At 64.5% G+C, this 56805-nt stretch carries 55 protein-coding genes (2 of these 55 cut by a window edge); 29 read left to right on the forward strand and 26 right to left on the reverse strand.

Annotated elements, in window-relative coordinates:
- The 4 genes from ADIAG_RS04300 to ADIAG_RS04315 all read left to right on the forward strand — a co-directional run.
- Positions 1–874, forward strand: the 3' portion of a protein-coding gene (locus ADIAG_RS04300) for a sugar ABC transporter ATP-binding protein (protein WP_007270087.1). It extends 665 nt beyond the left edge of the window; only the last 874 of its 1539 coding nucleotides appear in the window; its start codon lies off the left edge, out of view; the stop codon is at positions 872–874.
- On the forward strand, positions 871–1899 hold the full coding sequence (locus ADIAG_RS04305) for an ABC transporter permease (protein ID WP_007270088.1): 1029 nt from the start codon (positions 871–873) through the stop codon (positions 1897–1899). Before ADIAG_RS04300 ends, ADIAG_RS04305 begins: the two co-directional genes overlap by 4 nt.
- Positions 1900–1964: 65 nt before the next feature.
- Positions 1965–3026, forward strand: a complete 1062-nt coding sequence (locus ADIAG_RS04310) for a substrate-binding domain-containing protein (RefSeq protein WP_007270089.1) — start codon at positions 1965–1967, stop codon at positions 3024–3026.
- Between the two features lie 55 nt (positions 3027–3081).
- Entirely contained in the window at positions 3082–4251 is a 1170-nt protein-coding gene (locus tag ADIAG_RS04315) for a Gfo/Idh/MocA family protein (protein WP_007270090.1), read from the forward strand.
- 19 nt (positions 4252–4270) lie between these two features.
- Here ADIAG_RS04315 and ADIAG_RS04320 read toward each other — a convergent pair whose 3' ends face one another.
- The gene (locus ADIAG_RS04320) at positions 4271–4750 is read right to left on the reverse strand and encodes a hypothetical protein (protein WP_007270091.1); all 480 of its coding nucleotides are present in this window, start codon (positions 4748–4750) and stop codon (positions 4271–4273) included.
- Between the two features lie 162 nt (positions 4751–4912).
- On the opposite strand from ADIAG_RS04320, the gene ADIAG_RS04325 reads away from it, so the two are divergent.
- The 5 genes from ADIAG_RS04325 (at position 4913) to ADIAG_RS04345 (ending at position 9043) form a co-directional block, all read left to right on the forward strand.
- Complete coding sequence (locus ADIAG_RS04325) at positions 4913–5611, forward strand: DedA family protein (protein WP_007270092.1); 699 nt, start codon at positions 4913–4915, stop codon at positions 5609–5611.
- A gap of 267 nt (positions 5612–5878) precedes the next feature.
- Entirely contained in the window at positions 5879–6268 is a 390-nt protein-coding gene (locus tag ADIAG_RS04330) for a GntR family transcriptional regulator (RefSeq protein ID WP_007270093.1), read from the forward strand.
- A complete protein-coding gene (locus ADIAG_RS04335; RefSeq protein WP_007270094.1) occupies positions 6268–7188 on the forward strand; it encodes an ABC transporter ATP-binding protein in 921 nt (306 codons plus the stop codon). The genes ADIAG_RS04330 and ADIAG_RS04335 overlap by 1 nt, the downstream gene beginning before the upstream one ends.
- Complete coding sequence (locus ADIAG_RS04340; RefSeq protein WP_007270095.1) at positions 7185–7880, forward strand: hypothetical protein; 696 nt, start codon at positions 7185–7187, stop codon at positions 7878–7880. The genes ADIAG_RS04335 and ADIAG_RS04340 overlap by 4 nt, the downstream gene beginning before the upstream one ends.
- Positions 7881–8044: 164 nt before the next feature.
- Positions 8045–9043 (forward strand): exonuclease domain-containing protein, encoded by a 999-nt coding sequence (locus tag ADIAG_RS04345; protein ID WP_007270096.1) that lies wholly within the window; start codon positions 8045–8047, stop codon positions 9041–9043.
- Between the two features lie 368 nt (positions 9044–9411).
- Here the strand turns inward: ADIAG_RS04345 and ADIAG_RS19930 are convergent, their stop codons facing one another.
- Positions 9412–10380 carry an ADP-ribosylglycohydrolase family protein gene (locus ADIAG_RS19930; protein WP_007270097.1) on the reverse strand — a complete coding sequence of 323 codons (969 nt, stop codon included), beginning with the start codon at positions 10378–10380 and terminating at the stop codon, positions 9412–9414.
- An 81-nt stretch (positions 10381–10461) separates the two neighbouring features.
- Here ADIAG_RS19930 and ADIAG_RS04355 point away from each other — a divergent pair, with 81 nt between their 5' ends.
- The 3 genes from ADIAG_RS04355 (at position 10462) to ADIAG_RS04365 (ending at position 16197) form a co-directional block, all read left to right on the forward strand.
- Positions 10462–11628, forward strand: a complete 1167-nt coding sequence (locus ADIAG_RS04355) for an exonuclease SbcCD subunit D (protein ID WP_007270098.1) — start codon at positions 10462–10464, stop codon at positions 11626–11628.
- Complete coding sequence (locus ADIAG_RS04360) at positions 11625–14822, forward strand: AAA family ATPase (protein WP_007270099.1); 3198 nt, start codon at positions 11625–11627, stop codon at positions 14820–14822. Before ADIAG_RS04355 ends, ADIAG_RS04360 begins: the two co-directional genes overlap by 4 nt.
- 106 nt (positions 14823–14928) lie before the next feature.
- Positions 14929–16197 carry an MFS transporter gene (locus ADIAG_RS04365; protein WP_007270100.1) on the forward strand — a complete coding sequence of 423 codons (1269 nt, stop codon included), beginning with the start codon at positions 14929–14931 and terminating at the stop codon, positions 16195–16197.
- Between the two features lie 98 nt (positions 16198–16295).
- On the opposite strand, the gene ADIAG_RS04370 is transcribed toward ADIAG_RS04365, so the two are convergent.
- The gene (locus ADIAG_RS04370; protein WP_007270101.1) at positions 16296–17012 is read right to left on the reverse strand and encodes an IclR family transcriptional regulator; all 717 of its coding nucleotides are present in this window, start codon (positions 17010–17012) and stop codon (positions 16296–16298) included.
- A gap of 750 nt (positions 17013–17762) precedes the next feature.
- On the opposite strand from ADIAG_RS04370, the gene ADIAG_RS04375 reads away from it, so the two are divergent.
- Complete coding sequence (locus ADIAG_RS04375) at positions 17763–19136, forward strand: MFS transporter (protein ID WP_007270102.1); 1374 nt, start codon at positions 17763–17765, stop codon at positions 19134–19136.
- A gap of 112 nt (positions 19137–19248) precedes the next feature.
- Here ADIAG_RS04375 and ADIAG_RS04380 read toward each other — a convergent pair whose 3' ends face one another.
- From ADIAG_RS04380 to ADIAG_RS04395, 3 genes are all read right to left on the reverse strand, one after another.
- Positions 19249–19776 (reverse strand): nuclear transport factor 2 family protein, encoded by a 528-nt coding sequence (locus ADIAG_RS04380; RefSeq protein ID WP_007270103.1) that lies wholly within the window; start codon positions 19774–19776, stop codon positions 19249–19251.
- Between the two features lie 943 nt (positions 19777–20719).
- Positions 20720–21577 (reverse strand): SDR family NAD(P)-dependent oxidoreductase, encoded by an 858-nt coding sequence (locus ADIAG_RS04390; protein ID WP_007270105.1) that lies wholly within the window; start codon positions 21575–21577, stop codon positions 20720–20722.
- A gap of 301 nt (positions 21578–21878) precedes the next feature.
- A complete protein-coding gene (locus tag ADIAG_RS04395) occupies positions 21879–22547 on the reverse strand; it encodes a phosphoribosyltransferase (protein ID WP_007270106.1) in 669 nt (222 codons plus the stop codon).
- Positions 22548–22649: 102 nt separating this feature from the next.
- Here ADIAG_RS04395 and ADIAG_RS19940 point away from each other — a divergent pair, with 102 nt between their 5' ends.
- Entirely contained in the window at positions 22650–23168 is a 519-nt protein-coding gene (locus ADIAG_RS19940) for an META domain-containing protein (RefSeq protein ID WP_161623934.1), read from the forward strand.
- Between the two features lie 105 nt (positions 23169–23273).
- On the opposite strand, the gene ADIAG_RS21575 is transcribed toward ADIAG_RS19940, so the two are convergent.
- On the reverse strand, positions 23274–23789 hold the full coding sequence (locus tag ADIAG_RS21575; protein ID WP_007270108.1) for an ATP-binding cassette domain-containing protein: 516 nt from the start codon (positions 23787–23789) through the stop codon (positions 23274–23276).
- Positions 23786–24112, reverse strand: coding sequence for an ATP-binding cassette domain-containing protein (locus tag ADIAG_RS21580; protein ID WP_007270109.1), 327 nt, complete (start codon positions 24110–24112; stop codon positions 23786–23788). The genes ADIAG_RS21575 and ADIAG_RS21580 overlap by 4 nt, the downstream gene beginning before the upstream one ends.
- 417 nt (positions 24113–24529) lie before the next feature.
- Between ADIAG_RS21580 and ADIAG_RS04415 the strand changes: the two genes are divergently transcribed.
- On the forward strand, positions 24530–26038 hold the full coding sequence (locus ADIAG_RS04415) for an MFS transporter (protein WP_007270110.1): 1509 nt from the start codon (positions 24530–24532) through the stop codon (positions 26036–26038).
- Here ADIAG_RS04415 and ADIAG_RS04420 read toward each other — a convergent pair whose 3' ends face one another.
- A complete protein-coding gene (locus ADIAG_RS04420; RefSeq protein WP_007270111.1) occupies positions 26039–26710 on the reverse strand; it encodes a phosphoribosyltransferase in 672 nt (223 codons plus the stop codon).
- A gap of 317 nt (positions 26711–27027) precedes the next feature.
- Between ADIAG_RS04420 and ADIAG_RS19945 the strand changes: the two genes are divergently transcribed.
- The 4 genes from ADIAG_RS19945 (at position 27028) to ADIAG_RS04440 (ending at position 29110) form a co-directional block, all read left to right on the forward strand.
- On the forward strand, positions 27028–27546 hold the full coding sequence (locus ADIAG_RS19945; protein ID WP_007270113.1) for a GNAT family N-acetyltransferase: 519 nt from the start codon (positions 27028–27030) through the stop codon (positions 27544–27546).
- A gap of 208 nt (positions 27547–27754) precedes the next feature.
- Positions 27755–27976: a type II toxin-antitoxin system RelB family antitoxin gene (gene relB, locus ADIAG_RS04430; protein WP_007270114.1), complete on the forward strand. Its 222-nt coding sequence runs from the start codon at positions 27755–27757 to the stop codon at positions 27974–27976.
- Positions 27973–28239: a type II toxin-antitoxin system RelE family toxin gene (locus tag ADIAG_RS04435; RefSeq protein WP_268744233.1), complete on the forward strand. Its 267-nt coding sequence runs from the start codon at positions 27973–27975 to the stop codon at positions 28237–28239. The genes relB and ADIAG_RS04435 overlap by 4 nt, the downstream gene beginning before the upstream one ends.
- 310 nt (positions 28240–28549) lie before the next feature.
- A complete protein-coding gene (locus tag ADIAG_RS04440) occupies positions 28550–29110 on the forward strand; it encodes a dihydrofolate reductase family protein (protein WP_007270116.1) in 561 nt (186 codons plus the stop codon).
- Between the two features lie 112 nt (positions 29111–29222).
- Here ADIAG_RS04440 and hpaD read toward each other — a convergent pair whose 3' ends face one another.
- The 4 genes from hpaD to ADIAG_RS04460 are packed head-to-tail and all read right to left on the reverse strand — an operon-like array spanning position 29223 to position 34096.
- Positions 29223–30320, reverse strand: a complete 1098-nt coding sequence (gene hpaD, locus ADIAG_RS04445; protein WP_007270117.1) for a 3,4-dihydroxyphenylacetate 2,3-dioxygenase — start codon at positions 30318–30320, stop codon at positions 29223–29225.
- A 47-nt stretch (positions 30321–30367) separates the two neighbouring features.
- Positions 30368–31873 carry a 5-carboxymethyl-2-hydroxymuconate semialdehyde dehydrogenase gene (gene hpaE / locus ADIAG_RS04450; RefSeq protein ID WP_007270118.1) on the reverse strand — a complete coding sequence of 502 codons (1506 nt, stop codon included), beginning with the start codon at positions 31871–31873 and terminating at the stop codon, positions 30368–30370.
- A gap of 51 nt (positions 31874–31924) precedes the next feature.
- Positions 31925–32584 carry a GntR family transcriptional regulator gene (locus ADIAG_RS04455; RefSeq protein ID WP_007270119.1) on the reverse strand — a complete coding sequence of 220 codons (660 nt, stop codon included), beginning with the start codon at positions 32582–32584 and terminating at the stop codon, positions 31925–31927.
- Positions 32585–32590: 6 nt separating this feature from the next.
- Entirely contained in the window at positions 32591–34096 is a 1506-nt protein-coding gene (locus tag ADIAG_RS04460) for a fumarylacetoacetate hydrolase family protein (RefSeq protein WP_007270120.1), read from the reverse strand.
- 475 nt (positions 34097–34571) lie between these two features.
- Between ADIAG_RS04460 and ADIAG_RS21330 the strand changes: the two genes are divergently transcribed.
- From ADIAG_RS21330 to ADIAG_RS04470, 3 genes are all read left to right on the forward strand, one after another.
- A complete protein-coding gene (locus ADIAG_RS21330) occupies positions 34572–34817 on the forward strand; it encodes a hypothetical protein (protein WP_007270121.1) in 246 nt (81 codons plus the stop codon).
- A 4-nt stretch (positions 34818–34821) separates the two neighbouring features.
- The gene (locus ADIAG_RS04465) at positions 34822–35928 is read left to right on the forward strand and encodes a hypothetical protein (RefSeq protein WP_043473294.1); all 1107 of its coding nucleotides are present in this window, start codon (positions 34822–34824) and stop codon (positions 35926–35928) included.
- Positions 35929–36151: 223 nt separating this feature from the next.
- Positions 36152–36919 (forward strand): hypothetical protein, encoded by a 768-nt coding sequence (locus ADIAG_RS04470; RefSeq protein WP_007270123.1) that lies wholly within the window; start codon positions 36152–36154, stop codon positions 36917–36919.
- A gap of 109 nt (positions 36920–37028) precedes the next feature.
- Here ADIAG_RS04470 and ADIAG_RS04475 read toward each other — a convergent pair whose 3' ends face one another.
- Together ADIAG_RS04475 and ADIAG_RS04480 are read right to left on the reverse strand one after the other, a co-directional pair.
- Complete coding sequence (locus tag ADIAG_RS04475) at positions 37029–37841, reverse strand: alpha/beta fold hydrolase (RefSeq protein WP_007270124.1); 813 nt, start codon at positions 37839–37841, stop codon at positions 37029–37031.
- An 88-nt stretch (positions 37842–37929) separates the two neighbouring features.
- Positions 37930–38184 (reverse strand): antibiotic biosynthesis monooxygenase family protein, encoded by a 255-nt coding sequence (locus tag ADIAG_RS04480; protein WP_007270125.1) that lies wholly within the window; start codon positions 38182–38184, stop codon positions 37930–37932.
- A 242-nt stretch (positions 38185–38426) separates the two neighbouring features.
- Between ADIAG_RS04480 and ADIAG_RS04485 the strand changes: the two genes are divergently transcribed.
- The 5 genes from ADIAG_RS04485 to ADIAG_RS04505 are packed head-to-tail and all read left to right on the forward strand — an operon-like array spanning position 38427 to position 44165.
- Complete coding sequence (locus ADIAG_RS04485) at positions 38427–39179, forward strand: NUDIX hydrolase (RefSeq protein ID WP_043473297.1); 753 nt, start codon at positions 38427–38429, stop codon at positions 39177–39179.
- Positions 39176–40444 (forward strand): quinolinate synthase NadA, encoded by a 1269-nt coding sequence (nadA, locus tag ADIAG_RS04490; protein WP_007270127.1) that lies wholly within the window; start codon positions 39176–39178, stop codon positions 40442–40444. The genes ADIAG_RS04485 and nadA overlap by 4 nt, the downstream gene beginning before the upstream one ends.
- The gene (gene nadB, locus ADIAG_RS04495; protein ID WP_007270128.1) at positions 40441–42117 is read left to right on the forward strand and encodes an L-aspartate oxidase; all 1677 of its coding nucleotides are present in this window, start codon (positions 40441–40443) and stop codon (positions 42115–42117) included. Before nadA ends, nadB begins: the two co-directional genes overlap by 4 nt.
- A gap of 43 nt (positions 42118–42160) precedes the next feature.
- Positions 42161–43018, forward strand: a complete 858-nt coding sequence (gene nadC / locus ADIAG_RS04500; protein ID WP_043473538.1) for a carboxylating nicotinate-nucleotide diphosphorylase — start codon at positions 42161–42163, stop codon at positions 43016–43018.
- 1 nt (position 43019) lies between these two features.
- Positions 43020–44165 carry a cysteine desulfurase family protein gene (locus ADIAG_RS04505; protein WP_007270130.1) on the forward strand — a complete coding sequence of 382 codons (1146 nt, stop codon included), beginning with the start codon at positions 43020–43022 and terminating at the stop codon, positions 44163–44165.
- Here ADIAG_RS04505 and ADIAG_RS04510 read toward each other — a convergent pair.
- Both ADIAG_RS04510 and ADIAG_RS21335 read right to left on the reverse strand, forming a co-directional pair.
- Positions 44162–44446 (reverse strand): hypothetical protein, encoded by a 285-nt coding sequence (locus ADIAG_RS04510; protein WP_007270131.1) that lies wholly within the window; start codon positions 44444–44446, stop codon positions 44162–44164. The two genes, ADIAG_RS04505 and ADIAG_RS04510, sit on opposite strands and share 4 nt — an antisense overlap.
- Positions 44439–44873 carry a hypothetical protein gene (locus ADIAG_RS21335; protein ID WP_152426046.1) on the reverse strand — a complete coding sequence of 145 codons (435 nt, stop codon included), beginning with the start codon at positions 44871–44873 and terminating at the stop codon, positions 44439–44441. Before ADIAG_RS21335 ends, ADIAG_RS04510 begins: the two co-directional genes overlap by 8 nt.
- 289 nt (positions 44874–45162) lie before the next feature.
- Between ADIAG_RS21335 and ADIAG_RS04515 the strand changes: the two genes are divergently transcribed.
- Positions 45163–46521, forward strand: coding sequence for a M20/M25/M40 family metallo-hydrolase (locus ADIAG_RS04515; protein ID WP_007270133.1), 1359 nt, complete (start codon positions 45163–45165; stop codon positions 46519–46521).
- Positions 46522–46763: 242 nt separating this feature from the next.
- The gene (locus tag ADIAG_RS04520; protein ID WP_007270134.1) at positions 46764–48284 is read left to right on the forward strand and encodes a sensor histidine kinase; all 1521 of its coding nucleotides are present in this window, start codon (positions 46764–46766) and stop codon (positions 48282–48284) included.
- Here ADIAG_RS04520 and ADIAG_RS04525 read toward each other — a convergent pair.
- The 9 genes from ADIAG_RS04525 to ADIAG_RS04565 form a co-directional block, all read right to left on the reverse strand.
- Entirely contained in the window at positions 48281–48991 is a 711-nt protein-coding gene (locus tag ADIAG_RS04525) for a response regulator (RefSeq protein ID WP_007270135.1), read from the reverse strand. The genes ADIAG_RS04520 and ADIAG_RS04525 overlap by 4 nt on opposite strands.
- A 159-nt stretch (positions 48992–49150) precedes the next feature.
- The gene (locus tag ADIAG_RS04530; RefSeq protein WP_007270136.1) at positions 49151–49606 is read right to left on the reverse strand and encodes an HD domain-containing protein; all 456 of its coding nucleotides are present in this window, start codon (positions 49604–49606) and stop codon (positions 49151–49153) included.
- Positions 49607–49702: 96 nt separating this feature from the next.
- Complete coding sequence (locus ADIAG_RS04535) at positions 49703–50230, reverse strand: DUF488 domain-containing protein (protein WP_007270137.1); 528 nt, start codon at positions 50228–50230, stop codon at positions 49703–49705.
- 211 nt (positions 50231–50441) lie between these two features.
- Positions 50442–52040 carry a fatty acyl-CoA synthetase gene (locus ADIAG_RS04540; RefSeq protein WP_007270138.1) on the reverse strand — a complete coding sequence of 533 codons (1599 nt, stop codon included), beginning with the start codon at positions 52038–52040 and terminating at the stop codon, positions 50442–50444.
- A 447-nt stretch (positions 52041–52487) separates the two neighbouring features.
- Positions 52488–53075: a GNAT family N-acetyltransferase gene (locus tag ADIAG_RS04545; protein ID WP_007270139.1), complete on the reverse strand. Its 588-nt coding sequence runs from the start codon at positions 53073–53075 to the stop codon at positions 52488–52490.
- Positions 53076–53085: 10 nt separating this feature from the next.
- Positions 53086–53901, reverse strand: a complete 816-nt coding sequence (locus ADIAG_RS04550) for a carbohydrate ABC transporter permease (RefSeq protein WP_007270140.1) — start codon at positions 53899–53901, stop codon at positions 53086–53088.
- Positions 53898–54818 (reverse strand): carbohydrate ABC transporter permease, encoded by a 921-nt coding sequence (locus ADIAG_RS04555; RefSeq protein ID WP_007270141.1) that lies wholly within the window; start codon positions 54816–54818, stop codon positions 53898–53900. Before ADIAG_RS04555 ends, ADIAG_RS04550 begins: the two co-directional genes overlap by 4 nt.
- Positions 54793–56157 (reverse strand): ABC transporter substrate-binding protein, encoded by a 1365-nt coding sequence (locus ADIAG_RS04560; RefSeq protein ID WP_007270142.1) that lies wholly within the window; start codon positions 56155–56157, stop codon positions 54793–54795. Before ADIAG_RS04560 ends, ADIAG_RS04555 begins: the two co-directional genes overlap by 26 nt.
- A gap of 75 nt (positions 56158–56232) precedes the next feature.
- On the reverse strand, positions 56233–56805 hold the 3' portion of the coding sequence (locus ADIAG_RS04565; protein WP_007270143.1) for a PfkB family carbohydrate kinase. Its footprint extends 543 nt past the window's final position; the window shows 573 of its 1116 coding nt (coding positions 544–1116); its start codon lies beyond the right edge, outside the window; the stop codon is at positions 56233–56235.

Here is a 56805-nt window from a genome sequence, read left to right on the forward strand (position 1 = left end):
CATCACCGTGCTCAAGGACGGCACCGCCGTGGCCTCGAACCTTTTGGTGGCCGACACCCCCAACGCCGAGCTGATCAAGCTGATGACCGGGCGCTCGATCACCAACGTTTTCCCCGCACTCACACCCGTCGCCGACGATGCCGCCGCGGTCCTCGAGGTCAAAGATCTTGTGGTGGCGCCCGGGAACGAACCGATCTCCTTCTCGGTCGCAGCCGGTGAGGTCTTGGGCCTGGCCGGGCTGGTGGGATCGGGCCGCTCCGAAATTCTCGGGGCGATCTACGGCAGCACCAAGCCGGTCTCCGGCAGCGTGCACCTCGACGGCAAGAAACTACGTCCCGGCTCCACGGTCTCTGCGGTGAACGCCGGAATGGGGCTGTGCCCCGAAGAACGCAAAAGCCAGGCGCTGCTGCTTGATGACACCCTGGCGGCAAACTTCACCCTGGCCAGCATCCCGCGCTACTCGCTGGCAGGATTCACCAGTGGCAAACGTGAATACCAGGCCAGCATGGAACAAATCACCAAGCTGGAGCTGCGGCCCGCGGACCCGATGCGCGAAGCCCGGACCCTCTCGGGAGGCAACCAACAGAAGATCGTGTTGGGCCGCTGGCTCTCGCACGGCTGCCGGGTGTTGCTGCTCGATGAACCAACCCGCGGGGTTGATGTGGGAGCACGCAGCGAGATCTACACGCTAGTCTCCGAACTTTCGCGGGCCGGCATCGCGATCATCGTGGTCTCCAGTGAACTCGAGGAAGTCCTTGGGCTCAGCCACGAGGTCCTGGTGGTCTCCGAAAACCGGATCGTACACCGGGCGCCCGCCGCGCAAATGAGCGAACACCGGATTCTTGACCTCGTGATGGAAGGGACAACACTATGAGCACGACTACCGAAACCCAGCCGAGCCGGACGGTTTACACCCGGCCGCGGCGCAGCGCCATGAAATGGCTGTTGGATGCGGGTCTGCGCCGGAACATGGGACTGATCTTCGCACTGCTGCTGCTCTGCGCCCTGGGTGCCTTCACCGCCGGGGACAGATTCGCCGACTCCAACAACATGATGACCATCGTGCGGCTGGCCGCGGTCACCGGGGTGGTCAGCATCGGGGCAACCTTCGTGATCACCATCGCCGGGATCGACCTGTCGGTTGGCGCGATCCTGGCACTCTCTGCGGTCTGGGCCACCACCGTCTCCGGCCAGGCGTTCGCCGAATCCTCCTCGTGGATCTTCATGGCGCTCACCGCCATGGCAGTGGGAGCAGCCGCAGGACTGATCAACGGGATCCTGATCGCCTACGGCAAGGTCGTCTCCTTCATCACCACGCTGGCCATGATGGCAGCGGCCCGAGGGCTGGCCGAAATCATCTCCGATAAGAAAACCCAGATCATCACCGTCGAGCCCTTCCTCAAGGCCGTGGGCGGAGACGTGTTCGGCGTCCCGGTGATCGTGCTGATCTTCATCCTGGTGGCCATCGGCGGCTGGGTGCTGCTGAACCGCACCACCTTTGGCCGGCGCACCTTCGCCATCGGCGGCAACCCCGAGGCAGCCAGACTGGCGGGCATCAAGGTCGAACGCCACACCATGGCGATCTACGCGCTCGCCGGGCTCTGCGCCGGCATCGGGGCGTTGATGCTCATGGCCCGCACCACCACCGGCAGCGCCACCCACGGCACCGGGCTGGAACTGGATGTGATCGCCGCGGTGGTCATCGGCGGCACCCTGCTCACCGGCGGGCGCGGTTCGATCTTCGGCACCGTGCTGGGCGTGCTGATCTTCTCCACGCTGACCAACCTCTTCACCCTGAACAATCTCTCGCTCTCGGTCCAGCTCGTGGCCAAGGGCGCCATCATCGTCAGCGCCGTGCTGATCCAGCGCCAGTTGGCCCGCAGGGCCCAACGAACGTGAGACGCACGAACGCTTACACCCCAGAACCCACACACCCGCAGCACCACCGTTTCCAAGGAGAATCCATGTTCACCCGCACCCAACGCCCGTCCAAGATGCTCGGGGCAGCAGCCCTGCTGGCCACCTCCGCATTCATGCTCACCGCCTGCGTTTCCAACGCCCCGGCCGAGACAGCGTCCACCGGTGCCGCCGCTGCGGCACCTGCCGCGGCCGGATCCAACGCCGAAGCAGGCGAGAAGGTCACCATCGGCTTCTCCGTGCCGGCGGCCGACCACGGCTTCATGGCCGCCATGACCGACCTCGCGGTGGAAACCGCCAAGGAGTACCCGGATGTTGAGCTGAAGGTGGCCGAGGGTACCAACGACGTCAGCGTCCAGATCAGCCAGGTCGAGACCATGATCAACGACAAGGTCGACGCCATCGTGCTGCTGCCCTTCGATGGTGCAGCGCTGACCCAGGTGGCCCAGAAGGCCATGGATGCCGGCATCCCGGTCATCAACGTCGATAGGGAATTCAGCACCGCGCAGTCCTCCCGTGTGACGGTGCTGGGCGATAACTACGGGGTGGGCGTCTCCGCCGGGGACTTCATCTGCAACGAGCTCGACGGCAAGAAGGACGCCAAGATCGGCGAAATTCCGGGCATCGACTCGCTGCCGCTGACCCAGGACCGCAGCCGCGGATTCGAGGACGCGCTGGAAAAGTGCGGGCTCGAGGTTTCCAACCGGGTGCCTGCCGAATTCACCGTGGAGTCCGGGGAGAAGGCTGCCTCCAACCTCTTGCAGGCGGCCCCGCACCTGGACGCCATTTGGAACCACGACGATGACCAGGGTGTCGGGGTGCTGGCAGCCATCAAGGCCGCTGACCGCGACGAGTTCTTCATGGTCGGCAACGGCGGTTCGGCCAATATGATGCGCGAGATCCAGTCCGGTGACTCGGTGGTCAAGGCCACCACCGTCTACCCCGCCTACCAGGCGGCCGACGGTGTGCGCGTGGCCCGACTGGTGGCCCAGGACAAGGCGTTGGGCGACCTGCTCGACATCGAAATCCCGCGCCAGATCGTGCTCTACGCGGCAGTGGTCACCGCGGAGAACGTTGAGAAGTACCTGCCGACGGCCTTCGAGTCCTAAGCACCGTACAGCACCGCCCGTAACCACCGTCCAGCACCACCTCAGGAGAAACCACATGTCCTCACCGGCCCTCGGCGTCGCAGTGATCGGCTACTCGTTCATGGGCCAGGCCCATTCACACGGCTGGCGCAACGTGAACGCCGTTTTCGACACCCCGGCGGTGGACATGCGCGTGCTGGTGGGGCGCAACGCGGAGGCCGTGCAGGCCTCCGCGCGGCGCTACGGCTGGGCCGAATCCAGTACCGACTGGCGCGCCACAGTGGCCCGCGAGGACATCGACATCGTGGATATCTGCACCCCGGGTGCGCTGCATGCCGAGATCGCGCTCTTCGCCCTGGCCCACGGCAAGCATGTGCTGGTGGAAAAGCCGCTGGCCAACACCATGGAAGAGGCGGCAGATATGGCGGCCGCCGCGCAGCGGGCCGAAGCGGCGAAGGTGGTGTCGATGGTGGGTTTCAACTACCGTCGGCTGCCGGCCCTGGCGCTGGCCCGCGAGCTGGTGGCGGGCGGCCGGCTGGGTGAGCTGCGCCAGCTGAACATCAGGTATTACCAGGATTGGCTGGTCGATGAGCAGGCGCCGATGAGTTGGCGGCTGCGCAAGGATGAAGCGGGATCCGGTGCCCTGGGCGATCTGGGGTCCCATGCCGTGGATCAGGTCCGTTTCCTGACCGGGGCCGAGGTGGCTAGTGTCTCGGGCACCAGCCGCACGTTTGTGCAGCGGCGCCCCGGCGCCGCGGGGGAGGAGGAGGTGAGCGTGGATGATGCCATCTGGGCGACGCTGCAGCTGGACAACGGGGCGGTGGCCTCGGTGGAGGCCACGCGCATGGCCACGGGCCGGAAGAACGCCCTGCGGATCGAGCTCTACGGGTCGCGTGGCTCGCTGGCCTTCGACTTAGAATCGATGAATCAGCTGCAGGTGTGTGATCTGGAGGCCCCCACTGGTGCCCAGGGATTCACCTCAATCCTGGTGACCGAGCCTCAGCACCCGTATCTGGAAGGCTGGTGGCCCACCGGGCACGTGCTGGGCTGGGCGGATACTTTCATCCACGAGCTGCGAGATTTCTTACTGGCCATCGATGGGGGCAGCGCCGCCTCGCCGTCATTTGCCGACGGACTCGAGGTCCAACGGGTGCTCGCCGCGATCGAGGATAGTGCGGCCGTGGGTGGTGCGCCGGTGGTAGTTCACCACACCGATGCGCACGAAGCCCCTGTGGCATCCCGCTGAGGGTGCCGGTGCGGCAGGTTTAGGCCCCTTCGGGGGTGCGGCGGTGTGCGGCCCAATCGGCGGTGCGCCGGGCCGCCTCTTCTTGAGCCGGAGCCGCGAGCTCTGCTGCAGCGGCATCGTCGGCTTCCAGCAACGCGGCAAAACAGGTTGCTGCTGCGGGGTTGGTGGCAGGCATCGGGCTATTGAAGTAGCGCCGGCGTGAGAACCTCTCATAGCTGCTGAATTCGACGGCAAAACCGCTGCCTACCTCGGCGGCAACGATCCCGGCCAATCGGTTTCCTTCGGCCGTAAAGCTGCGGGCCAGCTCCTTGGTGCGGAAGGTGTTCTCCTCGGTGAGAGACTCGTAATAATTACGCTCCCACCCCTGCAATGCGGCCACCAGGGTGGTGCTCAGGGCGGTCTGGGCGTAGTCAACGGGATCACGAAGCCACAGGACTGTGCCGGCGTGATCCGGGAAAAGCCGGATGACCGGTGGACGTGAGGTTCGTTGATTTGCCATCGAGCCATCTTAGCAACTGAAGGGCCCTGCTCCCGCCTCGGATGATGGGCGTCACCCGCAGGCCAGCGGGGAATGCCGCCGAAGCCGCGGGTGTGAGTCCTTGGACACATTCTTGTGTGCTGCCCTCCGGAACTCCAGATGTTTAGGCGATACTGGAAGGCAATGACTACTTTGATTGCGCTACAGGCCGCTGCCGCCGACTCCTCGGGCGATAGCCTGATCTCCCGATTTGCCGACTGGTCCGTGCACCTGATGGAGGTCATCGGGGCGCCCGGCGCTGCACTGGCCATTGCCCTGGAGAACCTGTTTCCGCCGCTGCCTTCCGAGGTGATCCTGCCGCTGGCCGGATTCGCAGCCAGCCGTGGCTCCTTCTCGCTGTTCGAGGCGCTGCTGTGGACCACGATCGGGTCTATCGTCGGCGCCTACGCGCTGTACTGGGTAGGTCGGGCCTTGGGCCGCGAACGCACCCGGGCAATCTTCGGCTGGCTGCCTCTGGTGGACCTGAACGATGTGGACAAGGTTGAGGCTTGGTTTGACCGCAACGGTTCCAAGGCGGTGTTCTTCGGGCGAATGATCCCGATCTTCCGCTCACTGATTTCCATTCCGGCCGGCATTACCAAGATGAACCAGGCCAAGTTCCTGGGGCTGACCGCAGCAGGCTCGCTGATCTGGAACTCCATCTTCGTGCTCTCGGGGTACTACCTGGGGGAGAACTGGAAGGTGGTGGAGGACTATGCCGACGTGTTCCAGAAAATCGTCATCGTGGTAGTCCTGGCACTGCTGGTGCTCTGGCTGGTGCTCAAGATCCGCAAGGCGCGGGCCAAGAAGGCGGGCATGCAGGGGACCGACTCCGCGCAGTAGCTCTGAGATCAAGGATCCTGACCCGCAGTAGGGTTTTGGCCCGGTCGCACGTCGGAACGTGTTTTCGCAGGTAAGCGAAACCACCGACGAGCGGCCGGGTTTTTTGCTGCCTAAAACACGGTGGCCAGGCTCCGGCACAGGGAGGATAAAAGTTGCGGATACGGGTTGACAGCCGGACGTCATGACTCTAGCTTAGTTACATGAGTAATGAACCACTGAACCAACCAAGTTGGTGTGATCGGTGCGTTTCGAGAGAGGTTGGCCGACGTGGCAGCAATTGATGATTCACGGCCGATCTTTATCCAGATCGCCGAACTGGTCGAGTCGGAGATCGTTGCCGGAACCCTGGCCGAAGAGAGCCAGGTTCCTTCGACCAACGAGTTCGCGGCCTATTACCGCATCAATCCGGCCACCGCTGCCAAGGGCGTAAACCTCTTGGTGGAACGCGGGATCCTATACAAGAAACGGGGAATTGGCATGTTTGTCGCCACCGGCGCCCGCGAGAAGTTGATGGCTAATCGGCGCAGCGCTTTCCAGAAACAATACGTCCAGCCGCTGGCCCGCGAGGCCCGCAAGCTGGGAATCAACGCAGAACAACTCGCCGGGATGATCCACGAATCGCTCACGACCGAGGCAAGCGAAGGAAGTGTGCTTTGATGAACAACGCACCAGCACCAGCCATCGAAGTTCGGAACCTGAGAAAGTCCTATCGCGAACTCGACGCACTCGACGGCGTCTCGCTGACACTTGAGGCCGGGCGCATCTACGGACTGCTGGGCCGCAATGGAGCGGGAAAGACCACCCTGATGTCGATCCTCACCGGACAGGGGTTCCCCAGCAGCGGCGAGGCGCTCATCTTCGGCCACAGTCCGTACGAAAACGATGAGATCCTTGCGAAGATCTGCTTTATCCGCGAGTCGCAGAAATACCCCGACGACTTTAATGCCCGACAGGCGTTCAAGGCAGCGGCATTGTTCTTCGCCAACTGGGACCAGGACCTGGCCGACCGCCTGGTCACGGACTTCGCCCTGCCGATGAAACGGAGCATCAAGAAGCTTTCGCGCGGGCAGCTCTCGGCAGTGGGAGTGATCATCGGCATGGCCGCAAGGGCCGAGGTCACCTTCTTCGACGAGCCTTACCTGGGGCTCGACGCTGTGGCGCGGCAGATTTTCTACGACCGGTTGCTTGAGGACTTTGCCCTGTACCCGCGCACCATCGTGCTCTCCTCCCATCTGATCGACGAGATCGCGAACCTGCTCGAACACGTGGTGGTCATCGACAAGGGACGCATCATGCTCGACGAGGACGCCGAATCGCTGCGCGGATCCGCGGTGGCGGTGACCGGAAGCAGGGAGAAAGTCGATTCCTTCATCAACGGACATCAGGTGTTGCACCGCGATTCCATGGGATCGCTGGCATCGGTGACCATCAAGGCCCGGCTTGGCGAAACCGAGCGGGCCATGGCCGCCGAACTCGGGCTTGAGCTCTCGGCCGTTCCGCTCCAGCAGCTGGTGGTACGCACCACCATGGCCGGTCTGCAAAACGACAACAATGAATCAGTGGAGGTCCTCAAATGAGCCGCGTCATCAAGGTTGCGCAGATGCAATTGATCAACAAGTGGACCTTCATGGGTATCCCGATGGTGATCCTGGTGGGATCCACCGCCATCACGTTTGCCATCTGGGCCCTGCTGCCGGCCAGCGCCAGGGAAGGGACCCTGTATTCAGGATCGGGGCAGGCGGTCATGTGGTATTTCCTGGCCCTGGGCATCCAGTCGCTGACCTACACCTTCCCCTTTTCCCAGGCCATGAGTGTCTCCCGGCGGACCTTCTACCTGGGCACCCTGGGCCTCTTTGCCGTCTTCGCACTGGGCTACGCGGTCCTGTACTACCTGCTGGGCCTGCTGGAGCAGGCCACCGGCGGTTGGGGTTTCAACGGACAGATCTTCGCCCTGGACTGGATCGCCGAGAACAACGGGGCCATTCAGATCCTGTTCTACTTCGTGGCCATGGTGCTGCTGTTCATGATCGGTTTCTGGGCTGCCACGGTGTACATGCGCTGGAAAGCCACCGGCCTGCTGATCGCCGGCATCGGCTTCGCCGTGCTGGTGCTGGGCCTGGTTGGCCTTGCAACACTCAACAATGCTTGGCCCCAGGTCGGCGCATGGTTCGCCGGAATGCAAGTGCTGGGCTTGAGTATCGTCCTTGGTTGCCTCTGCGTGGTGCTGGCCGGCGGGTCCTACCTGACCCTGCGCCGGGCCACCGCCTAGCGCATCGAACCGACGTACCTCCAGCCCCCGGCAGGCGGGATGCTGTGCTTGAGTCGCAGCGACCGGCTCGCCGGGGGTTCGGCATGGGGGCGGAAGATGTCATTTGTGCCACATCGGTTGGCGGCGGTGAACACTGCGCGGGGGATCGGCGGTAACCTAGGACGGTGGCTCTGGACTTTACATCGATCGACTTTGAAACCGCCAACGGATTCCGTGGCTCCGCCTGTAGCGTCGGGCTCAGCAGGGTCCGCGACGGCAAAATCGTCGAAGAGGCCTCCTGGCTGATGCGCCCGCCGGAGGGGTTCGACCACTTCGATCCACGCAATGTGATGATCCACCGCATCACCGCTGACATGGTGGCCGACGCCCCGCGATTCGGTGAACTGTTCACCCCGATGGCCAACTTCATTGGCACCGACACCCTCGTGGCACACAACGCAGCCTTCGACCTCGGTGTGATCCGCTCCGCTCTGGAAGTCTCCGAACTGGCCGGCCCGGCCTTCGACTACGCCTGCACCGTGAAGATGGCCCGGCGCACCTACGAACTTTCCTCCTACTCGCTGCCGTTTGTGGCCCAAGAGGCAGGCTCTCCGATGGAGAACCACCACGATGCGTTGGCCGATGCCCGGGCCTGCGCGCAGATCATGATCGACATCGCCCGCCGGCAGGAAGCCGATGCGGTGGACGCTGCCGCGCACGCACTGAGCGTGAAGATGGGATTCGCCCCGGCGTGGACCCCGGGGGACGAGCTATCCAAGGCTACCCGTGACGCCCAGGGCTGGGCGGCCAGCGGCAACAACGTCCCGGTGCAGCCCGAATGGGCAGCCTGGCCACAGGAGGGTGCCGACCGCTTGGGGAACCCCGAGTCCGACCCGGCGCACCCGTTGTACGGGGAAATGGTGGTATTCACCGGAAACCTGCGCATCTCCCGTCAGGTCGCCAAGGACCGGGCCGCGGAGCGCGGAGCCAACACCGCCAGCCGCGTCACCCGAGCCACCACGGTGCTGGTGGTCGGCGACGGGTTTGTGCCCGAGGACCTCTCCAGCGGACGGCTCACCGGCAAGGCCAAACGTGTGCTTCGCCTGCAGGAAGCCGGCCAACGTGTGGCGATTATGGCCGAGGGCGAATTCCTGCAGTTGATCGACGGCTTCGACGCCGCTTAAGAGCCCCGTTCGAACCGGTACGCCCGTTGAGCCTCGGGGCCAGAACCTAGAAAGCAGACTCCGTGGAGCATCAATGCTGCACGGAGTCTGCTGATGTCCCCTGAATCAGGGCCTCGCGCGCGTGCGCGCGTAGGCGCGTGCGGTTGCCCGGGCACGTGTGCACCCAGGATCGGGTTGTAGAACGGGCCGAGAAATAGCAATAGAGGCCATGCTCCGGGCAGGATTCTGCGTGGTCTGCGGCGCTCAGCGCCGTGGAAGCCATTCGCGCAGTGCACCGAGACCCGCGTGGACCAGCTGGCCCACGCGGGTCTCGGATAGAAAGAGCGAGGCATCGCACCGGAGAAGCGCCACCTGGGAGGCGCGCGGTGCTACTCGCCGCCGGTGAGGGCCAGCCAGCGATCGTGCATGGCGTCCAAGACGGAGTCGATTTCCGAGGCCGGGCGATGTGCCACCGCGTCAGTGCCCAGCACCGCCGCCAGCAATGTGGTGGCAAATGCGGCGGTCTCCGTATCGGGGTCCTCGCCCAGGTACTCGAAGAGCGCCTGGTAGGCAGCCTTTGCCTCGGTGTGAGCCAGTGCTCGGGTCACGCAATCCACGGCGCGCACCAATCCTGTACCTGCAGTGCCGTCGTTTGGTGCTTCCGCCGAGGAATCCTCTGCTGTGATGTCCGAGGGCTCCGTGCTGCCCGCTGCCTCGTGTTCGGCATCCGTCACCTCAAATTCCTGGACTAGCTCGGCCCAACGGCCCATCGAGTCGGTTCCGGATTCCAGCGCAGCACGCACCACCAGGGCAGCGGCCCCAGCTGCGCGGTGCGCGGACGGAGCGCCGTGGGTCAGTGCCGCGGCATCGGTGGCGATCTTGGCCGTGGTGGCCTCATCGACTCTCGGCAGCAATGCCACGAACGCGGCACGGGTCAGCACCCCGGTGGTGTCGGCGTCCGGGTACAACGGTCGGCCCGTCGAGGCCATATCGGTCTGGCCCAGGGCCAGCAGGTTCTGGGTGTCGCCCGCGGCAAAAGCAGGAGCGCCGGCGAAGGCCTCATCGATCCAGCGTGGCTGCGGTTCGGGGGCGCCGTCGGGGTAGGACTTGTTCACCAGCTTGTACCAGCGCAGCGCGGCCAGCCACATGCAGGCAGCCTCGTCGGAGGCCACGCCCTCATGGGCCCATTCCAGGGCCTCGAGCAGGCCATCGAGCAGATAGAGGGCCAGGGTCTCGGTTTCGCCAGGCTCCTGCGCATCGCGGGCATGGGCGGCACCGTCGGCGGCGGCCAACAGCACCCCGAAGACACGGTCGGAATAATCGGCGGAAAGCGCGTATTGCTCAGTTGATTCACTCACGGGAGCAAGTCTAGTTCTAAACGCGTACCCGGCGGTGCCCGAATACCAACGCGGGGGAGGGCTCTGGCTAAGCTGGAGCCCATGCGTATCTTGCACACCTCCGACTGGCACCTGGGCCGTTCCTTCCACCAGGCCTCGCTGCAGCGGGCCCAGGAAGAATTTGTTGACCGGCTCGTGGAAACCATCGTGACCGAGCAGGTTGATCTGCTGCTGGTCTCCGGGGACGTATATGACAGGGCGTTGCCCTCCGTGGACGCGGTGACGCTCTTTGATAACACCCTGGTGCGGTTGCGTGAGACAGGGGTGGCGATGGTCATCACCAGTGGCAACCACGACTCGGCGCTGCGCCTGGGCTTCGGCTCAGCGCTGTTGGAACACGCCGGGCTGCACCTGCGCACCCGGGTGGCGGACATCGACCGCCCGGTGATGATTGCCGCCGAGGGCTTCGAGCTGGCGGTGTACGGGCTGCCGTACCTGGAGCCGCGCATGGTCGCAGAATCGTTGGGCGTCAGTGCCCCCGGGCACCCGCCGGTCATCGACGCGGCCCTCGAACGCGTGCGGACTGACTTGGCGGCACGCCGCGAAGCGGCAGCTCACCCGGTGCACCCGGTGGTGCTCGCACACGTCTTTGCCGCCGGAGGTGCAGGATCGGACTCCGAACGCGAGCTGAGCATCGGTGGGCTGGACATCGTGCCCACCAGCTATTTCGCTGACTTCAGCTACGCCGCGCTGGGGCACCTGCACGGACGCCAAACGCTGGCGCAGAACATCCGCTACTCCGGATCCCCGATACCGTATTCCTTCTCCGAGGCCGGGCACCACAAGGGTGCCTGGCTACTGGACATCGGCGTCGAAGGTCTCGGTGAGGTGCGCGCCGTCAACTGGCCGGCGACCAAGGCGTTGCGCATCCTCAAGGGGACCATCGATGAACTGCTCACCGAAGACAAATATGCCTCCGCGGAAGATGCCTGGTGCCAGATCACCCTCACCGACACCCACCGCCCCGCCGCGGCCATGGAGCGGCTGCGCGGAAGGTTCCCCGACACCCTGGTACTGAACTTCGAGCCCGCCGAACGGATCGATGATGCCCACCACTCCTACGCCGAGAGGCTGGCCGCGGCCAAATCCCCGGTGGAGGTCTGTGCCGGGTTCGTCGACCACGTGCGGTTGCGGCCGCTGAACGACGCCGAGGAAGCCCTCATCGTCTCGGTGCTGGACCAGGTCGCCAGCGAGAAGGTGCAGGCATGAGGGTTCATTCGCTTCAGCTCGAGGCCTTCGGGCCCTTCGCCCAACGCGCGGTGATCGACTTCGATGCGCTCTCCGAGGCGGGCATCTTCCTGCTCAATGGCGAGACCGGCGCCGGAAAGACCAGTGTGCTCGACGGGATCTGCTACGCCCTGTACGGTTCGCTGCCCGGGGTGCGGACCGGTTCCAGGTCGCTGCGCAGCGACCACGCGGGTCCGTCGGTGGCCCCGGAGGTCATCTGCGAATTCTCCATCAAGGGGCGGCGCTTTGAGGTCACTCGTTCCCCGGCCTGGGAGCGGCCCTCGACGCGCAGCAAAAACGGATTCACCACCGCGCAGGCCCAGTCGCGTTTGCGCGAACGGATCCACGGGTCCTGGGTGGAGAAATCCACGCGTAACGACGAAGTCGGGGACACGCTCAAGGGCATCCTGGGCTTGGACAAGGAACAGTTCACCAAGGTCGCGATGTTGCCCCAAGGGGACTTTGCCGCGTTCCTGCGCGCCAAGGACAAGGACCGCGAGGAGCTGCTGCGCAAACTCTTTGATACCAGCGACTACGCGATGGCCGAACGCGTGCTCGGCGAGCGGCTTGCCGCCGCCCGCGTTGAGGCCGAAGAGGCTGCGCGCGCCCGGGCCACCACGCTAGGGGCGCTGGTGGCCGATGCCGAGACCACGCTTTTTGCCGAAACAGCCACCGCCACGGACACGGCTACTCAGGTCGATCCGGACGCCGCCGGAGCCGATGCTCACGCTCCGCAATCCGATCAGTCCGTTGCCGAAGAAGCCCGGTTGCCACAGGCTGCCCGCGAACACCTAGAGGTGGGTGCCGACGAGGAACTCGGCGCACTGCTGCGCGATCGCGTCGCACTGGCCCAAGCTTCGCTGGCCGAGGCCCGGAACACCGCCGACTCCGAGGTGGCCACGGCCCGCGAAACACGCACCGCATTGGATGCCCGGACCACCAGACACCGCCAACTGGCCGAACTCGAAGCCCTGCGCCAGGGCCACACGGATCGGGCCGAGGGCATCGCCGAACTCGGTGCATTGCTGGAAGCAGATGCCCGCGCCGTCGGGTTGCGCCCCTACCACCAGCAACTGGTTGCCGCCCGCACCGAAGCGCAGAAGACACACCGGCAGGTTGCCGCAGCGATCTCCGAGGCCGAATCCGGTGAAGCACACCAGGCGCTGCTAGCCCAGAACGCGGCGATTGATGAGTTGCTTCAGACCGCCGGCGGACCCGAACCCACCGTGCAGGGGCTCGAAGAGGTGGCCGAGGCAACCAACGCTGCGGCACGCTCAGTGCGCGCATCAGCAGCCCTGATCGAGGCAGCACTGCCACAGGAAGCCGAGCTCGCCGCGGCCCAAGTAAGCATCGGAGCCTTGCTCCAGGAGATCGAAACCGGCACCACCAAGCAGCAGGAACGTACGGCACGCACCGGTGAGCTTCAGGGGAAGCTGCCACAGCTGCGTACCCAGCACACCGAACTTGCCGCCCTGACCGATTCGGCGACGGCGCGTGGCCAGGCCGTGCAAGCCGCCACCGATCGCCGCGATGCCGTCACCGCGCGCACTCGGGCGGAGCAGGTGCAGGCCGCGGCGCACACCGACTGGAACGCTGCCCGTAGCGCCACGTTGGAAGCCCGCGAGGCCCTGGCCGCGTTGAGTGCGTTGCGCCTGGACCAGGCCGCCGCGGCCCTGGCCCAGGAACTCGTTGAGGGGGAGCCCTGCCTGGTCTGTGGCTCCACCGCCCATCCCGCTCCTGCCGCCCTGCCTGCGGGGAAGCTGGTCGGGCCCGAAGACCTCGAAGCCGCCGGGCAGCTGCTCTCCGCCGCGGAAAAAGTCGAAGAACAGCAGCAGACAGCGTTGAAGAACGCGAACACCGCCCTGGATGTCTCCCGTGGAAAAATTGGTGAGCTCTCAGCCGAAGAGGCTGCCACGGAATTGGCTGCGGCCACCGCCGCCCACGCCCAGGCCATCGCCTCGGGCAAAGAAGCTGCAGCGGCACAGCAAGCACTGACCGCGGCGGAAACCGAGCTCGAGACGCTGAAGGGTGCCACGGCCACCGCCGGGACCGCACTTGAGGTCGCTGCCACCAAACTCGCCGCCGAAAAATCCCGGGCCGCCACGCTCGGGGACCGGTTGGCGGCGCTGGGCCAGGAGGGCCAAACCCTGGCTCAACGCCACGAGCTGCTCGGTGCCGCGGCCACGGCATTGGAAGCCCTAGTGGCGGCGGTGCAGGCACGGGCAAGCGCCGATACCGTGTTGGCCGGCGCCGCGTCCCTGTGGGCGGCAAAGCTTGAAGAGATCGGGGCGGCAGACACTGCGGCGTGGCAGCACCTGGTGCTTGATGATGCACGGCGCAGTGCCGAACAACTGCGCGTGCGCACCCACAACGACGAGGCCGTGCGGATCAAGACCCTCGCCGAGGCACCGGGAATCGAGAAAGCCCGCAGCGAGGTTGCCGCGGGCATCGGCCAACCACGCGATGAGCAGATCGTCGAGGCTGATAAATCCCTGGCTGCTGCCACTGCCGCACGCGATGGCCTGTTGAGCCGCGAGGGCGTGCTGAGCAGCTACGCCACACGCTTGGAGCGGGCACTGGGGCAGTTGGCCGTGCTCGCGCGGGAGGCAGGACCGGTGGTGGAACGCTTTGAAACCCTCAAGGCCGTCACCGAGCTGGCCCGCGGGGCGGGGGAGAACCGGCTGAAGATGACGCTGAGCACCTACGTGCTGGCCGCCCGGCTCGAGTCGGTGGCCCTGGCTGCGACCGAAAGGCTGCTGGCCATGACCGGGGGCCGCTACTCATTGCTGCATGACGATGCCCCGCGCGGCAACAGCAAGTCCGGCCTGGGATTGCAGATCCTGGATTCCTGGACCGGTGCCACCCGCGATACCCAGACGCTCTCGGGCGGGGAAACCTTCATGGCCTCGCTGTCGCTGGCCCTGGGGCTGGCCGATGTCATCGCGCACTCCTCCGGCGGCATCGACATCGAAACGCTCTTCGTCGATGAGGGTTTCGGCTCGCTGGACGCCGAGACCCTCGAAGAGGTCATGGATGCCCTGGAAAACCTGCGCAGTGGCGGGCGGGTCATCGGGGTGGTCTCGCACGTGGATGACATGAAGCAGCGCATCACCACACAGCTGAATGTGCACAAGTCACGGACGGGTTCCACGGTGTCGATGCAGGCCGGGGTGTGAGCGGGGTCCTTGTGGTGCTCCGATAGACTGGGCGTTGGTTGTTAGGGTTTTGTGTAGCGGGAGGCTGGGACGGTACACGCATGTATGTGGAGTACCCGTTGTCATTATGATCAACACCGTATCCAAAAAATCATCTCAAGGGTCCCCCTATGCGGCGCTTCCGCCGCTGGTGGGCTGGGCCTTCTTCCCTTTGGGCTTCTTCGCCCGACTGCCGCTGGCCATGCTGACCATCGGCTCGATGACCCTGCTCATCGACTCGACCGGTTCCTATGCCACCGGCGGCATGGCCGCTGCCATGGTCGGGCTCGGGTCCGCCGTGGGCGGGCCGACCATCGGCTACCTGACCGACCGTCTCGGCCAACGCCGGGTGCTGGTCCCCGTTGCAATACTGCAAGCCATCTTCATCACCGCGCTGCTCTGGTTCGGCGGTGCCGGGGTTATGGCGCCGGTGAGCGTCGTCGTGCTGCTGGCAGTCCTGGCCGGGGCCACCGGCCCGCAGGTGGGCCCGCTGGCCCGGGTGCGCTGGATGGCGTTGACCCGCAAGCGCGAAAGCGGCGGACGTGAACTCTCTGCGGCGTTGAGCTACGAATCCATGGTCGACGAGCTGGGCTTCGTGCTGGGCCCGGCCGCCGTGGGCCTGTTCGCCGCACTGGTTGCCCCCTGGCTGCCGTTGGCGATCGCCGCGGTGCTCACCGTGGTCCTGGTTCCGCTCTTTGCCATGCACCGCACCGAAGCGGCAGTGATCCCTGCCGTCAAGAACGCCGTCAAGGTCAAGCTGACCACCCTCCAGATCGTCGGCATCTCCTTCGCCGTCACCGGCATGATCGGCATGGGCACCTTTTTCGGGTCCAGTGCCGCCGGCACCATGGCCTTTGCCGGGTCGCTGGGCAACGCGAACATCGGCGGGCTGCTCTACGCGGCCGTCGGATTCACCTCCTCGATCGCCGCCCTTTCGGTGGCATTCTGGCCCAGCGGATGGCCGCAGGTAAGCCGCTGGTTGGCGGCGGGCATCTTCATGGTCCCCGCGGCCCTGGCACTGCAGCTTCCCGGGGAGCTATTGCCGATGATTGCCGTCTTGCTGCTGGTCGGCATCCCGGTCGGCCCGATCCTGGTCACGATCTTCACTATCGGCGGGGAAACCGCGCCGCCGGCCCGCCTGTCAACGGTGATGACGCTGCTCTCCTCCGGCATTGTGGTGGGCACCGCGATCGGCAACTCGCTGGCCGGCCTGCTGGCCGACTCGCACGGATATGCCGGCGCCTACGCGGTGTCGGCAGGAGCCGCGGGGTTGATCCTTGCCGCGGGCATCGCGATGGCCGTCATGCGCATGCGTGAACGCCGCATCATGCTCAGCGGCAACGGCCCCCGGCTCTAAGCTTCCTGACACCAAGAACTCGATGCAAAAACAGCAGCGGGCATCGGCCTTCAGGGAAAATCCCTGCGGCCGATGCCCGCTGGTGTGTCTGGGGGTATTTAGACCAGCTCGGCCTCGATCGCCAGGGCCGCTGCCTTCATCCGGGCACCGATCTCCGCGACCTCATGGGTGTTGGAGCCGGTGCTGTAGACCACGGCAACCGCCGCCGGGGGCCTGCCGGGCACATGGATGGGGGAAGCCACCGAAGACAGTCCGGGGATGACCTCGTCGATGCTGGTGGCAAAGCCCTGCTTGCGGGCCTCCGCGGCATTGCTGCGGTACGGGGTCTCATGGTTCAGTTCATTCCATTGCGGCTCGGTGAGCGTGGACTGCATGGCGATGCCCGGGGCTCCGTGGCCGAAGGGGTGCCGGGTTCCGGGGTGTTGGACCACCGTGGCGTGCACGTGGCGCGGCTCGACGGTCACCAAGGTGGTGCAGTCGGGCTGGTCCCACACGGCGATGAACGCACACATCTTCAAATCGTTGGCCAACACCGTGAGTTCGGGCAGCGCGGCGCTTTGCAAATCGCGCTGCACCCCGCGGGCCAATACCGCCAGCCCCGGGGCGCTGTGGACGCGTCCGGCCTCGTCGCGGGTCACCAGACGGTGTGATTCCAGGGTCCGCAGGATCCGGTAGGCGATCGACCGGTGTACGCCCATTTCGGCGGTGAGCTCGGCAATGGTCAGTGGACCATCGGATTCCGCCAGGATCTCGAGCATGCGAATGCCGCGGGAGAGTGTCTGGGATGCCGGGGCGGGTGTACTGGTGGAAGTCATGGGGTTCGGTGGCCATCCTTTGGGAATCGCGCGGTGGTGGCATAGTCGGGGGTCGAAGGGTGCTTGTTCAACCATGGCGTGGTTCATGGCCCACAGAAAGTTCCTTAGTGGAACCGCTCGTTCGATATTAGAACATTTACGGATCGAATGCGAGGATTTCGACGGTCCGCACCGGACGTGGGAGGCGAAGGTGGATACCCCGCACCCTGGGGGCATTGCCGAGGGCTCCGTGCCGCGGCTAGGTGGTGCTTCAACATTCTTGCATTCCCACGGAGGTCTGAGCTGGATTGCTACAGGCATCGTGATCATGGCCTTCGATGGGCCCACCGCTGCTGGCCACCGCTATTGCACGCTCGCACGCGCGCGCGTGCGAGCGACGGCCGGTCGTCTATTTCTCCTACACCCCTGCGGGCGCGTACGAGGGTGGGGCCATTCAATCCACCCAGGTGGGATCAAGGGGTTCGGCCACCGCCGGAGTGCCGCATGGGCCTACGCGGACTGCACCTTCACTATCATTTCCGCCAGCGAACCCGTGATTGGTGAACCACTCGAAGATCGGCGCCGGAGGCTGGTGCATGGCGCCCGGCAGTAGTCCGTGGCGCCGGGCGGCATGTGGTGCGCGACACGGTTCCGAAAATGATGTGAGCAGACTCACCGAGATGGGTTATCATAGTCACAAGTCTTTACTGTCCGAACGGTCGGTAAAACCACACTCACACCGCGCATTGCGCCAAACGCTGGAGAACACCTATGGCCCCCTCATCTTTGGCAGCACGACATAAGCGTTCCGAGGAGCGCCGCGTCCTTGCTGGCACACTGGTCGGCACCACCATCGAGTGGTACGACTTCTTCATCTTCGCCCAGCTCACCGCCACCTTGCTCAGCCCGCTGTTCCTGGAGCCGCTGAGTGAGTCGAACCCGGGGCTGGGACAGATCTTGGCGTTCGCCATGATCGGCATCTCCTTCCTCTTCCGTCCGCTGGGCGCCATCGTTGCAGGCCACTTGGGTGACAAATACGGCCGCAAGCGCATCCTGGTCGCCACGTTGATCATGATGGGCATCGCCACGGCACTGATTGGTTTGCTGCCGACCTACGCACAGATCGGCATCGGCGCGCCGATACTGCTGGTGTTGCTGCGCATCATCCAGGGCTTCTCCGCCGGCGGAGAATGGGGCGGCGCGGCGCTGATGGCCGTGGAGCATGCACCGGAAGGCAAACGCGGCTACTTCGGCGCTTACCCGCAGATCGGTGTCCCGATCGGCATGATCCTGGCCACTGGGATGCTCTACATCCTGCGCACCACCTTGACCACCGAGCAGTTCTCCTCCTGGGGCTGGCGCATCCCGTTCCTGCTCTCTGTCGTGCTGATCGTGGTGGGCTACATGATCCGCAAGGCCGTGGAGGAATCCCCGGTCTTCAAGCAGCTCTCGCTGCGCAAGGCCAGTGAGCACACCCCGCTGAAGCAGCTGTTCCAGACCAACGCCAAGGAAGTCGTCCAGGCTGCACTGATCTTCATTTCGAACAACGCGGCCGGCTACTTGGTCATCGCCTTCTTCATCTCCTACACCACCAAGGTGCTGGAGATGCCGGTGGCACCGGTGCTGCTGGCGACCATCATTGGTGCCGTCGGCTGGCTGATTTTCACCTTGGTGGGCGGTTGGCTCTCGGATATCATCGGACGCCGCACCACCTTCGTGATCGGCTACGCCATCGTGTTCATCTGGATGATTCCGATGTTCATGCTCATCGACACCGGGTCCGTCTTCCTCTACGGACTCTCGGTCTTCATCCTGACCACCGGGCTGGGCCTGTCCTACGGACCGCAGTCGGCCATGTACGCCGAGATGTTCCCGGCGCACATCCGCTACTCGGGCATCTCCATCGGCTACGCCATGGGTGCGATCCTGGGCGGTGCCTTCGCGGCGACCGTCGCCCAGATCCTGCTGGAGAAAACCGGCAACTCGATCTCGATTGCGATCTACATCATGGTGCTCACAGTCATCTCGATCGCCGCGGTGCTGTGGGTCGGAGAAACCCGCGGCCGGAACCTGCACGTCGAAGACGTCGATCCGGAGCTGCAGGCGGCGCACGACGCGGCCCAGCGCGACCTGAACGACCACTAGCACATCAACCGGCGCGGTGCGCCGGGCATGAAAATGGGGGCCTGCGGCCTTCCGCACCCGGGGTCCGGGAGCGGGAGGAAACGGGCCCCCATTTACGTCTGGAGAACCACGCTTATTGCATTGACACGTTCTGCCCACTCATCGGTTCCACGTGGACGAAGCTGCCTTCAGTCATCACGGTGTCCTCAGAGAGCGGTCTGCCCATGGACCATGTCTCGAGGAAGTGGCACTTGGACATCTTCCATTGGCCGTCCTCGAGGCGGTATTCATCGGTGTATTCCCCGGTGGAGAGAGTTTCACTGTTTGTCATCAGATTGATCTGACGGAACCGAAGCGTCCATCGGCCGATCGCGGTGTCCTGGCCGGAGAGCATGATCTCCGGGTGCACTCCATGGTGCATGTCGAAAATGACGTGCTTGCCATCTACCTTCTGCAACGCAATCCGTGTGAAAATCTCCGTTATCGGATCGGCATCGTCGAAGGAGCCGAGCTGTCCGTAGTCGATGCTCGCTCCTTCGCGGATGAAGCAGTCGCGGAAGGCAATCGGGTCCTTGCCGTCGCACGCCCTCCAATACCTGTACTTGAGGTTCTTGATCGACTCGATCTGTTCGAGGGCTTCAATGCGTTGGGTCAAATCCATTGGGTTGCTCCGTTTCGTGAAATCATGGGTGTGCTAGTACTCTGCGAGTTCACCGTCATTCTCAGCGCTTTGTCCGTTTGTGGCGTCGTTGACTTCCGGGAAGCCCGCTACGAACGTGGACGTCGGCGGCTATCCGTGGCAAACAGGCCACCGGTGCTCGTTACTGTCCTTTCAGCTCGAATACAGGGACGGTGCTGCTTGGTGTATTCAAGGAATTCGTCTGCATTTCGTTCCGCTAAACCACTCCCTGGCTTAAGGCCACGTACATCTCTGGTTCGATGAGCCAGGGCATGGAAACGGGGTAATTCCTGGCGCCGGATGCGGCTGGGGACTCCAGAGTATGGGAGCTAACCTGGGTGGCGTCGGCCCCTTCGGAGCGGATGTGAAGGCGATTGGCGAGGACCTCGTACTCCTGCACCGCGTCGTCAGCCCGAGCGACGTATGGATCGCCCGTGAAGTACGGCATGTGGTTGACGTGCTCGCTTGTGCGATCCACGTCGGAATGCGGCCGATCACGGGCTGAGTAAGGCGAACTCTGTCCTCCGATCCCTCCGTGCGCCCGCTTCGGGCCTTCGGCTGCCCTCCCGCGTACCGCTATCAAGCCGATATCCGATCCGCATATCTGCACTGATTCCTCCTCAGGTAGGGTGACGAGACAGCTAATGCCAGCGATGTTTCGACCATCCCGCCGATCCTCGACATGTTGGGGCGACGTTGGCCGCCCCACATCTGGAGAATCCGCTTCCAAAACTCGATAACCAGCGTGTGCGAGAGCACGAATCCGAAGTTTCCACGTCAACGACGTGCGTGGAAAACCGGCCGAGAGGACTAAGGGGGGTCTTCGCATGTTTCCGCATGAGCCATGTCCAGGGCGTTGATCCGAGTTCCTCGAGGGATCCAAATTCCCGCAGGTGCTCCCATTCGTGGGGTAGCCAGGCGTTCGTTACTCGATCACGGCGTCGGAAAACACCGGTGGGTTCCCGAGCGATGGACGGTGAGAGGGAGGCTGGTAGCCATTGATGTCAGTGACTCCAAGCTCCCGTGCGATCTCGGCACCGATCAGTACTTGGCCACTGCGGTTCATCAACTGCGGGTCCCATGCAAGCGCGTCAATCACACGCCCGGTAAACTCCGGAGATTCCGCTGAGGCGATCAGTTCGTCGTATGTTCCCGGGTTCGCGGCCAACGCCCCGAGTGTGCGTTCCGTTGTGAGGATGCCCATCCATATCGAGATAACCGCGACATTGAAGAGGCGAAAGTCCACGGCCATGTCGTGGGCCATCTTGTCGACGGCCGCCTTGCCTGCTCCGTAGGCGGGGCCGTGCATGTAGCATGCTCCGCCGAACGATGAAGTGTTCACCACGAGCCCTTTCCCATTCGCTTGAAGCAACGGAGCTGCGTAGTAGCTGGAGACGTAACTTGATCGCATTCCCACGTTGAACATATCGAGCAACGTCAAGGGTTTTTCCCAGAAAGGACCGGGCACCGTGAGGGAGTCCGGTACTGCGAACGCGTTGTTGACCAGGATGTCGAGCCGTCCGTCGGTCTCACGGATCTGTTCGAACAATCCCTGCACCTGAGAGTCGTCGTTGTGATCCACGATGACCGGCACGCCTGTGCCTCCGCGACGGTTGATTTCCTCGGCGGTCGCAAAGACGGTTCCCGGCAACGACGAAACCCCTTCGCGCTGCGTGCGTCCCGTGACATATACCTTGGCCCCTGTCTCGCCCAAGGCCAGCGCGATGCCTTTGCCGGCTCCCCGGCTGGCCCCCGTAACCACAACCACTCGATCCGAATTCATACCCACTATGGACTCCATTCGTCACTGGGCGGACACTCGTTCATCCAGGATGGTCCGCGTCCTGTCGATTACACTGCATGGATACGAAGATGCCCATACGTTGTCCCACTGACCGAGATGGAGTCCCCTTGAGGAGCTCAAGATTCGTGTGTTCCTCCTGTGAGTCAGGTCCAGGGCGTGGCCGCAGCCATCCAACAGGAGAAGTCGACTGTGGCGAGGCCCCCGGCCGAACGCGGGAAGCTGGATAGGCATGAATGCCGGGAGGATCTGCCGCCGGCCCAAATTTTGTGCCTGCTGCAGGTTACAGGTGCGGGACCAAGGCGATGATTTCGTAGTCGGCCAGCGAATCGAAGCGGGAGTAGAAGGCGCTGACGGAGTGGAACACCCGCGGGGCGATGGCGCAGATGAATTCGTCCACCAGCGGCTCGACTTCCTTGCGGGCGTCCTTCGGGGCCACCGGAACGGCGACCACGATGCGCTCGGCTCCGGCCTCGCGCATTAATTCGACGGCGGCCAGCATCGTGGCACCGCTGGCCATCCCGTCGTCGGCCAGGATCACCGTGCGGCCGGCCACCGGCAGGACGATCTCGCCCACGAGCCTCGAACGCAGTTCCTCGAGGTCTTTCCGCGCGGTGGTTTCGACCTCGTCCAGGACCTCCTTCTCGAAGCGCAGCTGCGCCGAATCCCAGACGCCCTCGATGTACTTCAGAGAGGTGTGTTCCCCGTAGGCGGCCAGCGCCGCGAAGGCGATCTCGCTGCGTTCGGGCATCACCAGCCGGCGCACCGCCAGGACATCGACCTCGAGTCCCAGGGCGCGGGCGATTTCCGCTGCCACCGGCACCCCGCCGCGCAAGAGCCCGAGCACCAGCGCGTCGGGGTCGTTGGCGTAGCGCTGCAGATCGACCGCAAGGAATGCGCCGGCGGTGGTGCGGTCCGCGAAGCGGGTGGGTGCAATGTGTTCGGGTGTCATGTCTCTTAGTCTGTACCACTGCGCGCCGGCAGGGGGAAATAGCCACGATTTTGCGCCTCTTGACAGGCCAAAAGGGAGTTCGGCGGCACTAGCATGGGGGTCATGAAGCGAATTTCGGCTCTGATGGTGATTCCCGCCGTGGCCCTGGCACTGACCTCCTGCGGCGGCGACGGCCATGTGCCCCAGGGGCACGCGGGCTCGAGCTCTGCATCGACCACCGCCTCATCTACCTCCCCCGGCACCGAATCCGCTGTCCCCTCGACCGGGTCGGCAACCCCGGGACCCAGCACTTCGGACTCCGCCACCCCGAATCCCGAGGCGTCGGTCATTGGACAATGGGGCGGGGACACCGAAGGAGCGCCGGTACTGTGGTTCGCGGAAACAGGGAGGTACAACGGAAACGATGGGTGCAACACGCTCAACGGAAGCTGGGTGGCCGACGGAGGGCGCGTCGCACTGAAAGACATGACGATGACGGCGATGGCTTGTCCCGGGATGGACACCTGGCTCTCCTTGGCGGCAGCGGTGCAGGTGGTGCAGGTGAAGGGCCAGATGCTCCACGTGGACAATGCGGACGGGCAGAAGATCGGGACACTGCCGCGCAGCAACGTCGCCGACTGAGCCCCGGCCCACCGCGGCCCACTGCGGCCTAGCGAATGATTCTCCCGTGCTCCCAGTGGATTCGTTGGCCGGCAAAGCGAGTTTGCAAGGCCCTGTCGTGGCCGATCAGCACCACCGTCGCAGCGGACTCCGCCAGCGACGTCTCCCGCTCGTCGGCCGGCGCGGGGGAGAGATGGTTGGATGCTCGTCGAGCAGCAACAACTGGGCCGGGCGGGCAAACATTCGTGGCACATCGAGCCAGCGCCGCCGGCCCAGGGAGATGTCTTCGAACCGTTGGAGCAGTTCCGCGCGGCGGAAGAGGCCCAACGACAGCAACTGCCCGAGCTCCTCGGACGGCTCCCGGTCCGCAGCATGGAAGATTCCTTGGGCGGCCAACCACTGAGCGGACCAAGGCTCCGGGTGCTGGGTCAGGTAGCCCACTAATCCGCCGACTCTGCTGGCGCCGGCGGCGGGGTTAAGCCGTCCGGCGATGACCCGTAACAAGGTGGACCTCCCGGCCCTGTTGGTCCCGATGACTCGCACCCGGCCGCGCTCGAAGCCCCCGACACGCAACCGGTGCGCGGCGGCGGCAAGACGCTGGGTGGCCGCGGCGCCCTCAGGGGATTCGTAGATGTCGATCAACGCCGCGTAATCCGCCAGCGGGCCCGCAAACTGCGCTTCGCTCGCGCGCGCGGTCCGGAGGCGCGGGCGACGATGCGCGCTTCGAGATCCAGCATCCCGGACAAGGCGTGGGCCCCGACGTCCGTGACACTCCAGTGCTGCTCGAAGTGCGGCCGTTGCCGCAGGCGACCGAAGCCTCCGGCCGCCTGCCGGATCAGGGTCCCGGACCACGGGTGTAGTTCTCCTGCCCGGCGGCGCAGCAGCATGGTCTTGCCCGCGCCGTTCTCCCCGTTGACCCCCAGGCATTCGTCAGGGCACACCGAGAAGTCCAGATCCTTGAACACGACGCGGGCAGGGTAGGAAAAGGTGATCCCGAAGGGATAGTTGGGTGCCCATAGATTGCTTCTCGTATTTTCTGCGCAGCGCCTGGAGTGATGCCCGGGATACTGCGCTCGCTGTCAACGGCTGGGTGGTGCGCGGCTCCATGGATCCGGGCGAACACCGCAGGGGGCGTCGGCGCAGGATCATGGGCATGGCGCGGCGATCGGTGAGGCCACCTAGGTGATGCAGGTGGCGTGTAAAACGATCGGCGGCCCGGTTACAAGAAGAAAAGCAGCATGGCCATACCCTAGCAACGGACCCACGTGGCTGACGCGGGTTCCGCCCGGTGGCGGGTCGTCTGCGTAGTGTGAAGCAGGTCTTTGCCGAAGCCGCCGGCACCGCGTATGAATGGATGGACACCGGTGCGCAAGGGAGAAACGATGAGTGATCAAGGTCCAGTGGTCGAAGGTCAGGTGCCCGACCCGGCGCGCTGGCGGATCCTGGTGGTCCTACTGGTCACCATGTTCATGTCGCTCATCGGCGTCTCGATCGTGAATGTGGTGCTGCCCAGCATCCAGTCGGGGTTGGGTGCCTCGCAGTCCGATATCCAGTGGGTGCTCTCCGGTTATGCGCTGACCTTCGGCGTGGTGCTGGTAGCGGCGGGCCGAGCAGGGGACGTCTTTGGCCGCGGGGCGCTGTTCATTGCCGGGGTGGTGGTGTTCACGCTGTCCTCGGTCGCCGCGGGACTGGCACCTGACCCGCTGAGCCTGAACATCGCCAGATTCATCCAGGGCGTGGGCTCGGGGCTGATCAACCCGCAAGTGCTGGGGATGATCCAACAATACTTCCGCCGGCGCGAGCGCGGGCGTGCCTATGGTGCGATGGGGACCATGGTCGGCTTCTCGGTGGCGATCGGACCACTGCTCGGAGGCGTGCTCATCGCGTGGCTGGGCTCCGAGACCGGCTGGCGCGCAACGTTCCTGGTCAATGTGCCGGTGGGAATCGCCGTCATCGTGCTGGCCCTGGTCTGGTTCCCGCGGCCGCTGTTCGCCAGGGTGCCGAACACCGTCCGGCAACCCGTGGCACGCGCAGTGGGCGAAGTGGGTGCGGCGCGCCGTTCCCGGAAAATTGCTGACTTGGACCCGGTCGGCAGCATCTTGCTGGGCGTGGGGGTGCTGGCCCTGTTGCTTCCCTTTGTGCAGGGACGCCAGAGCCCCTGGGTGTGGTGGCTGCTGCCCGGCGGGCTGGCGGTGATCGCCGGGTGGGTGCGCTGGGAGCGGAACTACACCGCGCGCGGCCGATCCCCGATGGTGGATCTGCGGCTCTTTGGCATCAGGTCATTCACCTTCGGCACGCTGATTGCCGGGCTGTACTTCGTCGGGATCACCAGCGTCTGGGTGTTGGTGGCAATCTACGTCCAGGACGGGCAGGGCTTCAGCGCCCTGGACGCGGGGCTGCTGGGCTTGCCGGCGGCGCTGTGTGCGGCGGTAAGCTCGCACCTGGCCGGGCTGCGGATCATGGAATACGGGCGCAAGATCGTGATCTTCGGGATCTTGTCGGCGCTGTTCGGCCTGCTGGCCAGCATTGTGGTCATCGAATTGCATGCCGCCGGGTACGTGGGCCTGTGGTGGCTGTTGCCCACCCTCGCGTTCATCGGCATCGCCCAGGGCGCCATCATCGCCCCGAACCAGGCACTGACGATGCTCGAGGTGCCCGAGAGCGCATCGGGCAGTGCCGGGGGAGTGATGCAGACCGGCCAGCGGATCGGCACCGCGGTGGGTATAGCGATGATGACCGGGATCTTCTTCGCCACGCTGCGCGCCACGGCCTGGGACACCGCCATGAGCGTGGGGCTGGCCTCCATCGCAGTGGTGGTCCTGGCGACACTGCTCGTGGCGCTCGCCGATCAACGCCGCCGCACCCGCGGAACACCCGCGCCCCGAACCTGATCAGTGGTGCGCCGCCGGGGCATCGCGCAGCAACCGCCCCACGGTGTCCTCGTCGACCTGAGAAAAATCCTCGTAGTGGGCACCGACAGAGGCGAAATCACGCGGCGATCGCAGTACCACGAGGGTATCGGCCCCCGGCATGGACCCGGCCAGGTCCCGCGGAGCCACAGGCACCGCAACAATCAGCTGCGCAGCACCGCAGGCCGTAGCGACTTCCAACGCCGCGTGCATGGTCGCCCCGGTGGCCAGCCCGTCATCGCAAAGCACCACGATCCGCCCGGCAATCTCCGGGGCGAAGCCGGCGAAGCGTGCCGCCAGATACTCCAGCTCGGTGTCCGCATTGATCTCCGCCTCCTCGAGCGCAGCGGCCGGGAAGGTATCCAGCGCATGCCGGTACACCGAGGGCACCAGATATCGGCCGGCGTGCGACAGATAAGAAGCCACGGCTCCGAAGGCGAGTTCCCGGTGGTCGGGAACCCCCAGCTTGCGTACCGCCAGGACCCCTAGCTCCGCGTCCAGTGAAGCGGCAGCCGCCGCGGCCACCGGCACCCCTCCGCGCAGCAAGCCCAGCACCACGGCGTCAGAGCCGACGCCCCGAGCTGCCAGGGCATCGGACAGCAGCGCGCCGGCCTGCGCCCGGTCACGGAACTTTGATGCTGGATGCCTGCCCATGCCTCCAGTGTGCCCGTGTTCTGTGTCGAGGTGAATAGCGTGAGTGTGGATCGTATGCCCACTGGTCCGTTGTGCAGTTGCCGCCCGAGGTGGCACTCATCTACTCGATGCTGATGCTGTCATTTGCCCACGGCAACCGGATGGGGACCAAGGCCGTCTGCAAAGATCGTACGCTTTCGGAGGCGGAAGTATTGCGGGACAAAGATTCTTTGAGGAATCTCACTGGGCTTAGGAATGATGGCAGATGGCTCAGCAGTGAGTGCCTCATCATGCGCGGTCCTTTCGGACCACTGATGCACATTGGTAGGATCCTGAGCATGTCCAGCTCTCGAGCCATCACGCTTCGTTCCCCTTCCGAAGATGACGTTGACGTCTTGTTCCAAATCGCTAGCGACATGACCACATGGGAGGAACGGACCGAAGCAACGCCTGCTCCGTTGAATAGGGACACCTTCAAGGCACGCCTGGCACGGGACGATGCCCAAGAATCAGGCAAAAGCGTGCGTTTCGTGATCGATGTGGACGGTGTCGCGGTCGGCAGCGTTTCGCTGTTCGATTTCGACGAGCTCGCCCGCCACGCAGAAGCCGGTATCGCATTGCTGCCCGAAGCTCGTGGAAAGGGCATCGGGACCGCAGCCATCTCACAAATCGTTGAGTTTGCCTTCGTGCGCTGTAATTTGCGCCGTGTCCATCTGCAAGTAATCGAGTCGAATGTCGGCGCAATCCGCGTGTATGAGAAGGCAGGGTTCATGATCGAGGGTCGTCAGCGCCAGCATGCCTGGGTGCGCGGAAAATATGAGGACATCATCGTCATGGGGATCCTCCGCTCGGCGTAGAACTTCACAGCATGGCAGCGGAGCGCGCTCGTGGGAGCCCACCGGCTGCGAGCGGAACGCTCTGTTGGACGGCTACCGGGGTTGCGGAGCCTTGGTCAACTTTCCTATTGCTTGTGGGTTGACCATCATTTCCTGTTTGCCGATGAGAGCAGGGCTATTCTCATCGGCAAACGGCGTAAACTTGTCTTATGCAATGACGGAGGAATTCATGACTATCTCAATCCGGCTCACGCCTGACGAAGAGAACCGCCTCGACGCGCTAGCCAGCCGGACCGGACGCTCCCGAAGTTTCTATGTCCGCCAAGCGCTCCGTGAACATCTGGATGATCTTGAGGACGCTTACGCTGCCGACACTGCGATCGATACCCTTGAAGCCAGCGGGAGCAAAAGCCGGCCCCTTTCTGCGGTGAAGGCGGAGCTCGGTCTTTGACTGGTCCTTGGCAGCTGGAGACCACTTCGGAATTCGACAAAGAGCTCCGAAAGTTGGATCGACCCTTGCAACGCCGTGTGGTTGTGTACTTGGAAGAGGTCGCAACATTGAACGACCCGCGTTCGCGCGGTAAGGGCCTGATCGCCAACCACCGAGGTGTTTGGCGATACCGGATCGGTGACCACCGCGTTTTGGCCCAAATCATCGACGACAAGCTCGTCATCCTCGCGCTTAAAGTGGGCCACGGCAGCAGGACTTATTAGTCTGACCTTGCCCAGTCCGCTGGTCATCTCGGTTCCCCATCATCCCCTGGAACACTACATGGCGAGTACGGGCGTCGGCGCCTGTTGCCGGATGATCGATGGGCTTACGGGGAGGACCGATGCCACAACTCGACGGGGTTTCTGGGGGTACCCAGGGGCCGTTCCTGAAAAATCAGCTGCTTTCGACCCGACGGCAAACTTGATCCCGCGGCCGGTGACTTCCCGGGGCCACGGGCGTAGCGTGGCATCGAAGGCTGACCAAGCCCGACCGGCGCGAGGCTCGCGCGGGCCACATTCGAAGGAGAACACCATGGCCAAACTCATCTACGGGTTCCTCTCCTCGCTGGATGGCTACATCGCCGACGAGGCCGGGGACTTCGGGTGGGCATACCCGGGTGAGGAAGTGCTGGGCTTTCTTAATGAGCGCGAACGCGACGTGGGTACCTACCTGTACGGGCGGACCATGTACGAGCTCATGCTCGGCTGGGAGACCGACCCCGGCTACGCAGAGCAGTCGCCCGGCAATGCCGCGTTCGCGCGCCTCTGGCAGACCGCGGACAAGGTGGTCTTTTCCAGCACGCTGGAGGCCGTGTCCACGAAGCGCACGCGGATCGAGCGCACCTTTGAGCCCGAGATGGTGCGGAACCTGAAGGCCTCGGCCACGGGCGATCTGGGAATTTCCGGTGCCACGGTGGCGGGCGCCGCGTGGCGCGCGGGACTCATCGACGAATGCCAGATCTATGTGGCCCCGATGCTCGTCGGAGGCGGAAAACGGATGTTCCCCGACGGGGTGCGCCAGGCGCTGCGGCTGCTGGAGGAACATCGCTTTGAAAACGGCATGGTCTTTCTGCGCTACGCGGTGGAGCACTAAACACCACGTAGCGCAGGCCCGGCACCGGGGCTCGAGCACAAAAAGGCCGGCGTGCGGTGCACCATCGAATCGATGATGCGCCGCACGCCGGCCCGGTGATGTTGCAGGTGCTCTAGAGCTGGTTGCCCAGCTTGAAGCCCTTGGCCGCCTCGCCGCGGTAGGTGCCGTCCTCATCCTTTTCACGGGTGTAGGAGAAGCCGTCGGCGCCGACGGTCACCGCCATCTCCGAGGAATCGGTGCGCTCGATGAGTTCCTGCACGTTGCCGTCCAGGTCCAGGACCTTGGAAGCCTCGGTGTACCAGGACGGGACCACCGGGTTGCCCCACCAGTCGCGGCGCTGGTTGTCGTGCACATCCCAAGTGATCACCGGGTTATCCGGGTCCCCGGTGTAGTAGTCCTGAGTGTAGATCTCGATGCGGTGATCATCCGGATCCAGGATGTAGAGGTAGAAGGCGTTGGAGACGCCGTGCCGGCCGGGGCCGCGCTCGATGCGGTCGGACATGCGCAGGGCGCCCATCTTGTCGCAGATCTGGATGATGTTGTGCTTCTCGTGGGTGGAGAAGGCCACGTGGTGCAGGCGCGGGCCGTCGCCGCCGGTCAGGGCGGTGTCATGCACGGTGCCCTTGCGGTGCATCCAAGCGGCGTAGGTGGTGCCTTCTTCGTCCTTGATGTCCTCGGTGACGCGGAAACCCAGGTCTTCGAGGTAGCCGCGGCCGCGCTGGACGTCCGGGGTCACCTGGTTGAAGTGGTCCAGGCGGACCAGTTCGCCGGCCGAGTAGATGTCGTAGCGCATGTGCAGGCGTTCGACGTGCTCGGTCTCGAAGAAGAACTCGTACGGGAAGCCCAGCGGATCCTCGACGCGCACCGAATCTCCGATGCCCTTCACGAAGCCCTCGGTGCGGCGTTCGGTGCGGCAGCCCAGTTCCTTGTAGTACGCCTCGGCGGCGTCGACATCGGCGTTGGAACGCACCCGGAAGGCCATGGCTTTCAGCGCGGCGACCGGACCCTGGGTCAGCACCAGGTTGTGGTGGATGAACTCCTCGAAGGAGCGCAGGTAGATCTGGTTTTCGTCTTCCTCGGTGACGTGCAGGCCCAGGACATCAACGTAGAACTTGCGCGAGGCCGCCAGGTCGGTGACGACCAGTTCGGCGTAGGCGCAGCGCAGGATATCCGGTGCCGGGACCGAGGGGGTGGGGATGGGGTTTGACATGGGGTTCGCTCCTTCGCGAAAAAAGCCGTAAAAAGTGGGGGAGGTGCCTAGGCGCCGAACTTGGGGGTGTGCACGTCACCGAGGGTGATGTGCACTGCCTGCTGGTCGGTGTAGAAGTCGATCGAGCGGTAGCCGCCCTCGTGGCCCAGGCCCGAGGCCTTCACGCCGCCGAAGGGGGAGCGCAGGTCGCGGACGTTGTGGGAGTTGAGCCACACCATGCCGGCCTCGACGTCCTGGGCGAAGTTGTGGGCGCGCTTCAGGTCGTTGGTCCAGACGTAGGCGGCCAGACCGTACTTGGTGTTGTTGGCCAGTTCCAGTGCCTCTTCGTCGGTGTCGAAGGGGGTGATCGCCACCACGGGGCCGAAGATCTCTTCCTGGAAGATGCGGGCATCCGGGGCGACATCCACGAACACGGTCGGGGCGACGTAGGAGCCGTTTTCCTGGCCCTCGGGCAGGTTCTCCGGGCGTCCGCCGCCGGCCACCAGGCGGGCCTCGGTCTTGCCGATTTCCACGTAGCTCATGACCTTGTCGTAGTGCTCCGGGTGGACCAGCGCGCCGACCTGGGTTTCGGGATCGTGCGGGTCCCCGACCTTGATGTTCTTCGCGCGGGCCGCGTAGGCCTTAACGAACTTCTCATAGATGGGGCGCTCGACGATGATGCGTGAGCCGGCGGTGCAACGCTCGCCGTTCAGCGAGAACACCCCGAAGAGGGTCGAGTCGATGGCCGCATCGAAGTCGGCGTCGGCGAAGACGATGGCCGGGGACTTGCCGCCCAGCTCCATGGACATGCCCTTGAGGTTCTCCGCGCAGTTGCGGAAGATCAGCTGGCCGGTGGAGGATTCGCCGGTGAAGGAGATCAGCGGGACATCCGGGTGCTTGACCAGTGCGTCGCCGGCTTCTTCGCCGATGCCGTTGACCATGTTGAAGACGCCCTCGGGCAGGCCTGCTTCTTCGAAGATGGTCGCCCACAGCGAGGCCGAGAGCGGGGTGAACTCGGCCGGCTTTAGCACCACGGTGCAACCGGAGGCGATCGAGGGGGCGAGCTTCCAGGATTCGAGCATGAACGGGGTGTTCCACGGGGTGATGAGCCCGGCGACGCCGATCGGCTTGCGGTTCACGTAGTTCAGCTGCGAGCCGGGGACCTTCAGCGCGGTGTCGTGCTGGGCGACGATGAGGTCGGCGAAGAAGCGGAAGTTCTCGGCGGCGCGCTGGGCCTGGCCGCGGGCCTGGGTGATCGGCAGGCCGGTGTCGAAGGTTTCCATCTCGGCCAGGCGGTCTTCGGCGGCGACGACTGCATCGGCGATCTTGTACAGCACCTTCGCGCGGGCGCGGGGGCTCATCGTCGGCCACGGGCCCTTCTTGAATGCGGTGGTCGCCGCGGCGACAGCGGCGTCGATGTCTGCCTTCTGGCCGGCGGCAGCGGTGGCGTAGGTGGTATTGGTCACCGGGTCCAGCACCTCGAAGGTTTCCCCGCCGATGGAATCGACGAATTTGCCGCCGATGTAGTGCTGGATGGTCGTCGGAAGGTTCTCGGGAACGAAGTGCTTGCTCATTTACTGGCTCCTTGTGGGGGGAATTGTTGTCGTGAAGAAGTAGGTAACGGTTTAGAGCGGGGAGGCCGGGAGGCTGGCCGCCGCCAGGTAGGCGTTCAGGGTGGTGGTGCGGTGTGCCCTGGCTGCCTGTTCGATCTGCGCTGCCGGGGCCTTGGCCTCGATCAAATCCAACAGTCCTGCGTGTTCCTTCACCGATTCTCGGGCGCGGCCCGGGATGTGGGTGAAGGATGAGGAACGCATGACCGCCAGCCGGTCCCAGCCGCGGTGCACCAGCTCCAGGATGTGTGGATTGGGGCAGTTGCGGTAGAGCACCTGGTGGAACTCGTTGTTCAATTGTGTGAAGCGCGGGGCGTTGAAGTCGACCAAAAGATCGCTCATGGCCTGGTTGATGGCCCTGGCCGCGGCCAGTTGGTTCTCGTCGATGAACGGGGCGCTGAGCGCGGTGGCGGCGCCCTCGATGATCGCCAAGGTCTGCATGGTGTGCAGGTACAGCGTGGTGTCCGCGGCTGCCACCGTGGCCCCGACGTTGCGTTCGAAGGTCACCAGGCCCTCGGCTTCCAGGCGGCGGATAGCCTCGCGCACCGGGACCACCGAGCAGCCAAGCTCCGCGGCGATGGTGCCCAGCACGAGCCGGTAGCCGGGGGAGAAGGTTCCCTCGGTGATCCGCTCGTGCAGCAGCCGATAGGCCGACTCTGATTTGCTCGGGGCCACGGTGGCCTAGATTTCCGGTTCGCCGTCGGCGACCCACTGGTTGTACTTGGTCTTCCAGTCCGGGTTCATCGGGAACAGGCCCTCGATCTTGTTGCCGTTCTTCACGTTCAGGAACACGAAGGTGTCCTGGCGTTCGGATTCGACGACTTCCTCGGCGATCTCGGCGGCAAGGTGCGGCGGGATGACCAGGATGCCGTCGGCATCGGCGATCACGATGTCCCCGGGCACGATGGTGGTCCCTCCGCAGCCCACTGCCACGTCGGTGTCCCACGGCACGTGCTTGCGTCCCAGCACCGCGGGGTGCGCGCCGTTGTGGAAGGTCGGGATGTCCAGGGCGGCTACGGCGTCCAGGTCGCGGACCCCGCCGTCGGTGATGATGGCTTCGGCGCCGCGGACCTGGGTGCGCATCGCCAGGATGTCACCCAGGGTGCCGGAGCCCTTTTCGCCGCGGGCCTCCATGACAAGGATTTCGCCGGGGCCGATGGAGTCGATGACGCGCTTCTGGGCGTTGTAGCCGCCGCCGTGGCTCTTGAACAGGTCCTCGCGGCCCGGCACGTAGCGCAGGGTGCGGGCGGTGCCGATGACCTTTTTCATGCCCTTGGTGGCTTGCAGGCCGTCGACCGAGACGTTGTTGAGCCCGCGCTTGCGCAGGGCACCGGAGATGGTCGCGGTGGCCACCGACATGAGCTTTTCCTTGACCTCGTCGGTCAGTGCCTCCTTGCCGGTGATCGGAGCAGCGATCCCGGCGTCGGCTGCGGTGCCGAACGCGTCGATCTTGTCCGCGTCGGTGATCTTGGGCTGGTTGCCGAAGGCCGCGAAGGTTTCGGTGCCCTCGATGACGGTGGTGGACAGGCGTCCGGTGGAAAGGCCTGCAGCCTCGTCGTCGACCTGCACCTCGACCACGTCGCCGGGATTGATCACGGAGGATCCTGCCGGGGTGCCGGTGAGGATGACGTCCCCTGCCTTCAGCGTCATCTGCTGGGAGAGGTCCGCGACGATCTGTGCGAAGGAGAAGATCAGTTCGGCGGTGGAGGCGTCCTGGGCGATCTCGCCGTTGACCCAGGTGCGGATGCGCAGGGCCGCCGGGTTGACCGATGCTGCAGGGAGCAGGACCGGGCCCATCGGGGTGTAGCCGTCGCCGGACTTGGAGCGGATGTTCGAGCCCTTGTCGGCGTACTTCATGTCGTACACGCCCAGGTCGTTGGAGGCGGTCACGAAGCCGACGTGGTTCCAGGCGTCTTCGACTGACACGCGGCGGGCGTCGGCGCCGATGACCAGGGCAATCTCGCCCTCAAAGGCCAGCAGTTCGGTGCCGGCGGGGCGCTCGACGGTGGAACCGGAGGCCGCCAGCGAGGAGGATGCCTTCATGAAGTAGGACGGGAAAGCGGGGGTGCGGCCGCGCTGTGCGGCCCGCGAGGAGTAGGAGAGATGTACGGCAAGTACCTTGCCGGCCTTGTCGAAGATGGACTGGTCGACCTGGGCCAGTGCGGCGCCTGTTGCGTCGGTGCTCACGAATTCCTCCTGTTGTGTATGAAATCGTATACGATCCAGTGTGATGGGGATCTCCGCCGATGTCAAGGCGTGCGGAGGGGTGATCTATAAAAATTTCCGACCATGGTGGTCTCGGAGCGGGACACTCCCATGGATCCCGCGGATTGGGGAGGGGGCGCCTCTTCTGACCTCCGTGGGTAGTCGGGACCGTGCCGTGGGCGAGGCTTCGAATGACGAAGGCGCCCTGCCATTCCCAAGCCGCTGCTAGTACAGTGCTTTCGATGGAGGAATCATTGGAGAGTGGTGCGGTAGCTTCTGTCTGTTTCAAGGAACCAGTCGGAGTACGTCCATCCACGATGACCCTGCCACGTCAGACGGTTAAGCTCGGGAATCTGATGATCCAGACACGGCAGGAAGGCCAGGAATAGCGAGCGGTGGGGCCGAGCGAGGCTCCGAGCAACTCATGCGCCACATGAAGCGATGACGGAGGAACGATATGTCTACGACACCACGAAATCCAGAACCCAAGCGCGATGACCAGTTCACTTCAAGGGACGCAGCAGCAGGTGCGGTGTTCTCCGCGGCAGAGTCCTTTGACTACACGGGAAAACCGGGAGACTTCGACCCGTTTCAAGATGCTGAGCTGATATTCACCCAGGCACCCGAGGCGGCGGGCAGCGATGCAGAGGCTGGCAGTTCCCGTTCGCCCGCACAGCGTGGCCCATGTTCGGACGGCGGCTAGCGAAATGGATACGCAGCCAGCCAAAAAGTTGGTGGTCGGGTTGATCGCGGATCCCGGGATGCCACTCTCCTTCGCCAAGGGCTTGAGCTCTTCCCTCCCGAGTGTGCTCGAAAATATGCTTGATTCCGGGTCCGAATGGAGCGTCGAGGTTGCGGAGCTTTCCTTGCCACTTGACGATCTGGGGGAAATTGAACTCAACTCCCACTCGGCCAAGTTGCGCAAAGAGAACAACTGGGACTACCTGGTGTACCTGACAGATTTGCCCAAGTACGAAAACGGGGAGCCGCTGGCCGCCAGTCACAATGTCGGCTACGGATCCGCCATTGTTGTCCTCTCGGCCTTGGGGATCGTGCGCAGGGCCAGGGTGCGCCGAGCCCTGGTGCAGGTGCTGGCCGCACTGCACGGGGTCGGGGACCCCTTTCTGAAAGAAGACGGTCAAGTATCGACGTCCGCCGATCCGTTTTCCGTAGTGCGCAGGACCCAGGCGGCCACTGCCAACGAAGATGCCTTCGAAACGATCAAGGGCCTGCGTGGGCGATTCCTGCTTCTGGCCGGAATGGTACGCAGCAATCGTCCCTGGAGGCTCGTGCCCAGCTTATCTTCGGCCATGGCAGCGGCCTTGGCCACCGGGGCCTTTGGCGTTTTCTATACCAGCATCTGGAGCATGGCCGATTTCCTGCCGCCCTCACGGTTGACGGTGATCAGCATGCTCTCGGTGGTCATCATGGGTTCCTGGCTGGTGCTGCACAACGGACTTTGGGAACAACCCGTGGGAACCCGCCATCGTGAAAAGCGAGTGATGTACAACTTGGCCACCTTGTTGACCATCTTCTCGGCCATCGTGATGATGTACCTGGTGCTCTTCGCTATCATCCTGGCCGGCGCATTGATCATCATCGACGCCGGATTCCTGTCCCAGTCGCTGGGCCACGACGTGGGATTCGCGGAGTATGTGAATCTGTCGTGGCTATCCGCCTCGCTGGGCACCATCGCCGGGGCGGTGGGCTCGAGCCTGGACAACGTTGACTCCGTCCGCAAGGCAACCTTCAGCCACCGGGAAGTCGAACGACGGCAAATCAACATGAATCAGGACAGCGGAACTGGCGCATAAAACGGTGCCTGCGGGCGTAGCAGGGGCAGCTGGGGCAGCTGGGGCGCCCGCGCACGGGCCGGGGATCTTTCGCCATGTGACAACGCAAACACATGCCGCCAGAACGGTGCGGGGTTGAACCGGTGCTCTAGTGATCGGACCGGACCCCAGGGCAAAGTGTCGGCGCACCATGACAGGGTTTGCTGCGACCTTCGTCCCCGTTGCAAGCCAGGAGCCAGCCGACATGCCAGAACCCACCGAAGACTGTCAACCTTGGTGCGATAACCACGTTGGTGCTTTTTGCGCCGCCGCCTTTGAGTTGTATCTCAAGCCGACGGCACTTCGCGGCAGGGAGAGGCTGCGCGGTATCGAGGGGATTGGTGGCAGCTGCAACGACCTCGAGCTGTCGGTCGGCAGTGATTTGCGCTATGACGAGGACGCGGCACCGACGCTTTGGTGCAGTCTTAACCTCAGCAAGGTGGATGATACCTATCGCGGGGAAGCCCGGGCCGTTCTGCAGACTAACGGCCCGGGCATGAAATCCATCCATGCGCAGCTGGGGCGGTTTCTGGCCTTGGTTCGCAGTGGGGATGCGCACCGGGCCGAGCACCAGCCGGGCATCAGTCCCGCCAAAGTGGTCTGGACGGCACGGAATCCAGCCGAGCAGCACCTAGACGACTGCCAGCCGTGGTGCCGGGACCACGGTGAAGAAGGCTGCGGGTTGAAAATGACGTTGGCGCTGACCGGCAGGTCATCGGACGAGAACCTGGTGTACGGCAACCCGGTCCCGGCTGGCGGGGCAGCCGACCTTTTGGCGGCACGGGCGATCTACACCCCCGGTGCCGAAGGCAGTCAGGGGTGCCTGTACCTCGGCCTTGACTGCTGGAACACCGTGAGCGACGACGTGGACGAGTACCGCACCGATCGCACTGCTTCGTTGCCGGTGACGTTGACTGCCCTGGAACGCATCCACACCAAGCTCGGAAAGCTGCTGGTCAAGGTCGAAGCTTAGGCCTTGGTACTTGGTCCCACGAAGCTCAGTCTGGGTGAGCGCGCGAAAACTCGCTGAAAGTTACCGATGGGAGCCAGAGGGCAAAGTTCCCGCGGGCGCTTCCGCGGGGTTAGGCGGCAAGAAATGCGACTGCAGCGTCCTTGAACTCACGGCTGGTCACTGCGTTGGCGTGGTCTCGTCCCGAGAGCCACAACACCGACTTTTCGGTGTTCCGGGTGGCCAGCAACTCGGTGAGTCGCCCCATGGTCGTGGCCAGGGCATCTCCGTCCCCGGCCACTAGTAAGGCAGGCATGGACGGGATCATTTGCTCGGGGGAGAAGGGCTCTGTTTTGATGGCCTGGATCATGCTCATGAGTGAGAACATGTCGTTGGATTCCACCGTCTGTGCCATGCGCAGCAAGTCGGCGGTGGCCTCGTCGGCGATCGAACTTCCGTCGGCCAGGAACTGTTGGGCGGCATTGAGGTCGAAAGCCGCCAGGGGGTCAATGCTTGCCGGTCCACCGAGCACCAGCCTGTTGACCAGCTGTGGCTGGGTGCCACCGAATTCCCAAGCCAGGCGTGCGCCCAAGGAGTAGCCGACCAGATCGATTCCGCTCATCGGATCATCTGCGGATAGGGTCGTGATGCCTTGATCCATCAGCAGTTGCAGTAGGTCCGCGCGCATGCGGCTTGGCGTGTAGGCGTCCAGATCTTCGGGTGCCGGGGAAGTGCCGTGTCCGGGCAGGTCCACGGCGAGCACCTTGCGTCCGGCTTCGGTGAGGCTGCGGATCCAGCCGGATTTCACCCAGTTCAGATCGCTGGAGGACGCGAATCCGTGCAACAGGACTACCGGGCGGTTTCCCGTGGAAGAAGCGGGCTCGAAAATTGTCAGTCCAAGGGCGTTTGACGTGCCTTCGACGAGGTGGTCATGTGTGGAGTCCATGGGCAGATCATTTCAGATCGGAGTGGGCATTGCGAATGTTAGAGATCCATGGGGTGGCCACATCGGTTTTTCGCGTGGATCGGCGGGGTCAGTCGGCCGTCGCGGCAGGCTCAATGGAGTCAAAGTGCTCCACTAGCGGGAACGGATCGTAAAAGTGGTGCAAGAGGTTCTTCCAGGTTTCGTAGTTCTCCGAGCCGCGGAATCCCTCGATGTGTGCCTGCACGGTTTCCCAGGAAACCAAGACTAAGAAGCGGTGGGGTGTCTCGATGCTGCGCTTCAGTTGGAGCCAGAGAAAGCCTGTGGTCGAGGATATGAGGGGTCTAGCGCGCTCGAAAGCGGCCACGAAGTCGTCCTCAATCCCGGTCAATCCCGGTCAAGCCCGGGCTTGACCGGGATTGAGGCGTGTTCGATGATCATGCTAACCAGCATGCGGCACCCAGACCGGGGAATGGGACACCCCTGGTCCGTGCCGCGCCGGTGATGTCATCTGCCGGTGGTGTCATCTATCGGAGCCCGACTGTCATGGGGCTTGTGAACATGGGTGCCGAGCCGTAGTCTTAGTTCTGGTCAAAGTGACTTTAACTAATGAGGGTGATCCACACAGTGTTTGCAAATGTCGCCGAGCGTGCCGAGCGGCAGCCGGTACTTGCCGTCTCCACGGTGATCTTCTCGCTGCGCGACGACGAGCGTACCGGCCGCAAGAGCTTGTGGTTACCGCTGGTGCGGCGCACCCGCGAACCGTTCCGTGGCCAATGGGCGTTGCCTGGTGGTCCGCTGGGACCGCGCGACTCGTTGGTCGATACCGCGGCCAACAATCTGCGCGACACCACCGGCCTGGTCCCGCGCTACCTCGAACAGCTCTACGCTTTCGGGGACATGGATCGTTCGCCCACCCGCCGAGTGGTCTCCATCGTCTACTGGGCATTGGTCCGCGAGGACGATGATCACAACACCGCCACCGCAGCGAACTCCGAACTGCTCGATGACCCCAACGTCGCTTGGTTTCGCGCCGATGATCCCGAGGTACTGGCCAATCTGGCCTTCGATCACCGGGACATCATCGAGTACGCGCTATGGCGATTGCGCAACAAGGTCGAATACGGTTCCATCGCCCACCGGCTGCTCGGCGAGCGCTTCACCCTCGCCCAGGTGCGTGAGGTCTACGAAGCGGTGCTGGACAAGGCCCTGGACCCGGCGAACTTCCGCCGGCAATTGCGCACCGCGGCAAATATCGAGGAAACCGACGAGTTCCTCTCCGGCGGCAAACACCGTCCCCCACGTCTCTATCGCTACACCGGATCAACTACCCACCCCCTTGAGAGCGAGAACATCTCATGAGCAGCATCGATACCACCCTGCAGACCCTGAAGCTTGTTTCCCCCGAAGCCAGCTGCAACACCGACCTGACCAAAGGCCCTTGGCTCTTTGATACCGGAGAGGCGGCTTACGGCCCGGGGTCCTCGCAAGAGGACCTCGCCCCGATTGACACCCCCCGGCAAGGAGAGCTCCCAGCCGTTTATCGCGAAGCCTCCGATGCCGAGCTGACCGCCCGGATCTTGGCCGCCAAAGAAACGCTCGGCGAGCGTGTGGTGGTCCTGGGACACCACTACCAACGCGACGAGGTCGTGGCCTTCGCCGATTTCATCGGGGACTCCTTCCAGCTGGCCAACGCCGCGCAAACCCGCGAGCAGGCCGAGTACATCGTCTTCTGCGGCGTGCATTTCATGGCCGAGACCGCCGATGTGCTCTCACGCAGTGACCAGGCGGTGATCCTGCCGAACCTGGCGGCGGGCTGCTCGATGGCCGACATGGCCGATGAATCAAGCGTCGAGGAATGCTGGGAACAGCTCATGGACCTCTACGCGGACCAGCGGACCACCGACGGGAAGGCCGCGGTCATCCCGGTGACCTATATGAACTGCTCCGCGGCGCTGAAGGCGTTTGTCGGTAAGCACGGCGGCATCGTCTGTACCTCCTCGAACGCTGCCACGGTGCTTGAATGGGCGTTTGCGCGTGGGCAACGCGTGCTGTTCTTCCCTGACCAGCACCTGGGACGCAACACCGCCAAGGCCATGGGCGTGCCCTTGGAAGCGATGCCGATGTGGAACCCGCGCAAGGCACTGGGTGGCAACGACGCGCAGACGCTGCTTGATGCCCAGGTCATCCTGTGGCACGGATTCTGCTCGGTACACAAACGCTTCACCGTCGCCCAGATCGAGAAAGCGCGTGCCGAACACCCCGGGGTACGGATCCTGGCCCACCCGGAGTGCCCGATGCCGGTGGTGGACGCCGCCGACGAGGCAGGCTCCACCGACTACATCCAAAAGGCCGTCGCCCAGGCCCCGGCCGGCTCGGTCTTCGGCATCGCCACGGAGATCAACATGGTCAACCGGTTGGCTGCCCAGCACCCGGAGCACACCATCTTCTGCCTGGACCCGGTCATCTGCCCGTGTTCGACCATGTACCGGATCCACCCCGGGTACCTCGCCTGGGTGCTTGAGGCCCTGGTGGATGGGGTGGTGCTGAACCAGATCACCGTGCCGGAGCTCGTAGCCGCCGACGCCAAGGTGGCACTGGAACGGATGCTGGCGGCCCGGCCGTGAAGTCCGCGGACCTGCTGATCGTCGGATCCGGGGTTGCCGGTCTCTATGCGGCGCTGACCGCCGCGGTGCGCGGACTAGAGGTGGTGCTGCTGACCAAGGACGAGCTTGCCGATTCGAACTCCTGGTACGCGCAGGGCGGTTTGAGTGCCGTGGGACCGGCCGGCGTGGCCGCGGGGGATTCGATCGCCAGTCATGTGGCCGACACCCTCACCGCCGGGGCACATTTGAACGACGCCCATGCGGTCGCGCTGATGTGTTCCTCCGCCTGGGGACACGTACAGCGGCTCGTGGATGCCGGGGCCCTCTTTGACACCAACGCTGAGGGACAGCTCGCGCGCGGGCTCGAGGCGGCCCACGCACACCCGCGGATCCTGCACGCCGGAGGGGACGCCACCGGCAAGCACTTGGCCAGCGCGCTGATCGCAGCCTGCCGTGCCCAGGAAGCTGCCGGGCGGCTGATCATCCGCGAGCACGCCTTCGTCACCGAACTGCTCACCGAACACCACCCGTACGCGAACCCGGCCGCAGAATCGCCGGCCACCGTGGTCGCCGGGGTACGGGTACTGGGCGCCGGTGGCACCATCGAGGAACTGGAATCCCGGGCGGTCTTGCTGGCCACCGGGGGTCTGGGCCGGCTCTTTGCGGCCACCACCAACCCGCACGGTGCCACCGGCGATGGTGCTGCCCTGGCCTACCGGGCCGGTGCAGTGCTGGCCGATACCGAATTTATCCAGTTCCACCCCACCCTGGTCAGCCCCGGAGGCTTCATGGTCTCCGAGGCAGTGCGCGGGGAAGGCGCCACACTCATCAACGAACGCGGCGAACGCTTCATGCAGGCCATCCATCCGGATGCCGAACTCGCGCCGCGGGACGTGGTGGCCCGCGCCATCCACGCCGTGCGCGCCAAGGGTGGCACCGTCCGTCTGGACGCCCGGGGCGTAGAAGCCCGGCACGGGGCAGGGTTCCTGGCCCGACGATTCCCCTCCATCACCACCGAGCTGGGGAAGCTCGGCTATGACCTGGCCAGTGAACCGGTCCCGGTCACCCCTGCCGCCCATTACTGGATGGGCGGAGTCCTCACGAACGACACCGGCGCCAGCACACTGCCCGGTCTCTTCGCCGCCGGGGAGAGCGCCTGCACCGGGGTACACGGGGCCAACCGGTTGGCCTCCAACTCGCTGCTCGAGGCCCTGGTCTTCGCCTGGCGGTGCGTGGTGAACCTGCCCGCCGACTCCATGGCAGCACCCATGACTAATAACGCGCGCGTCAACGTGAACGTGACCCGGCTTTCCGCCGCCGGGGATGCCGACGACGTCGCATCCCGCGCGCGAGGCGAGGCGCTCCGGGAATTGGAACTGCCCGCACTGCAGGAGCTGGCCCAGGCGCACCTAGGCGTCGAGCGCACCGCGCAGGGCCTGCGCGCCGCCCTGGCGCAGCTGGATAGCTGGCACGTCACCACCGGGGACCGGGCCTCACATGAACGCGCCAACCTGCTCACTCTGGCCAAGGTTATCGCCGAAGCGGCGCTGGGGCGGGAAAACTCCCTGGGCGCCCACTACCGGGTGGACGCCGCCGGCTCCCCACAACCGGTCAACGGCCAGCTGCTTCGTTATGGCAGGGTCCTGGACCCGGCCACCATCACCTCGAACCTAAGGACCAAGACCCTTGTCTAGCCCCGCCACCACCGCCTCCGCAGAACTCCGCACCCAGGGGATCATGCCGGTCCCCACGCGCGTCATCGAGAAAATCGTCTTGGCGGCCCTGGAAGAAGACAATCCCCGCGGGGATCTGACGGGGAACACCCTGATCCCCGCGCACACCACCGCCACCGCCGCGGTCATCGCCCGCGAACCGGGGATCTGCGCCGGGCTGGAGACCTTCATCGCCGCCATGAAGCTCTCCGAGCCAACACTGGTACTCACCCCCGCGCTCGCCGACGGGGACGCCTTTGCCACGGGGGACACCCTGGTCACGGTCTCCGGCCCGGCCCGCGGGTTGTTGGCCGGCGAACGCGTGGGACTGAACCTGCTCCAGCGCCTGTCCGGGATCGCCACCTCCACCGCCGCATTCGTCAAAGAAGCCGCAGGAACAGGCGCGCGGATCGTGGACACCCGCAAGACCACCCCGGGGCTGCGCGTGCTCGAACGTTACGCGGTGCGCTGCGGCGGCGGGCACAACCACCGCGACAACCTCTCCGAGGCCGTGATGGCCAAGGACAACCACCTAGCGTTGCTGGGCACCGGCTCGACGCTAACCAACGCGCTGCGCAAGGCCCGCGCCTCCCTGGGACACACCGTGCACTTCGAGGTGGAGATCGATTCGCTGGACCAGCTCGACGCGGTGCTCGCCGCCGGGGTCGATACCATCATGCTGGATAACTTCAGCGTGGCGGACCTGGCCACCGGGGTACGCCGGATCGCCGGTGCCGCACTCGTGGAGGCCTCGGGGAACGTTAAGCTGGACACCGTGGCAGCCATCGCCGCCACCGGGGTCGACGTCATTTCCTCCGGCGCCCTGACCCACTCGGTGCGCGCCCTTGACCTCGGCCTGGACATCAGGATGGAAGCGAACTGACTTGATCTACCTCGATGCCGCGGCAACCACCCCCGTGCGCCAGAACGTGCTGGATGTCATCATCCCGCTGCTGACCCACGACTACGGCAACCCCTCCAGCACCCACCAGATGGGTGGCAGCGCCAAACGTGCCCTGGACTATGCCCGGGAGACCGCCGCCAAGACACTTGGGGTACGCACCGGGGACATCGTTTTCACCTCCGGGGGCACCGAGTCCAACAACCTGGCCATCAAGGGCCTAGCGCTGGGCACCCCGCGCGGGAAGCACCTGCTGATCTCCGCGATTGAACACCCCTCGGTGACCGAGGCCTGCCACTACCTGGCCAAGCACCACGGGTTCGACCTAGACATCGCACCGGTGGATGCCCAGGGCATCCTCGATTTGGAGGCTTTCACCGCGCTGCTGCGCCCGGATACCACCCTGGTCAGTGTGATGGCGGTCAACAATGAGGTGGGCACCATTCAGCCGATTGCCGAAGTTGCCGCTGCCGCGCGTGCCTTCGGCGCCCTGGTGCATTGCGATGGGGTGCAGGGTGCCGGATGGCTGGAGATGGCCGGCATTGCCGCACACGTCGACGCACTGAGCCTCTCCGGGCACAAGATCGGCGGGCTCAAGGGGGCAGGGCTGCTGATGGTCCGCGGGAAACTGCCGCTGGAGCCCTTGGTCCACGGCGGGGGCCAAGAACGTGAACGCCGCTCCGGAACCGAGAACGTGGCAGGTGCCGTAGCCACCGCCACCGCGCTGTCGCTGGCCGCGGAAGCCAACGCCACCGGGACCGCCGAAGGCTACGGAGAGCATTTCATCAGCACCGTGCTGGATGGGCTGAACACCGAGGGGCGCATTCGGGCCAGACTCACCGGGGATGCCGGACGGCGCATTCCGGGCATCGTCTCCTTCGTCTTCCCCGAAACCGGGGGCGAGACGGTGCTGCTGGAACTCGAACGCCGCGGGGTGGTGTGTTCCTCCGGGTCGGCCTGCGCCGCCGGATCCACCGATCCCTCACACGTATTGCTGGCGATGGGCTACGACGAGGACACCGCGCACACAGCGGTGCGGCTGAGCTTCACTCGCACCGTGAAGGAAGCAGAGATCGCCACCTCCGCCCGTGCCGTGGTGGCAGCGGTTCAGGCGATTGCCGGGGTTTAGGCGCCGGACTTCATCCTTTGGCGTTTGGCATCCGTGGAACCAGAGCCCTCGATATGGGGGTATTTTCGGGGTATGAAGGGGTCCGTAGGTTTTTTGCCTTGCATAATCGCTTGTGTACGCACCATGGTGTCATCGGACTGTTCGAGGATCCGGGCGCGCTGGGGGTCTCTGACGTAAATGACAGTGTCGTCGTACTTCAAAAAAACCTTAATCTGCCGGGCTTCACTGGGAACGCTCAGGGCCTCGATCATTTCTTCACGCGTTGGCACTTCTTCATCCATGTTGTTCCCCTCCTTCATTGGCAGATTCCGTGTTTTCGTTGTAGCGGCCTTCATGCTCATTATCCCTCTGTTTGGCACGTTCTACCAGCAAAGCATCGAATTCATCAGTCAAGCTGTCATTGCTTGGAACGAGGGCTGTTTCGAAGATCAAAGACGCATCTTCTTTGGTCTGTAAGCCACTTCTACTCAGATGGTTCATAACATTGGCGCCCATCTGTTGGAGATTCGGATTTTCCGAAGCCGAGCTTTCGATTCCCCATTGGGCCCTTTTCCACCATTCGGAGCGTTTGTCCGCTTTGGCTTTCTGCCGATAGGCCAAGTAAGCGACAAAAACGACGAGAAGAGTGACCGCCGGTGCGAAACCGCCAATGATATCGGCCCATTGAGTCCATGCCGATAGCTCGATGGGGGCGAGGTGTGTTCCCAACAGTTCCTCCCGATGGCCGTGGCAGCCAGCATACCCATCTATCTTGAAAACTCCGCGCCTAGGGTGCCACAAAGTTTGCGCGAAACCTGTCCCGTCGGACGGGAACAACATTTGCCTGATTGAGGCTAAATCGAGGATTCCGGATTGCGCGTATTATCTCCTGCATTCCTCTGCCTGTTCCCTGATCTAGCCGACATGACCCGATGGGAAGATTCCAGCCGGGCTATTGGATTCAATGGTCGGGCGCACTCGCAATGTCCAACAAACCCCAAGAGGTAGGCTATGAGCCATGTCACTGACCTCGAATATTGGGTCCACGCCGGAACGTGGTGCCCAAGAAGTTGCTGCCAAGCTCACACGGTTGATCGCTTGCCGGACGGTCTCCCGCCCGAACCGTGACGAAGAGGACCGCGAGGAGTTCACCCGGCACGCCCAACTGCTCACCCAACTCTTTCCTCACGTGGCCGGCGCCGTTGAGCAGCACACGCTGGGGATCACCGGACAGCTCTGGCATTGGCGGGGCACCGAGAGCAGCAAGCCCGTAGTGCTGATGGCCCATCAAGACGTGGTGCCGGTTGAAAGCGAGGAGGACTGGGAACACCCGCCCTTTGCCGGAGTGATCGCCGACGGGCGGATCCATGGCCGAGGCGCACTGGATGACAAGGGGGACCTGGCCTGCATCCTGCAAGCGGCCGACGAATTGGCTGCCACGGGCTTTATCCCAGGACAAGACATCTACTTCTTCTTCGGGGACTGTGAGGAAACCGCCGGACCCACCGCGATGCTGGCCGTGGACTTCCTCTCCGCAGCGGGCGTGCGCCCGTGGATGGTGCTCGACGAAGGCGGAGCAGTGGCAAGCCAAACGTTCCCGGGCATCAACACACCGGTCGGCGTGATTGGGGTCAGCGAAAAGGGCCTGCTGGACCTGGAGCTCACGGCCACCGACGCCGGCGGGCATGCATCGGCCCCGCCGCGCTTCGGAGCCGTGCAGCGCATCGCCCGAGCCGTGGGCAGACTGCAGGCCAAGCCCTTCCCCGCCTCGATGCACCCGGTCACCAGCGAGACCTTCCGCCGCCTGGGAGCCGGAGCCCCGGGACTCATGGGCACCGGACTGAAGTGGGTGGCCCGACGCGGAAGAATCGCGGCAGAGACGCTGGCGTTGCTCGGAGCCGAACCCGCGGCCATGGTGCGCACCACCGTGGCAGCCACGCGCCTGGAGGGAAGCGATGGCATCAACGTACTGGCCCGCCGGGCCGCGGTGGTGCTGAACATTCGTATTGCAGTCACCGAGTCGGTGGAAGGAGTCATCGCCGGTATCCGCAAACGCGTGCGCGATCCACGGATCAACCTGTGCGTGCTCAGCGCGACCGAACCCTCACCGATATCGCCCATCAACTCGGAGGGCTTCGCGCTGCTCGAATCCGCGCTGGGGCACTCGCACCCCGGGGCGAGGACGGTCCCGTACATCATGATGGCAGCCACCGACGCCCGCCGCTTCACTGGGATCTGCACCCAGGTGTACCGCTTTGCACCGCTGGGTATGGACAAGGCCCAACGCGGTTCCATCCACGGAACCAATGAATGGGTAGAAGTTGCCGAATTGGGTCGGGCGGTTTCCTTCTACACCTTCCTGCTTCGTTCGCTCTAGACGACGTCTTTCGGGGGTGGAATGCGCGGGAGGGTAAGTCGATACGCCCCTGAATCGAAACTATGTTCGAATCAGGTTTTGGTGTGCTCCGAGCCAAGGTCCCTTCGTGCGGAAAGATCGCCAAGATGGGCCACAAACACCCTGCCCGGACCCGGTCTTCCGGGGGTAGCCTGACCCATAGGAGGCAGGGGGAGTACGGGCAACCGCAATTCCGTGGCTCCGAGAACAGGGAGGTTGGAGGCATGTCCAAACGCAGCGACGTACGCATGCGCGAACTGCTCGCCTCCATGGCCTCGATCACCGGGGACCTCTCGGTCACCGCGATCACCCACCGGGTACTGGATGAAGCGATGAAGATCTACGGTGCCACCACCGGGGTATTGGAACTGACCAACGACTCCCACCAGCGAGGACGGCTAGCCAAGGGCAAGGGCGCCGCGGCCCTGCTCGAACCCGCGGCACGGGACGAAGCCAAACGCCTGCGCCTGGAACTGAGTACGCGCGAACAACACTTCGCCCGCCTCATCCTGGGACCCAAGAACGGCAAGGACAGATACTCGCGGGCGGATAGGGAGCTGGGCGAAGCGCTCGCCGGAAGCGCAGGTGTGGCCCTGGAGAATGCCCAGCTCTACCAGGATGCCGCGGACCGCGCCCGCTGGCTGACCGCCTCAGCCAGCCTCGGCACGCTGCTGGGCGGAGAATCCCTGCACCACCCCCGTGGCCTAGACGAGGTGGCGGAGCTGGCCAGACGTGAGTCGCGCGCCAAGTACGCGCTGCTGCTGACGCCCATTGTTGGGGAGGCGGAGACCGGCACCAGCTACCGGATCGCCGGGATCAGCGAGCACGTCCACCGGCACCTGGCCGGGAGAGTGCTGCTCGACGTCGGTTCCCGGCACCACCTGGCACTGCGCAACACCGAACCGTTTGTGCTTGCCGGGCCCGCACAGCTCCTCCCGCTGGGCGAATTCGCCGATGGGCAGGCCACGTTGGTCGCCGAGCTGATAGCCCGTGGCATGCACTCCGGGCTGTTGGTGATGATCAGGGCACGGGGGGCCGAGGACTACCGTCCCGTGGAGGAACAAATGGCCGGGATCTTTGCCGCAGACATCGCCCAAGGCCTGGGCCTGGTCCAGATGCATCACCTGCGCGAAGAGGTACTGCTGTACCTGGAGCGCGAACGCATCGCCCGGGACCTTCACGACATCGTCATCCAACGCATCTTCGCCGCCGGGTTAGGAATCAGTGCCCTGCGCAAACAGCTGCCCAGCGAAGCCGCCCGGGAGCGGGCCGCCGGCATCGCCAGCGAACTGGACACCACCATCGCCGAGCTGCGCGCCACCATCTACTCGCTGCGCGTCAACGCCGGGCAGTCGGAGACTCCCGGCTCCCGCATGCTGCGCACCATCCGGCTGGCCTCCGAACCATTGGAATTCACCCCGGCGCTGCGGCTGGGCGATAACCTGGACGCACTGCTGGACGAAGTTACGCTCGGAAACCTGTTGGCGGTGCTCACCGAGGCACTGAGCAACGTGGTGCGCCACGCCCGTGCCCACGCCGTCGATCTGGCCGTGGAACGCACCGGGGATAGCCTGCGCCTGATCTTGCACGACGACGGGATCGGCTTCCTGCCCGGCGGGCCGGAAAGCGGGTTGGCGAACATGCGCCAGCGCGCCGCCGAACTCGGCGGGGAACTGCGGATCGATTCCACCCCGGGAGAGGGAACCACCCTGCACTGGATCGTGCCGGTGCCCGCCGGCAGCTAGGTGCCCCCGTCATGGGGACCGGGCAACGGGTGAGTCACGAAGACCGCGGCCTGGGTCCGCGACTCGAATCCCAGCTTCGCCAACATCGAGGACACATAGTTCTTCACGGTCTTCTCCGCCAAGCGCATGCGCTCGCCGATTTGCCGGTTGCTCATTCCCTCACCGACCAATTCCAGCACCCGGCGTTCCTGACTGGTGAGTTGGCTGATCCGCGGGTCGGGGTGTTCGTGGCTGAAGAGCCCGGAAATGATCCGCGCCTTGAGCCCGGGGGTGAACAGCGATTCACCGCGTGCCGCCCGGCGCAGGGCCTGGATCAGGTCGTTGCCGGCGATCTGCTTCAGCACATATCCCATGGCACCTGCCAGCACCGCACCGCGCAATGCCTGCTCGTCATCGTAACTGGTGAGGATCAAACAGTTCAGCGAGGCATCGATGGAGCGCACATCGCGACAGACCTCGATGCCCGTGCCATCGGGCAGCCGTGCATCAAGAACCGAAACATCCGGGCGCAGCGCCGGGATCTGTTTGCGAGCCTCGTGTGCCGTGCCGGAAGTGCCGACGACCTCGAAGCCCTCACCCTCGAGCAATTCACGCAAGCCGCGGCGGACCAACTCGTGATCATCGAGGATGAAGACGCGGATGGGGGTGTCGGTCTCAGATTCGGTGCCGGGGATGGGCGACGGGCTTGCTGCCGCTGCGTGATCCATGAGCGCCCCTTTCGACTCCGCGGGTAGGTGCAGACGCGTCCGCACATTCCTATTCTTAGCCCTCGAACCAGTACCGGACAAGGGGCCAAAGACCTGATGCGGATTTCGGCGACGGTTGGATGCCGGGACCGTGGTTGAGCGGACGGCCTGGCGCAAGCGCTAGTGCGGTTGCGGGAAGCCGAGCAAGGACCGGGTGCGGGCGTACTTCGCGGCTAGCCGTTCACGTGTCTCAGCGGGCAATACTGCGGTGCGTGCGGGGTCGGTGTTGTCCTCGATGTCGGCACGCTTGACCAACAGGCCCGTTGGGTTTCCCCGGACCCGGGCGCAGTAGTCCTCCAAAGTTTCACCCTCGCGTTTGGTCAGTGCGCGAACCGCCTCGATGACAGGGACCGGGATACCAGCAGCCCCAAGGTCAGCTTCGGTGACCTCACAGTCCTCCAGAACATCGTGCAGCCAGGCCGTGGCGATCGCCGCATCGTCGCCGCCGTGGGCGCGCACACCAGCTGCCACACGCGCGGGATGGGTGATGTACTCGACGCCGGACTTATCGACCTGTCCGGCGTGGGCGCGGGTGGCAATGTCCTGGGCTACCTGCACCAAGGCCTGCGTATTCATGATGGTCCTCCGTGGGCTGGGCGGTGGCTCGGTTGCCAGCATCGCTTGGTGTTTCCCAGCGTAGCGATGCTCACGGACAGTTGGCCTCCGCTGTGCCTAGGCAGGGTTCTGTGAGGTCGGCGGGTAGGTGATGGTGGTGCCTTCAACTTGGGCGAAGGAGGTCATCGTATGGGCGGTGGCCTTGGTGGCCGAGAAGATATCCAGGACTTCGACGCCGCGGGCCAATAGCGCATCGCCGACCAGCGAACGGTGGCAGCGCCAGGGAAGGGCCTCGGCGCACATGATGGCGGTGCTGTGTCCGTTGGCCCGCGTCAATAAATCCTCGATGGCGTGATCGAAGGCTTCGGTCTGCATGTAATCGGCGTAGCCGCGGAATGAATCGTTGTGCCAGGCTCCGTTGCCGCTGTCCTTGTGTGTGGGGCGCAGGCCGCCGAGATCCTTGGCCCGGTGGTAGCCGATTCCCGCGCCGGTCAGTGCCTCGGCGAGGACCTCGCCATTGAACTGCGGGTTGTGTCGTGACTTCGGGATGCTGCGGATGTCAACGAGGTGGGTGATGGCGTGGGCCTTGAGGATCTTGATGAACTCGGAAATCTCATGGGTGGAGTGGCCGATGGTGTAAATCATTCTCGTATCCACGATGTGCTCCGATTCCCTGGTCTTTGTGCCCGAAGCCGATGCCTGTGGCTCCTCCCTTTAGCGTAGGCGGATTCCTTCCGGATGCCCACTGATCTGCTCTGGCACAGCACCCGGAGCGGCCCGTGCCGGAGCGCCGAAAAGATCCGCCGGGTACCGCGGGTCTCGTGATACAAGGACGGTGAAAAGCGGGGCGGCAGGGTTAGGAGCGCTCGGCCCGCAATTCGCGCTTGAGCAGCTTCCCGGACTGATTGCGGGGGAGCTCTGCCACAAAATCCACCCGTTTGGGCACCTTGTGATTCGCGAGCCTGCTCTTCACATGTTGGCGCACCGTTTCCGCGGTCAATTCAGCACCCTCCTTGAGCACCACCACCGCGGTGATGGCTTCGATCCAGCGTTCATCCTCGAGCCCGATCACTGCCACCTCGGCGACTTCCTCGAGCTCGTAAATGCAGTCTTCGACTTCGCGAGGAGCCACCAGGACACCGCCGGTGTTGATCACGTCCTTGATGCGGTCGACCACCTGGATATAGCCCTGGTGATCACGGGTGACCTGGTCGCCGGAACGGAACCAGCCCTCGGTGAAGGCCTCGACCGTTGCCTCGGGCTTGTTCCAATACCCGTTCATGACCTGCGGGGAACGGTACTGGACTTCACCGGGCTCGCCAGCAGCGGCGATCGTCCCCTCGGCATTGATGACCCGTGCCTCGACGAAGAACACCGGCCGGCCGCAGGAGGCCGGACGAGCTTCGTGATCCTCCGGACGCAAGACCGAGCACAGTGGCCCGAGTTCCGACTGGCCGAAGCAGTTGTAGAAACCGATCCCCGGGTAGCGGGAGCGCAAACGATGCAACACCGTCACCGGCATGATGGAGGCGCCGTACTGGGCCTTGGTCAGCGAGGACAAGTCGCGGGTGTCCAGATCCGGGTGGTTGCTCAGGGGCACCCACACGGTGGGCGCCAGAAAAAGCGAGCCAATGTGCTCGGCTTCGACCCGTTTCAGGATTTCGGCGATGTCAGGCTTGGCCATCAGCCGGACCGTGGCTCCCAGGGACAAGTAGGGCAAGAGGAAAACGTGCATGGCCGCCGAGTGATACAGCGGCATCGGAATCAGCGGCCGGTCCTCGGCCGTGAAGTCCAGGGCGATGATCGCCGAAACATACTGGGCGATCAACGCCGCGTGAGTCATCATCGCACCCTTGGGCGCGGAGGTTGTCCCGGAGGTGTACAACAACTGGGCCAGATCGCCACCGCGAACTGCCACGTGCACCGGGTCCGTGCCCGCCTCGGGGTCCACGGCAGGGTCCAACGCGGTGTCCAAGATCGAGGGCGAATCGGAGGCTCCGGGCAGCAACGTCCAGACCTGCTCGATGGCTTCGGCCCGGCCATCGTCACGAACTTGGTTCACCAGCGGCAGCCTTTCCTTATCCGCCACCACCACGACGGCTCCGGAATCTTCTAGCAGGTAGGTGAGTTCGTCACCCTTGAGCGCGAAGTTCACCGGCACATGGACCAGTCCCGCCGAGGCGCAGGCCAGGAACAAGATCGCGTAGGCATCGGAGTTGGCGCCGTAGGCTGCCACCCGGGAGCCTGGAGGAAGATTGGCGCTGCGCAGCCTGCCGGCAACTCGTTGCACCGCCACATCCAGTTCCCGGTAGGTCCACCGACGATCCTGAAATTCTAGGGCGGTGGTGTTCGGATTGCGGGAGGTACTGCGGCGCAGCAACGCACCGATGGTATCGACCGGATCCGTGGTGATGATGCTCGCCGCCTCAGCGCTGCCTGGCGTGGAATCTTTCATGGATGAAGGTCCTTTCGAAATGTTCATCATGCCTGGACTGGAGATGTTCGATGCGGGTGTTGTTGGCCTGTTCGGTACGTTAGTGCCTGGCGGGTAGCTGCCGGCTGATCGATGCGGCTCGGCCTTGCGGAAATCCTTCAGGGGAAGCGTTCTTATCTCTTCGGCGGGCGTGCGGCTTTCAAGCGGGGAAACGTGTAGTCGTTTCCCCGATGAATAGTGATCTTAGGATGCCCAACTAATTTCGAGTTGTCTAGGTCACATCGCGGTTTTGATGCCCGTGGCTTGAATGGGGGCAGGATGGGCGAGGAGAGTATGGGATTTTTCGCTACACACAGCACGGGGCGCCGCGTATGCGCTTTCTGGCCTGACGCGGCATCTGCAAAAACCCTGCTGCACGGAGCCGTGCCCGCAGTTTCCTTCCAGGGCAACAACCGATTGCTTCGGCCACTAGGCGCCGGAGGATCCGGGCCCGGCGGTCAGCCACGCTTCGCGGGTGATGGCGTACTCGACGTCGCCGAGCTCGTCCCCGTCGATGCGCACCGGCCAGTCGGCGACGAAGTGCCGCACTAGATCCATCGAACACTTCTCCATAACCAGGCGCGAGGCGGTGTTCACCGCCATGGTGTTGGCATGGATGCGGGTCACCGACGGCACCGAAAACCCGTGGTTGATCAGCGCGCGGGCACCCTCGGTGGCCAGCCCGCGGCCCCAAAACACGTGCTTGAGCCGGTAGCCCAGCTCTGGTTCCGCGGCAGGGGTCCCGGGTTCGGGGCGCAGGTGGAACCAGCCGGCGAATTCGCCGGTGGTCCGCAGCTGAGCCACCCAGAACCCGAAGTCCGGACCTGCCCGGTGGTAGCCGAGGTAGGCGGGGATGTACTCGTCGGTGATTTCCGCCAGCGAGGTCGGCACCCCGTTGGAGATATAGCGCATGACCCGCGGGTCCGCATCCAGGTCAACCAGCAGCCCGGCGTCGTCGGCGGTAAATTGACGCAACACCAACCGCGGGGTCTGCAGCAGGATCTTCATGGAACCCATTGTGCGCCGGTTATTCCTTGACGGCTCCCTCGAGCATGCCCTTGATGAAGTGGCGTTGCATCAGGAAGTAGAGCAGGACCACCGGCAGGGCGACCATCACCGCGGCGGCGGCCAACAGCGCGGTGCCCTGGGTGTACTGGCCCTGGAAGAAGGCCAGGCCCAGCGGGGCGGTGCGGAACTCCCCGGAAGGGGACATGACCAGCGGGATCAGGAATTCGTTCCACGTCCACATGAACATCAGAACGACCATGGTGGTGATCGCCGGGCGGCCCATGGGCACCAGGATGGAAAACAGGATCCTGCCCTTTGAGGCCCCGTCCACGCGCGCGGCGTCCATGATGGAGGGATTCACGCCCTTGAAGTAGGCGCGCATCCAGTAGGTGCCGAACGCGACCGACTGGGCGACCTGTGGCAGGGCCACGGCCCAGACGGTGTCGGTGAGCCCGAAGGTGCGCAGATCGAAGAAGAGCGGCACGATGATGGCCTCGGAGGGCACCATGATGCCCAGCAGGAAGAGGTAGAACAGGAATTGTTCGCCGCGAAATCTCATGGTCCCAAACGCGTAGCCGGCCATGATCGACAGCACCACGGCGAGGGACACCACAATCACCGCGACCAGCACCGAGGTGCCCATGTATTGCCCGAAGCGTCCCTCGACCCAAGCTTCGGCGAAGTTGCCGGGGTGGAAGGAGCCCTGACGGGCGGCGGACGCGCTGGCAGGACCGAACGCGGTGACCAAGATGGAGAGCACCGGAGTGAGCACTACCAGTGAGAAGCCGATCAGGATCACGTAGTTCAGCGTGCGCTCGGTGGCAGAGACCCTCATTGGGCACGCTCCGAGATCCGGTTCACGGCCAGGGTGATCAGGAAGATGATGAGGGTCAGGGTGACGCCGATGGCCGCGGCGGAGCCGACCTGCCCGGTCTCAAATGCCCTGCGGTAGACCTCGTAGCTGGGCACCGTGGTGGAGGAACCGGGACCCCCGGAAGTGGTCATGTAGATCAAGTCGAAGGTCTTCAGCGAGGCGACGATGGTCAGCGTCAGGGCCACGGTGAGCTCCGCGCGGACCGCTGGGACGATGATGGCGAAGAACTCGCGCACCGGTCCGGCACCATCGAGCCGGACCGCTTCGAAGAGCTCGGTGGGGATCTTGGCCATGCCGGCCAGCAGCAGCACCGTGACTAATCCGGTGGACACCCAGGAGCCGATCAGCCCCACGGCGGGCAGGGAGAAGACGTAGTCCCCGAGCCAAGACCGGGTCAGCGCGTCCAGGCCGATGGAGCGCAGCATCGAGTTCAGCAGCCCGTCGGGCGCATAAATCTGTTTGAAGGCCACCGAGACCACCACCATCGCGATGACCTGCGGCAGGAAGACCAGGGTGCGGAACAGGGCCAGCCCGCGGGCCTTGGCCCGAGTTAGTACCGCGGCCAGCACCAGGCCGATCCCGCAGGGCAGCACCGCGTAGAAGAAGATGAACACCAGTGCGTGGCCGAAGGCGGCGCGCAGCCGGGCGTCGGCGAAGATCTCGGTGTAGTTCTCCGCCCCGACGAACGTGGCCAGACTCAGCCCGTCCCAGGCGAAGAGCGAGAGGTGCACCGAGCGGGCCAGCGGGTAGAGCATAAACGCCGCGTAGATGATGAAGGCCGGGGCGATGAAGAGATACGGGGTCAGCCGGCGGCCCTGGCGCCCCGAGGAATTCCCCGGGGCGCCGGTGGTGTTACTTGCCTTGGGTAAAGCCGGCATAGTCCGCTTCCATGGCCTCGGTGAAGGCCTTCGCGTCGATCCGGCCATCGAGCAGTCCCTGCAGCGAATCGCCCAGGGTGTCTCCCATGGTCGGGGTCGCGTAGTCCAGGTACGGCAGCAGTACTCCATCGGTGCTCACCGATTCGAAGGTGGTGAACACGTCCCTCTGGACTCCGGAGTCCGGGGCGTGGGCCGCGGTGTCAAGCACCGGCAGGTTCCCGGTCTCGGCCAGCACCTTCATCGCGTCCTGGTTGGTGATGAAGTCGATGTAGGCCGCGGCGAGGTCGGGGTTCTTGGTCTTGGCGGTCACGGTGAAGGGCAGCCCGGTGCCGCCGGTGGTGTGTGCGCCCGTTCCTGCGGTGGCACCGGGAGCGAAGAATCCGACGTCCTGCCCCATAGCGTCTTCCAAGTCGGCGGCCATCCAGGAGCCGCCCATCAAGAAGACCCCTTCGCCCTTGGTCAGCTTCTGCCAGGCGGCATCGTACTCGGTGCCGTTGACGCCCTGGTTGAAGTAGCCCTTGGCGTTCCAGTCGGCCAGCGTCTGCGCCGCGGCCTGGTTTTCCTCGGTGGTCCAGGAGGCGCCGGCGTTGCCGAAGCCGAGCTTCTCGATGTCCTCTGCGGGGACCTTGGCGCCTTGGATGGGGCCAAAGACGTGACCTGCAGGCCACTTCTCGATGTTGCCCAGCAGCAGCGGGGTTTCGCCCGCCTCCTTGGCGGTGGTGATGGCCTCTTCGAATCCTGCCCAGTCGCCCGGGACCTCAAGGTCCAGGGACTGTAGCTTCTTCTTAGAGTAGAAGACGCCCACGACCTCACCGACCTGCGGCAGCCCGTAGACCGAGCCGGAGCCGAAGGTGGTGCCGTCGGTGGAGTACTGCGAGTACTTCAGTACCGAGGACGGGAAGCGCTCGGTCCAGCCGTAGGCCGCGGCCCAGTCATCGAGCGGCAGTAACTGCCCGGCCTTCACAAACGCGCCCATGGTGTTGCGGGCGTTGTTGGCCTGGACCACGTCGGGGGCGTCGGTGCCCGAGAGTGCCAGGCGCAGCGTCTTACCCAGATCCTCGAAGGACTGGGAATTTCGCTTGATGGTGATGTTGGGGTATTTGGCCTCGAAGGCGGCGTTGAGCTTGGTCATTTGCTCGTTCTGTCCGCCGCGGACCTCCTGGTCCCAGATGGTCAGGGTTACCTCGCCCATCGACGCCACATCCGTGTTGACGATGGCGCCGGTTTGCGGTGCCGAGGGCGCGGGGGCCTCGGATCCCGGGGTGCAGGCCGACAGGCTCAGCGCCAGGACGGCCGCTGCGGCCAGGGCCAGGGTGCGGGTTTTGCCTCGGGGTGTCATATGGGTCCTTTCGTACACAGGGGAAGTTTTGGTGGGCGGCGGCCGGGAGGGGACCGGGGCCGCCGGGGGATCGGGTTAGCGCGAGGGTGGCAGCGGGCCGTGCCCGTGGCGGCGGTAGTGGGCTTCGGCCTCGGTCAGCAGCCCGAAGGTGGCCTCGGCGCGGCGCACGGCGTTGGGCTTGTGCTGCGCCAGTACGTCGTTGAGGAACCCGTAGCGTTTGGCGATGTCTGCGCATTCGGCGTTGTCGCGGGCGCGTAGCTTGGCCGTTTCCCACCAGTCGGCGATATCTCCCCAGCCCGGGGAAGCCAGCGAACCGCCGAAGTGTTTCACCGCCAGGGCCGAGCAAAGCGTGGAGAAGAGTAAGCGTTGGTGCAGCGGCCAGCCGGCCAGGGTGCCCAGCACGATGCCGGCGGAGAATACGTCCCCGGCGCCCGTCGGGTCGATGGCCGCCACGCGCAGGCTGGGAACCTGGGCATGTTCCCCGGTGGAGGAGTCGATGGCGATGGCACCGTCCACGCCCTGGGTGATGACCACCAAGGGGGCGCGTGTTGAGAGCGCCTTCAGTGCGGCGTCGGGCGACTCAGTGCGGGAGTAGGCCATGGCTTCGACGTGGTTGGGCAGGAACCCGTGGCAAAGTGCTAAGTCGTT

Origin of the sequence: Paeniglutamicibacter gangotriensis Lz1y, from assembly GCF_000348945.1 — a bacterium.
In the GTDB taxonomy this organism is placed as follows: domain Bacteria; phylum Actinomycetota; class Actinomycetes; order Actinomycetales; family Micrococcaceae; genus Paeniglutamicibacter; species Paeniglutamicibacter gangotriensis.

Coding starts and splice junctions, on each gene's coding strand:
- ADIAG_RS04470 (WP_007270123.1), top strand. CDS start 36,152: ATGCCAGAACCCACCGAAGACTGTCAACCTTGGTGCGATAACCACGTT.
- ADIAG_RS04390 (WP_007270105.1), bottom strand. CDS start 21,577: ATGAATTCGGATCGAGTGGTTGTGGTTACGGGGGCCAGCCGGGGAGCC.
- ADIAG_RS04540 (WP_007270138.1), bottom strand. CDS start 52,040: ATGAAAGATTCCACGCCAGGCAGCGCTGAGGCGGCGAGCATCATCACC.
- ADIAG_RS04395 (WP_007270106.1), bottom strand. CDS start 22,547: ATGACACCCGAACACATTGCACCCACCCGCTTCGCGGACCGCACCACC.
- ADIAG_RS04340 (WP_007270095.1), top strand. CDS start 7,185: ATGAGCCGCGTCATCAAGGTTGCGCAGATGCAATTGATCAACAAGTGG.
- ADIAG_RS04355 (WP_007270098.1), top strand. CDS start 10,462: ATGCGTATCTTGCACACCTCCGACTGGCACCTGGGCCGTTCCTTCCAC.
- ADIAG_RS04485 (WP_043473297.1), top strand. CDS start 38,427: ATGAGGGTGATCCACACAGTGTTTGCAAATGTCGCCGAGCGTGCCGAG.
- ADIAG_RS19940 (WP_161623934.1), top strand. CDS start 22,650: ATGAAGCGAATTTCGGCTCTGATGGTGATTCCCGCCGTGGCCCTGGCA.
- ADIAG_RS04320 (WP_007270091.1), bottom strand. CDS start 4,750: ATGGCAAATCAACGAACCTCACGTCCACCGGTCATCCGGCTTTTCCCG.
- ADIAG_RS04380 (WP_007270103.1), bottom strand. CDS start 19,776: ATGGATTTGACCCAACGCATTGAAGCCCTCGAACAGATCGAGTCGATC.
- ADIAG_RS04420 (WP_007270111.1), bottom strand. CDS start 26,710: ATGGGCAGGCATCCAGCATCAAAGTTCCGTGACCGGGCGCAGGCCGGC.
- hpaD (WP_007270117.1), bottom strand. CDS start 30,320: ATGTCAAACCCCATCCCCACCCCCTCGGTCCCGGCACCGGATATCCTG.
- ADIAG_RS21330 (WP_007270121.1), top strand. CDS start 34,572: ATGTCTACGACACCACGAAATCCAGAACCCAAGCGCGATGACCAGTTC.
- ADIAG_RS04535 (WP_007270137.1), bottom strand. CDS start 50,230: ATGATTTACACCATCGGCCACTCCACCCATGAGATTTCCGAGTTCATC.
- ADIAG_RS04310 (WP_007270089.1), top strand. CDS start 1,965: ATGTTCACCCGCACCCAACGCCCGTCCAAGATGCTCGGGGCAGCAGCC.
- ADIAG_RS04560 (WP_007270142.1), bottom strand. CDS start 56,157: ATGACACCCCGAGGCAAAACCCGCACCCTGGCCCTGGCCGCAGCGGCC.
- ADIAG_RS04325 (WP_007270092.1), top strand. CDS start 4,913: ATGACTACTTTGATTGCGCTACAGGCCGCTGCCGCCGACTCCTCGGGC.
- relB (WP_007270114.1), top strand. CDS start 27,755: ATGACTATCTCAATCCGGCTCACGCCTGACGAAGAGAACCGCCTCGAC.
- ADIAG_RS04440 (WP_007270116.1), top strand. CDS start 28,550: ATGGCCAAACTCATCTACGGGTTCCTCTCCTCGCTGGATGGCTACATC.
- ADIAG_RS04525 (WP_007270135.1), bottom strand. CDS start 48,991: ATGGATCACGCAGCGGCAGCAAGCCCGTCGCCCATCCCCGGCACCGAA.
- ADIAG_RS04550 (WP_007270140.1), bottom strand. CDS start 53,901: ATGAGGGTCTCTGCCACCGAGCGCACGCTGAACTACGTGATCCTGATC.
- ADIAG_RS04475 (WP_007270124.1), bottom strand. CDS start 37,841: ATGGACTCCACACATGACCACCTCGTCGAAGGCACGTCAAACGCCCTT.
- ADIAG_RS19945 (WP_007270113.1), top strand. CDS start 27,028: ATGTCCAGCTCTCGAGCCATCACGCTTCGTTCCCCTTCCGAAGATGAC.
- ADIAG_RS04415 (WP_007270110.1), top strand. CDS start 24,530: ATGAGTGATCAAGGTCCAGTGGTCGAAGGTCAGGTGCCCGACCCGGCG.
- nadA (WP_007270127.1), top strand. CDS start 39,176: ATGAGCAGCATCGATACCACCCTGCAGACCCTGAAGCTTGTTTCCCCC.
- ADIAG_RS04370 (WP_007270101.1), bottom strand. CDS start 17,012: ATGACTTCCACCAGTACACCCGCCCCGGCATCCCAGACACTCTCCCGC.
- ADIAG_RS04510 (WP_007270131.1), bottom strand. CDS start 44,446: ATGGATGAAGAAGTGCCAACGCGTGAAGAAATGATCGAGGCCCTGAGC.
- ADIAG_RS04545 (WP_007270139.1), bottom strand. CDS start 53,075: ATGGGTTCCATGAAGATCCTGCTGCAGACCCCGCGGTTGGTGTTGCGT.
- nadC (WP_043473538.1), top strand. CDS start 42,161: ATGCCGGTCCCCACGCGCGTCATCGAGAAAATCGTCTTGGCGGCCCTG.
- ADIAG_RS04360 (WP_007270099.1), top strand. CDS start 11,625: ATGAGGGTTCATTCGCTTCAGCTCGAGGCCTTCGGGCCCTTCGCCCAA.
- ADIAG_RS04465 (WP_043473294.1), top strand. CDS start 34,822: ATGGATACGCAGCCAGCCAAAAAGTTGGTGGTCGGGTTGATCGCGGAT.
- ADIAG_RS04335 (WP_007270094.1), top strand. CDS start 6,268: ATGAACAACGCACCAGCACCAGCCATCGAAGTTCGGAACCTGAGAAAG.
- ADIAG_RS04530 (WP_007270136.1), bottom strand. CDS start 49,606: ATGAATACGCAGGCCTTGGTGCAGGTAGCCCAGGACATTGCCACCCGC.
- ADIAG_RS04315 (WP_007270090.1), top strand. CDS start 3,082: ATGTCCTCACCGGCCCTCGGCGTCGCAGTGATCGGCTACTCGTTCATG.
- ADIAG_RS04555 (WP_007270141.1), bottom strand. CDS start 54,818: ATGCCGGCTTTACCCAAGGCAAGTAACACCACCGGCGCCCCGGGGAAT.
- ADIAG_RS04305 (WP_007270088.1), top strand. CDS start 871: ATGAGCACGACTACCGAAACCCAGCCGAGCCGGACGGTTTACACCCGG.
- ADIAG_RS04365 (WP_007270100.1), top strand. CDS start 14,929: ATGATCAACACCGTATCCAAAAAATCATCTCAAGGGTCCCCCTATGCG.
- hpaE (WP_007270118.1), bottom strand. CDS start 31,873: ATGAGCAAGCACTTCGTTCCCGAGAACCTTCCGACGACCATCCAGCAC.
- ADIAG_RS04520 (WP_007270134.1), top strand. CDS start 46,764: ATGTCCAAACGCAGCGACGTACGCATGCGCGAACTGCTCGCCTCCATG.
- ADIAG_RS04515 (WP_007270133.1), top strand. CDS start 45,163: ATGTCACTGACCTCGAATATTGGGTCCACGCCGGAACGTGGTGCCCAA.
- ADIAG_RS04375 (WP_007270102.1), top strand. CDS start 17,763: ATGGCCCCCTCATCTTTGGCAGCACGACATAAGCGTTCCGAGGAGCGC.